The organism is Sphaerochaeta sp. PS (assembly GCF_032144095.1).
Lineage (GTDB): Bacteria > Spirochaetota > Spirochaetia > Sphaerochaetales > Sphaerochaetaceae > Sphaerochaeta.
The window spans coordinates 1-56,225 of record NZ_JAVSNJ010000008.1 but is presented as its reverse complement, the minus strand read 5'-3'; the positions used below and the strand labels follow the sequence as shown (position 1 = coordinate 56,225).

The window sequence follows — 56,225 nt, the reverse complement described above, 5'->3', positions numbered from 1 at the left end:
TTTTCCATGCTTAAGGCATACAAGCAGGATTGCCTCGATGCAAAAGAGGCGTTCTCGGGCACCCTTGAAATCCTACGTGGGTTCGAGTGTGACTATCTTCCAGAGTACCGCACCTATTTTGAAGAACTGAAAGGGGATTGTGACTATCTCTTTTTCGGGGTGCATGACCTCTCCCTGGACAGCGATGTCGAGTACTCCATGTTCTGGAATGCCCTCACCAAGGAAGACCTCTTCTCCTATACCGACCTATATCTGGATGCGATGCAAAGCGGGCTGTTCCTCTTTGGAGCACACCCAGATGTCTTTTGCCACTCCTATAAAGCCTGGGACGCGGAGACCATCGCCTGCTCAAAGGCGATCATCGAGTGTGCTGTCGCCAACGATGTTGCCCTTGAGATCAACGGCAACGGAATGCGCAAGAACCTTGTGCAGACACCTGAGGGCAAGCGATATGCCTATCCACACCATGAGTTCTGGAAGCTTGCAGCCCAGTACCCTGTGAAGGTAATCTGCAACAGCGATGCCCACAAGCCAGCGGATGTGAATGATGTCATGGGTGCCTGCCTTGCATTTGCAAAGCAGTGTGGGATCACCTACGCCTCCTACCAGGTGGAGAACAGTGGTACAAGCACTACCCTTTCCCTCCTGGCCAAGGAGTCTTGAACGAAAAGAAACCTCCTGCCAGGGGAGCTCTGTAGCTGGGGTTTTTCTTCTTCCTATACATGATGAAAAAACAGAAGGCTGTTCCACCCCGATCGGGAGAAACAGCCTTCTTCTTTAGTTGCCAGCAATTCTCTACCGTACTGGACACGGCATATGAGGCAGGCCTCTCTTATTCGCCACAACCATGTTCGTGCTCATGTTCATGAGCATGTTCATGACAGACAGAGCCTGTGCTCTCCAGTTCCCCTTTGAGGTAGGCTGTGACCATATCCCTTGCCTTGCCCTGGACACCGACGATGACCTCGATGTTGTGCTCATTGAAGATATCGACGGCTCCTCCACCCATACCACCGCTGATGATGACATTCACCCCAAGGTCGTTGAGGAAGTTAGGTAGGAATCCTGGCTTGTGGCCTGGATTGTCCACTGACTTCTCGGTGAGGATGGCCCCTTTGTCGGTCTCGAAGATCTCAAAGGTCTGACAATGGCCGAAGTGGCCCGATACGTTCTTGTTGTCGCTCGCTACTGCAATTTTCAACATTGGTTACTCCCAATTCTCTAGATTGTTGTTCTATTCCCACAAAAGGAACACTCTATGGTTCGATGGGGCTTCTTGTGAAACTCCCCTATATCCTAATTGTTAATCAAAAAAGGATGGCATTCACTGTTTCTTCGTAAACTCCAGCTCTGTCCCACCCGAGAGGTATGCGATCTTCTCCTTCATCAGAGTGTGCAAAGCAGCATAGTTTTCACTGCCTGTACAGTGGCAGGTATAGTACTGGGCTCCGGTGGCAAGCAGTGCTTGGGCGATCGCTTGTAGGGTCTGGGGGCTTTCCGGCTTTCCTGTGCTATGGTCATAGAGGTGGAAGCCTCCGATGACATGGGTGGGGTAGTGTCCAAAGAGGGTGTGGAAGTGCTCCACGATGTTGACGATTCCCCTATGGGAGCATCCGCTTACCAAGAGGCTAACCCCATCCTCCTCAATGGCGAGGTTCTGCTCATGGGCAAAGTCATCCTCTTCAAAACCTGTCTCGCTCTTCTTGAGCAGGCTCTTGTTCCCTGTAGGGTAGAATTTCTCTCCCTTGACATTGGAAAAGAGGGTAAGCCCTTTCCCTAGGGGTGTCTCCTTGCCGGTGAACATGACCCGGTTGTTCTTGATGAGGGTCTCATCTATCCCGATGAATCGGTTTTCGGCCCCTTCTCGTTGGGAGTAGTAGGGTTCAAGGGCAGACCGTCTCATATAGATGGGGGCCTTGCTGTTGAGTTCCAGGAAGGTTTCGATGCCTCCTCCATGGTCACGATGGCCATGGGAAAGGATGACCAGGTCGACCTTGCCCAGGTCTATGGCAAGTTCCTTTGCATTCTTGGCCAATAGCGGTGAGGCTCCTGTATCGAAGAGTATGGTCTTCTCTTTGGTCTCAATATAGAGGGAGAGGCCATGTTCGAACCCGATCTCTGGCTTGCATGAGGTGTTTTCCACAAGGGCTGTTATCTTCATCTTCGTATCGTCTCCTTGAGCATCTGCAAAGTCTTGTCATATACCTGCCTGACGGCAGTTCCACTATCACAGCTGTATTCTATGACACTCTTGCCCTCATTGACAGCTCGAACCGCCATCGGGTCAAAGGGAATTCTCCCTGCAAAGAAGATTCCTTCCTTCCAGCAGAACGTCTCGATCCGGGAAGAGAGCTCATCATTGGTATCGCTCTTGTTTACACAGACAGCGATGGTTACCCCAAGCTTTGCCGAGGTCTCTATGATCCTCTTCATGTCGCTGATGCCTGACACTGAGGGTTCTGCAACAATAAGGGCGAGGTCGACCCCGGTAAGGGAGGCAATGACCGGGCACCCGATGCCAGGGGAGCCATCGATGATGGCAAACTCTGTTGCATCGGAGACCTGTTTCAGCTGTTCCTTGACTTTGGTCACCAGCATCCCTGTAGTCCCGCTACCCATCAGGAGGGTTGCCGTGGAGAAATGCTCATCCCCGTTGCTGAACAGTTTCAGCTCCCCAGCCTTTGCCTTTTCCATCGTGATGGCCTGTTGTGGGCAGAGATAGGCACAAAGGGTACACCCCTCGCAGGCTATGGGGTCGACTGTGTGGCTGGTCTCATGTTTTTCTATGGCGTGGAAACGGCATGCATCAAGGCAGATCCCACAGTTGGTGCACGCCTCAGCATTGATGACGGCCTTGTCCAGGCCATGGTAGTCGCTGGCCTTCTCCTGGGGAAATGGATGCATGACAAGGTGGAGGTTTGGGGCATCGACATCACAGTCGGCATACGCCTTGGCCTGGGCAAGCTTGATGAAGGCGCTGGCGATGGTGGTCTTGCCAGTTCCGCCCTTACCGCTGAGGATCAGCAGCTGTTTCATCAGATACCTCCTTCAGGGCTTTCTCCAGGATGGCTGAGAACAGCTTGTGGTAGTGTGCATCCTCACGGGCTGCGATCCTTCCTTCAGAATTCATTTTTCCCAACCTCTTGTCAAAGGGGATGTTCCCCAGTATGGGGATGTTGTTCTTTTTGCAGTACTCCTCAGACGGGTTCACTCCCTCGAGGGTCTTGTTCAGGACAACTGCATGCTTCTTGCCCAACAGGGTCACCAGCTGGTGCACCATGGCCAGGTTGTGGGAACCGAAGATGGTAGGTTCGGCAACCAGGATGCAGAAATCAGCGAGGCGTATGCTCTCTGTCACGAGGCAACTGCTGCCAGGAGGTGCATCGATGATGGTAAGGTTCCCATCCTTGTGCTTGAGCAGGGCCTCGATGATGGGGACCCCGGAGCTTTCCCCAATGTTCATGGTCCCTGATATGCACCGCACTGAGCCGGAGTGGCCTATGCTCATCTCCCCGATCGGGCGCTCGCTTTCAGAGAGTGCCTTCTGGGGACAGACATAGATGCAACCCCCACAGCTGTGGCAGATCTCATCGAAGATCATCAGGCGTTTGCCGATGAGGGCGAGGGCGTTGAATGCACAGAAGTCTACACATTTGTGGCATCCGTCACACAAGGTCTCATCGACTACAGGCTTCTTTACCGTCACCAGTTTCTCAAACTCCCTGGAGGGTTTGAAGAAGAGGTTCCCGTTGGGCTCTTCCACATCACAATCGATGTAGGTGGCCATAGCGGCAACTGAGCTCAGGTTTACCGAGAGCAGGGTCTTGCCTGTCCCGCCTTTGCCACTGAGGATGGCAATGGTAGGGTCAGTGGCCATGATGGAAGCCTGCATGGACCTCCTGCAGAGGCTCAAGCTTGTTTTGCTGATGTGCACTGATGTTGTCGGCAACACTGAGGTTGAGGGCCTTGAAGAGCTTTACCCCTGCCGGTTCGAGGACCTTGGCGGCATTCTCGCCACAACGGAAGGTTATGAGGAGGTCGGCCTTGTTGTCCACCAACAGCTGTGCTGCCTTGATACCGGCCCCTCCTGGGCTCTCTGCCGCACTGTTCACAAGAAAAGAATTCTGCTGCTCTTCTGTATTGAAGAGGCAGTAGAAGGGAGCGCGTCCAAAGGATACGCATATGGCAGAATCGAGGCTCTCTTTGTCTGATGGGATTGCTAGTATCATGAAAATTCCTCCATGTGATATAGGGTGTTATTCTTGGCCGCGGCGGTGCCTGCACCCCCGCTCTATGGTACATCTGGGTCCATCCTGCCCGCACAGGTGGTACTCTCCGCCTTCGATCAGCAGCACCTTTCCGTTTACCAGGGATTCGGCGATTTTCTTTCTCGCCACCTCATAGATCCCCTGCACGGTTGTCCTTGCCACGTTCATCTGTTTGGCACAGAGCTCCTGGTTGAACCCTTCCAGGTCTATGAGGCGGATGGTCTCATATTCATCGACGGTCATGGTTATGGCCTCTCGCCTGCCTGCAGAGACCCCCAAGGGGCCAAATCTGTTGTTATCCGGCAGCGAGCAGACATTTCTCCACTTTCTTGGTCTTGGCATACATGCTCCTTTCTCAGAACAGAATCTCAGGAATGCTGTTTCAGACATATGTCAATTACTTCTCTATCGTAGAAGTATTATTGGCATATGTCAATAACTTTGGATAATTCCTTTCTTTTTTACTTTTCCGGGTTTGGTTTTTTGTGAAGAAAGAAGAGCGGCCTGCTTTTGGCAGACCGCTTGGCTTTACATGATGATGATCTGGTCGCGTTCGGGGCCGACCGAAATGTACTTGATGGGGGCACCCACAAGCTCGGAGAGCCGCTTGCAGTAGATCTGGGCATTCTTGGGAAGATTTTCCCACTTCCTTGCATTGGTGGTGTCGCTCATCCACCCGTCATACTCTTCGTAGATAGGCTGGGCGATCTCCTGCTGGGCTGTCTCGGGAAGGTGCTTGATGATCTCCCCATTGACCTTGTAGGCGACACATATCTTCAGCTTCTCGAAGCTGTCCAGGATGTCGAGCTTGGTAAGGGCGATGCTGGTAAAGCCGTTTATCCAACAGGAGTAGTCGGCGGCAACAGCATCGAACCAACCACAGCGGCGGGGACGGCCGGTGGTTGCACCGAACTCCTTGCCTACTGTCTGTAGCTTGGTGCCGATTTCGTCGAAAAGTTCGGTCATGAACGGGCCGCCACCGACACTGGTGGAGTAGACCTTTGCCACACCGATGACCTCACTGATCCTGCTCGGTGCGATACCCGCTCCGCAGGTAGCACCGCCGGAAGTAGGGGAGCTACTGGTAGTGTAGGGGTAGATTCCCCAGTCGAGGTCACGCATGATGCCAAGCTGGCCTTCAAGCAGGATCTTCTTGTTGTCTTCATACGCCTGGCGCAGAAGGGGAACTGTATCGATGATCTTGTCGCCGAACTGGTCCCTCCACTTGGCACAGAGTGCAAGCATCTCGTCGACGGTGACCTCAGGGAGACCGAAGTATGAGAGTTCGCGGTTCTTCTGGGGAAGGGCCATCTCAAGACGGTTCTTCAGGCGGTCAAAATCGAGCAGGTCAGCAGCGCGGATACCCGACCGGGTGGCCTTGTCGCTATAGCAGGGGCCGATGCCCCTCTTGGTGGTCCCTATCTGCATCTTCTGGCTTTTGGAACCTTCCTGTGCTCCGTCGAGCATGCAATGGTAGGGCATGATGAGGTGGGCACGTACGTCCACAAAGAGGTTGGTGACCTCTACGCCCTTTGCCGCGATGGAAGCAAGCTCGGTTGCCATGGTCTCAAAGTTAACCACGGTTCCAGCACCTACAATGTTGGTTGTCTCTGGGTTGAAGATCCCTGATGGGATGATGTGCAGGGCAAACTTGCCCTTGTCGTTGATGACGGTATGTCCAGCATTGTCCCCGCCTTGGTAGCGGATTACGATGTCAGAGTGTACAGCCAGATAGTCGACAATACGGCCCTTTCCCTCGTCTCCCCACTGTGCCCCTACAATTGAAGTGATGTTGCTCATCAGGTGCGCTCCTTGGTCTGCTCAAGCATGATTCGTTCGTTTTCCGTGTGCTCTTCAATGTCCTCAGCATCCCATGGGTACTTGATCCAGACATTGCCCAGCTCCAGGCCTGCGAAGTAGCGTTTGATTTCGATAGGGAACTCGACATCCTTGTCCTTCTGCTTGTTGTGCAGGACCAGGACTGCAATCTCCTCAGGCTTGAACTTCAACAGTTCCCCAACGCAGTATGCCAGCGTGGCGCGGGTGTCGTCAACCTCGTCGATGAGCAGGACCTTCTTCCCTTCCAGCTGGGACTGCACCTCGTCGATCCACTGGATCTTGGTAGGGTGGTCCTTGTGCTTGTTGTCAATTCCGTAGTAGGAGATTCCCACTGCATAGATAGGGCGATTGATGAAGGTCTTCATGATCCTGGCAGGGATGAACCCACCACTTCCGATTGCAACGATCACATCCGGGTCGAAGCCGGTGGAGATAAGCTGCTCGCTTAGGTTTTTCACCAACTTGTGAACCGAATTGTAACTTACATAGAACTTTTTCTTGTCCATCTCTCGCTCCTTGGCGTTTAGGCTTGTGGAAACATTTCTGCTATATAGGGAAGGGTCCGATACTTTTCGTTATAGTCAAGTCCGTACCCGACAACCCAGACATCGGGGATTGTGAAACCAAGATAGTCGATGGTGATGGGCACACAGTGCCTATCGGGCTTGTCCAACAGGACGGCTGTCTTCACTGAGGCAGGATTGCGGGTCCTGAAGTTACGGATAAGGTAGTCGAGGGTGTTGCCGCTGTCGAGGATGTCCTCAATGATGAGCACATGTCGGTTTTCCATATTCTCACGGGTGTCCATCAAAAGACGGACGTTGCCGCTCTGGTCCCCTTTGTAGGAGGAGAGGGCGATGAAGTCAACCACATGGTTGACCGAGAGCTTGCGTGCAAGGTCGGCAATAAAGATGAATGAGCCCTTCAAGACACCAACAAGCAGGAGGGTGCCATCGGTATCGGCATAGTCTGCACTGATTTTTCTTGCAAGCTCGTTAACTCTTCGGTCGATCGTGTCTGCATCGATGAGAACACGCGAAAGATCCTCTGTCAAAGCAGGGATCGAGAGGGAATGATTCATTGGGCCTCCTCAACGAAACAGGTTGCCCTGTTTGTACCATGTCTGTATAGGGTAGGAATACTCGAAAAACAGGGGAGTGTCAATGTCGGATATGGGGTTGCCGCCACTGGAAAAAGAGTGCAGCGAAGGATCATGCCAGGAAGGCAATGGCTGGCTTGCTGCTACGACCGGGTGTAGGTAAGAGACAATTGAGCGATTCCGAAAAAGCAATCCGCAGTCGTGCCAGTATCTCCTCTCCATAAAAAATGCCTACTTGACCGCAGTATTGCCAGAAGTTACACTGATGGTGACGTTAGGAGGCCCTCGATGTATGTTGAAGTAGCAGCTGATGTATTGGAGATGAATCCCTTTACCGCAATAGGGAAGGATGGATTCCTCATCACCGCAGGCAGTCCTGAGCATTTCAATGTCATGACTGCATCCTGGGGTGCCATGGGGGTGCTGTGGGGAAGGAACATGGTGACCGTCTTTGTACGGGGAAGCAGGCACACCCACAAGTTCCTTGAGGAATCCGATGGCTTTACCTGTTCATTCCTTGGATCCGACATGAAGGATACCCTGCTCTGGTGCGGCCAGCATAGTGGCCGGGATGGGGACAAGATTGCAGCTACCGGCCTGCAACCCGACTACATCCCTACCGATTCAGGACCTGACCGTGTAACCTTCAGGCAGGCTTCGTTGGTTTTCTCCTGTACCAAGGCCTCTGTGATGCAGATAGAGAAATCCCAGTTTGTGCTCCCCGAGATCGAAGAGCACTATGGTGACGAAGATTACCACACTGTATATGTAGGTTTTATTGACAAAATACTGGCCAATCAATAGGCTGGGAGCACTACAATAGTATAGCTTCGGGCCTTATGGCTTGAAAGGGCGGGACTCCATATCCTGCCAAGGAGCAAAGATGCATTTTTCTAGGGAACAGGCGCACGAAGCGCTGTCAATCATGGTACGTTCGCGCCATTTCGAGGAAATGATCGATACCTTCTTCAAGCATAAGGAAATGCATGGGACCACCCACCTTTCCATCGGGCAGGAGGCCACACAGGCTGGACTCTCCCTTGCATTGAACCAGAGTGATTGGATAGTTCCCACCCATCGTTGCCATGGGCATACCATTGCCAGGGGAACGGACGAACAAAAGATGTTCAGTGAGATGTTTGGCTCATCCGACGGTATTTGCAAGGGCCTTGGCGGCTCCATGCACATGACAGATGTCGAACACTTCAATGCAGGATCCTCTGCCGTTGTCGGCAGTGGTGTGAACCTTGCAACAGGCATTGCCTTTGCTCTCAAGAATCAGAAGAGCCCTGCCATAAGCGTTGCCATCTTCGGCGATGGTGCAACCAGCCGGGGTGCGGTTCATGAAAGCATGAACCTCGCTTCTGTATGGGATCTTCCCGTGCTCTTTTTCTGTGAGAACAACGGTTATGGGATGAGTGCAGCTACCCGTAGGATGGTGGCAACTGACTCCATCGCAAGGCGTTCTGAGGGGTATGACATCGAGTATGCAGTCGTCGATGGCAATGATGTCGAGGCTGTCTACCTGGCAGCAAAGATAGCAGTGGAAAAGATCCGGAGCACCAGCCGTCCCTATTTCCTTGAGGTGAAGACCTATCGCAGTTGTGGCCATTCAAAAAGCGACAGTTGTGTCTACAGAAGTAGGGAGGAGGAGTCCCTTTGGCTCCAGAGGGATCCCATTACCCTGTTTTCCAAGGTCATGGTAGCCAGTACTCTCTTCACCGAAGAGGATGTGGCCTCCATCATACTTGCTGAAAGGCTCAAGGTTGAGGAGGCTGCAAAGGCAGCCATCGCCTTGCGCTACTCCCATGTGAGCCTTGAGCAGGCCATGGGCTATCTCTTTGCCCCTGAGGAAGAAGTGGCCCTACGCCTTTCAAACGGGATACCCACACGCAGGATAAGCTACCGTGAGGCGATCCGTGAGGCCATCGATGAGGAGATGGCGCGCGACAAGGCCGTCCATCTCATTGGGGAGGACATCGGCCAGTATGGTGGATGTTTCAAGGTAACCGGCTCCCTCTTTGAGAAGCACCCCTCCCAACTGCATGAGACCCCGGTCAGTGAAGAGGCCTTTACAGGCCTTGCAGTAGGGGCTTCCATGCTAGGACTGCGCCCGGTGGTGGAGATCATGTATGGTGATTTCTCCACCCTTGCAAGCGACCCCATCATCAACCATGCGGCCAAGGCCAGCTTCATGAGTGCCGGCCAGCTCTCCTGCCCGATGGTGCTCCGTGCCCCGATCGGCAGCGGTACTGGCCACGGGGCCCAGCATACCCAGAGCCTGGAGGCGATGTTTGCCAACGTGCCGGGACTCATTATCGTAGCGCCTTCCTGCCCAGGCGATGCCAAGGCCCTGCTCAAAAGTTCCATACGCAGCAACAACCCAGTCCTCTATTTTGAGAACAAGCACCTGTACAACAATCTTGGCCCGGTTGGTGATGGCGACTACCTGATGCCTTTGGGCAAGGCTGTTGTCAAGAAACGGGGTGAGCATGTAACCATCGTCTCCTACAGCCACGCCGTCATGACATGCCTGGAAGCGGCAACCATCCTGAGCTCCCAGGACGAGATAGAGGTGGAGGTCATCGACCTTGCAACCATCAAGCCGATGGACAAGGAGACCATCCTCCGTTCGGTGCTGAAGACCCAGAGGCTATTGGTCGTGCATGACAGCCCTGAAGCAGGTGGGTATGGTGCAGAGGTGGTCTCCCTGGTTGTTTCGGATGAACAGTGCTTTGCCTCCCTGGTCTCTCCACCTGTGCGTCTCTGTGGCAAGGAGAGCCCGATTCCCTTCTCCCTCGAGTTGGAAAAACAGGTCATTCCCACAAAAGAAGAGGTTGTTGCCTCTGTTCGCCGACTTTTCCGTCCGACAGAGCCTTTCCTTTTTTCCCTGTAGAGGCTAGAATGAGACCACTTGCGCCGCATCTTTTGCGGCGCTGATTTACAGGAGTACTAACAGCATGGATATTGATGTAAAGAACTTACATCCCCTTGAAGTCCGCCTTCTCAGGCATGTCGCCCTCGGTGAAAGTATTACAGGGGAGCGTATCGTTGAGGAGCTCGGCTACAAAGTAGGGCAGTGCAACCAGGCTTTCAGCTGGTTGAGCGCCAAGGGATACCTGATCGAAACAAGCCGCACCAAAGGTGTGTTCTATGAACTTACTGACTTCGGCCGTGAGCAGCAGGAGAAAGGCACCCCTGCCCAGCGCATCTTTGCCCTCCTTGCGAAGGATGGCGAGCATACCCTTCCTGAGATAGCCGAAAAGCTCAGTCTGGACAAGAGCGAGATCGGTTCTGCATTCGGCCAACTATCCAAGGCTGGTGTTGCCTTCATGAACCAGGACAACAAGGCCGCCCTGAAAAGCAACACGCTTCCTCTTGAAGTGGAGGTTGCTGCCTCCTTGCTCACCAAGGGCCTTTCCGGTGAAATTGCAGAGAGCTCGCTTTCCGATGACGAGAGGGGTGCGATGGCCAAGATCGCGAAGAAGCGTGGTGCTACCAACTCCCCCTTCAAGATGGCCGAACGTGAGGACCTTGTCTTCGCTTTGACCGAGAACGGCGAGTTGGCCCGAAAAGCAATTTTCGAGCAGAACATCACCGGTGAAGAGCTCGGTTCTGTCACCGCTGAGATGCTCTCAAGCGGGAGCTGGAAGAGTGGTTCCTTCAGGCCCTACGGCCTCAATGCCCCGACCTCGCGCCTCATCCCCGGCAGGCACAACGCCTATGGCAACTATCTGCAATGGGTGAAGGACAAGCTTTGTGCCCTCGGCTTTGAGGAGTTCGACGGCTCCCTTGTCGAAAACGAGTTCTGGAATGGTGATGCCCTTTTCATGCCACAGTTCCACAGTGCCCGCGACATCCATGACGTCTACTATGTGAAGGATCCTGTCCATTGCAAGAAGATTGAGGAACCTTGGCTTAGCCAGGTTTCCCAGACCCATGAGGATGGCTGGAATACCGGTAGCCGTGGCTGGGGCTACAAATTCGACCATGAGTTTACCCGACGCCAGGTACTGAGAAGCCAGGGGACTGTCCTCTCTGCCCGCCAGCTTCCCACTGCAAAGGTTCCTGGCAAGTACTTCGGTGTTGCCCGATGTTTCCGCTACGACCAGGTCGATGCCACCCATGGCGCTGACTTCTACCAGACCGAAGGTATCGTGCTTGGCAATGATGTAAACCTGAAGACCCTGCTGGGGCTGTTGAAGATGTTTGCCGAAGAGATCGCCGGAGCTGAAGAGGTCAAGTATGTACCTGGCTACTTCCCGTTCACCGAGCCTTCCATTGAAGTGCACATCAAGCATCCTGTCCTGGGATGGTTCGAACTGGGTGGAAGTGGAATATTCCGCCCTGAGGTAACGAAGGCCCTGGGGATTGATGTCCCTGTCCTGGCCTGGGGGCTTGGTATCGACCGCATGGCCCTGATGCACCTCGGTCTGAATGACCTTCGTGAACTCTTTACCCCGAACATTGAGTCGGTACGCACGAGGAGGGGAAACTAATGCCAAAGATTGAAACTACAGGTGAGCTGTTCTATGGCTTGCTGGGAAAAACCCTCACCGATAGCCAGCTGGAAGATATTCTTCCTGTTGCAAAGGCCGAACTCGACGGGCATGAAGGGGATATCCTCAAGATTGAACTCAATGACACCAACCGGCCCGACCTCTGGTCAGCTGCCGGTGTTGCACGCCTTCTGAAATCCTATTGGGGTGTCGAGGCTCCTGTCTATGACTTCTGTTCCACCAATGAAGAGTCCTTTGACCACGAGGGGCGTGAGGTGCATGTCCACAGCTCTGTCCTCTCTGTCCGTCCCTACTGTGTTGCCTTTGCTGCAAAGGGACACAAGGTAAATGAGCATGACCTTGAGGCCCTTATCCAGAGCCAGGAGAAGCTTTGCTCTAACTTTGGGCGCAAGCGCAAGACCATAGCCATGGGCATCTACCGATCGGCCCTCATCAAGTACCCAGTGCACTACCAGGGTGTCGATCCGGATACCACCAGCTTTGTCCCGCTTGGGATGAGTGAGAAGCTTACCCTCAGGGAGATCTGCTCGGTGCATCCCAAGGGCAAGGAGTTCGGCCATATTGTCTCTGGCAGTCCGCTCTTTCCCTACATCACCGACGATAATGGCGATACCCTCTCCTTTCCTCCTGTCATCAACAGTGCCCGGATTGGGGCTGTCGAGATAGGGGATGACGAGCTCTTCCTCGAGCTCTCCGGCTCTGACCTGCGTGATATGCTTCTCGCTGCCTCCATCATGGCATGCGATATGAGTGACTTGGGTTTTGAGATCCTCCCTGTCAAGGTCATCTATCCTGAAGAGACCGAGTTTGGCAAGGAGATCACCGTCCCATACTACTTCCAGGAGCCGGCTTCTTGCCCGCTCTCCCTGGTCCACAAGACCTTGGGGGAGAAGATGAGTGGCGAGGAGGCAGTTGCTTCCCTGAAGAAGATGGGCATCTATGCCTTCTACAGCGACGACACGATCTACGCTACAGTCCCTGAGTTCCGCAACGACTTCCTCCACTCGGCTGACCTGGTTGAGGACATCATGATCGGATATGGTTTGGGCAACTTCGAGCCTGAGATGCCTCAGGACTTCACCGTCGGCAGGCTTACCGCTGCCGAGGAGCTGGGACGCAAGGTTAAGGACATCATGGTAGGCCTCGGCTTCCAGGAGATGGTCTACAACTACCTTGGTTCAAGAAAAGAGTATGTGGACAACATGCAGGTTGATGGAAAGTCCTACATCTCCATCTCCAATCCGATGAGCGAGAACTACGAGATGGTGCGGCCCTCGATCATTCCCTCCCTGATGGAGAGTGAGAGTGTCTCAGGCCATGCTCCCTTCCCGCACAAGATCTTCGAGGTGGGCAAGGTTGCCTTCCTTGATGATACGGATAACAGTGGGACTACAACCAGAAACTATCTGGGCTTCCTCAGCTCTGACAGTGTCATGGGCTTCAATGAGGCCTCCTCCTTGGTAAACACCCTGATGTATTTCCTTGGCAAGGAGTACTCTCTTGCCTCCCTTGAGAGTGATACCCGCTTCATCCCCGGAAGAAGTGCCGCTGTCATGATCGGGGACATCAAGGTCGGCGTCTTTGGCGAGATACACCCCCAGGTATTGGAAAACTGGGGTTGTGGCATGCCGACTGTTGCCTGTGAGATTGACCTGGACCTGGTGATGGCCAACTAGAAGGGTAGGCCAGAGCACGGATAGCCAAAGGGTTATGTACTGGATGGGGAGCTGCATGCAGCTCCCTTTTCTTTGTCTGAGGATCCTGGCATGCAATCGTACTATTCGAAAGATACCTGAATTGTTCCCTTCCTACCCTCATAGGCATACTGCTACTTCATCTCGAAGTAGAAGCTCCAGAAAAGGATCCTTAACTTCCCACACGACAGACCAGTAGTATCGCCGACACATGGTTGGTGAATGTGTTTGTTTTGCAAAACAGGACTATGATTTTGCAGTGATACCACAGTTTTGCTCTTTGTAATTTAGAATTGACTTATGCAATGGCAGGGCATACCATGGTCTTGAGGTGCAGGCTGTAAGGTATACAACAAGGGATGTGCAAATAGAAGACAGTGAGCTCCTCATATTCCTAAAGGAGGAATTAGGTATGAAGAAACTCGTTCTGGTTCTCTTGGTTCTTATGGTCGTAGGGACATCCCTCTTTGCGCAAGCCTCTGGTGAAGCAAAGAACCCAGTCCTTCGCATCATCACCTGGTCAGGCTATGCCCCACAAGAATTGTTGGACAAGTTTACCGCTGAGACAGGCTACAAGGTAGAGGTCACCCTCAGCAACAACGAAGAGATGATAAGCAAACTCAGGGCAACCCGTGGTGGTGGTTTTGACCTTGCCCAGCCATCTCAGGACCGCATATCCTCTGTCGTGGAGCAGTATGCGATCTATCAGCCCATCGACTACACCCGTCTTGATACTAACCAGATAGACCCCTCCTTGCTTGAGGCAGTCAAGAAGAACACCCTCGTTGGAGGCAAGTCCTATGCTGTCCCCCATATCTATGGTACAGAGGGGTTGGTGGTCAACACGGCAAAGGCCCCCAATATCAAGGATTTCAAGGATCTGCTCGATCCCAAGTATGCCGGAAGGGTCTCCTACCGCTTGAAGAGACCAACGCTCATTGGCATGGGATTCTCCCTTGGCTATGATCCTTTCTCCCTCTACAACGACCCTGCAGGATACCAGAAGTTCCTCAACGAGATGGAGAAGGTCCTCATCGCCGGCAAGCCTTCGGTAAAGACCTATTGGGACAATGGGGACCAGTTGCTCCAATCCCTGCGTTCTGAAGAGGTCTGGGCTGCTTCTGCATGGGAACAGGCAGGATGGAAACTCCACTCCGAGAACCCAAACATCGATTACTTTGCCCCCAGCAGCGGTGCCTTGGCCTGGGTTGACACCTTCGCCATTCCGGCAAAGAGCGAGAACCTCGATGCAGCCTATGCATACATCAACTTTATGTTGAGGGCAGAGAATGCCGCATTCTTTACCAACCGTGAGACCTACGGAACAGCATCCAAGGATGCCGTGAACTTCCTCGATCCCGAGATCAGGGCAAACTTCACCCGTGGCCTTCCTCCAGAAGTATTGGCCAACATCAACTGGTATCCCACCGTCCCAGCAGGCATTGAGGAGATGGAAGGAAAGACCCTGGACAAGGTAAAAGCTGCCCGTTAGCAGAAAACCCATCACACACTGTGCCAATAGCTGGCAAGACCGGCTATTGGCACCCCTCAAGGTAGACAACACAATGGATAGTGCACTCTCAGTACAGAAGCTCACCAAGCGCTTTGGTGATTTTACCGCAGTCGACCAGGTCTCGTTTGAAGTTGAGGATGGAAAGTTCTTTTCTATCCTCGGTCCTTCGGGTTGCGGCAAGACAACCCTGCTCAGAATGATAGCAGGCTTCTACAGACCCGATGGAGGAACGCTCCTCTTCAATGGGAAGAACATGGATGGGATCGCACCCAACAAGCGACCCGTCAACCTGGTATTCCAGAACCTCGCCCTGTTTCCCATGATGAATGTCCATGAGAACATAGCCTTTGGCCTTCGCCGAAGAGGGGAGAGGGGCCCTGATGTCGACAAGAAGGTACGAAAGCTTCTCGAAAGAGTGGGACTTCCTGAGTCAGGGAAAAAACAGATCAGCCAACTCTCGGGTGGGCAGAAGCAACGCATTGCCATCGCCCGCTGCCTCATCATGGAACCCACGGTCCTCCTGCTTGATGAACCGTTGGGGGCCCTCGATGCCAAGCTTCGCGAACACATGAAGGTCGAGCTGAAGACCTTGCAGTCCCAGGTGGGGACTACCTTTGTCTACATCACCCACGACCAGAGCGAAGCCATGGTGATGAGCGACACCGTTGCCGTCATGAACAACGGACGGTTTGAACAGATAGGATCCCCACAGGACCTCTACCACAACCCCAGCTCTTCCTTTGTCGCCCAGTTTGTGGGGAACAACAACAAGCTGCGGGTCTCCCTTCGATCCGATGCACACGGGACATTCATAGCCAGATATGCATCTTCCTTTGACATTACGCTCTCAGGACAGTATGAGATTCCAGGCGAGAAGGATGAGTACGACCTCTTTATCCGTCCTGAGGCAGTCATCATCAATCCTGGGACTGGACGCACCAACTTCAACACCCTGCCGGTGGATGTAAAGTCCATCCTCTTTGATGGAGGGAACAGCAGGTTGCTGGTCAAGCCCCTGGGCACAGAGGATGAACTGGTGGTCGCCCTTCCCCAGACCAGAGAGTTTGATAGTATCAGGGCAGGGGACCGCATCCAGATAGGTTGGGACATGAACAAGAGCATCTGCTACAAACGCAGTGACTGGAAGTTATATGATGAAGAATAGACAACACATACAGTGGGGCTTCCTCTTCTTTTTCCTTCCTGTTGCCCTATGGCTCCTCCTTCTTATCGTCCTGCCCCATCTGGAACTGCTGAAGCTCTCCTTTACCAAGGCCAATACCGGCAAGTTCACCCTGGACAACTACCTTGCCTTTTTCAAGGAGCCCATCTATTGGCTCACCTTTGTCCGTACTGCAGGGTACTCCATCCTCGTGACCTTCCTGGTGATGGTCATCTCCCTTCCTGTCTCCTTCTACATCTCCAAGATCGTGAAGCCCAAGATCAGTGGGGTCCTGATGATCCTCATCCTGGTTCCCTTCTGGGTAAGTGAACTCATCCGGGTCTATGGCTGGATGATCTTGCTGAGGGAGAGTGGTGTGCTGAATCATTTCCTTGTCTCCATAGGGATTTTCAAGCAACCTGTGGAGATGCTCTACAGGGATGCCACGATGATCATGGGCCTTGTCTACACCAGCATGCTGTTCATGGTGGTGCCGGTCATCGGGGTAATGGATGACCTGGACAACTCCCTTATCGAGGCAGCCTACGATCTTGGTGCATCGAAGATAGCCATCTGGCGGACCATCATCATACCGCACTGTGCGTCGGGCCTGGTCAGTGGGGGCATCATCGTCTTCATGCTGGTATTGGGAAGCTACCTTACCCCAAACCTGATGGGGGGCAAGAACTCCCTCTGGTTTACCGAGCAGATCTACAACCAGATCATCCTCTACTTCAACTGGAACCAGGGTGCAGCATTTGGCTTCCTCTTGCTGCTGCTCTCGTCGCTGATAATCTGGGTCATCCTCAAGCTTACCAGACAGAACCTCAAGGAGGTGGTCAAATGATCAGGTCCCTACCATCCTCAAAGAGATACCGCCATGGTTTTACCCTCTTTATCGTCCTCTACTTCATTTTTCTCTTTGCCCCTTTGGTGGTGACGATGGTGCTCGCCTTCAACGACTCCATGTACCCATCCCTTCCTTGGCAAGGGTTCACGTTGGACTGGTTCTTTGGGAAAGGCCCCCAGAAGTATGGCATCTTCCATGACCAGACCAATTTGAGAAGCCTCTTTACCTCCTTCAGGGTTGCCATCTCTGTTGCCATTGTCTCAACCTTCCTGGGCACCTGCGCAGCCTTCCTGTTCGAGCAGGAGAATTTCCGGTTCAAGGGAGCCCTCTACTTTCTCATGATAGCGCCCCTGGTTATCCCAGGTGTCATCCTGGGCATCTCCATATTGATGTTTTCCAATGCCATAGGGCTGTTCATCGAGGACCATCTCAACATCTACATCAAGTTCTTGGGCCCGGGCTTCCCTCTTGTGGTGCTTGGACAGTCATCGTTCATCTCTACCATTGTGGCCTTGGTTGTCTCTGCAAGGCTGAAGAAGTTTGACCATAGCCTGGAGGAGGCGGCCTACAACCTGGGAGCCAACAGGGCTCAGGTGCTCTGGTTCATTACCCTCAAGTACCTGAGGCCCTCCATCATAGGGGGAGCTGCCATGGCATTTCTCATGTCCTTCGAAAACTTCAACACCACGATCTTCCTGGTGGGCTCCCAGGCGACATTGCCGATAAACATGTATATGCAGGTACGAGACGGCTCGACCCCTGTCATCAATGCCATCTCCTTCCTGCTTATCCTGGGTACCTCAATATTTGCCGTGGCGAACCTTTCGAAGGGGAACAAGAACATTAGCTAGGTGGATAGGCTACAGATGACCTGCCTTCCTATGATTCTTGTTCCAATGCATAGAAATTGAATAAGTATGCAGTTTGTACCGATAGGACTTGACTTGTCCCTCTCTCTGATTGTATGGTGTTTCCATGAATATGAACCATTACAGCATCCATCATCATGGCATGATTATCCGACCTTAGACAGGTGGGCGCTGTTACCTATATACAGACCTCCGCATGTCGCGGAGGTTTTTTTGTCGTTTGACCAGGAGGAATTCGATGGGACAGGTAGTACGCATAGCGATTCAGAAGAGCGGCCGGCTGAGTGAGAAATCCTTGGAGATTATCAAGAACTGTGGGATAAAGTTCGGTTCGGACTCCCGGGTTCTGAAGGAGGAGGCCTCCAATTTTCCCTTGGAGTTCCTCTATGTCCGTGATGACGATATCCCTTCCTATGTACGTGACGGGGTTGCTGATATCGGCATTGTAGGGCGTAACGAGTTTGATGAGCAGGCCATCGACCTGGAGGTCATCCGGGACTTGGGTTTTGCAAAATGCCGGCTCAGCATCGCCGTTCCCAACGACTTCAGCTACCAGGGACTCGCTTCCCTGGAAGGCAAGCGTATCGCCACCAGTTACCCTCACATCCTGGAGGGGATTCTCTCTGAAAAAGGAATCAAGGCAACTTTTGTCCAGGTATCCGGTTCGGTCGAGGTAACCCCTGCCATTGGGTTGGCCGATGTCATCTGCGACCTGGTGAGCACCGGTGCCACCCTTGCCATGAACGGGCTCCGTGAGGTCGAGAAGATCTACACCTCGACTGCTGTCATGATAGGCCGAAAGAAGATGGGCAACGATGAGAAGGCAGCCATCCTCTCCCGCCTGCTGCTGCGTATCGATGCCGTCATGAGGGCTGCTTCCTACAAGTATGTCATCTTCAACCTCCCTGAGGAGCATCTTGACCAGGTGGCTGGTATCGTGGGAGGCATGAAGAGCCCAACGGTAACCCGGCTCATGGAGAAGGGTTGGCTCTCGGTTCAGACCGTAGTTGCTGAGGACCTGTTCTGGGATGTGTTTGAACAGCTCAAGGCTCTCGGGGCCCAGGGAATTCTGGTAACCCCCATTGAGAAGATGACGGAGTAGGAGAGAACCATGGCATATCTTAGCAGAAATTATGCACCACAAGGGGAGGAGCTTGCCCGCCTGCTAAGGCGGACCAGCTCTGATGCCCACAAGGTGGAACAGCAGGTGGCCGAGATCCTCTTTCGGGTCGAGAGGGAAGGCGATACTGCCCTGTTCTCCTTGGAACAGCAGTTCACCAAAGCTGAACTCACATCCCTTGCAGTGTCAGAAGAGGAATTTCAGGAAGCGGAACTACTGGTTTCACAAGATCTGAAGAATGCCTTGGCCATTGCTGCTGGAAATATCCGATCCTTCCATGCCCTGCAGCTTCCCAAAGGGGAGCAGCTTGAGGTAAAGCCGGGCATAACCCTTTCGCGCAAGATCGTACCGATCCAAAGGGTAGGGCTCTATGTCCCAGGGGGGACAGCTCCCCTCATCTCTACCACCCTGATGCTGGGCATCCCTGCCCAGGTGGCCGGTTGCAAGGATGTGGTGCTCTGCACCCCTGCCAACAAGGATGGGAAGGTCCATCCTGCCATCCTCTATGCTGCCTCAATGTGCTCGATCAGGAAGGTCTTCAAGCTTGGGGGCGCCCAAGCCATAGCCGCAATGGCATATGGCAGTGAGAGCGTCCCCAAGGTGGACAAGATTTTCGGCCCGGGGAACCAGTACGTGACCGAGGCGAAGAAGCAGGTCAGCACTACCTCCTGTGCCATCGACATGCCGGCAGGCCCCAGTGAGGTCATGGTTGTAGCTACCCCTGATGCCAATGCAGCCTTTGTTGCCAGCGACCTGCTTAGCCAGGCCGAACATGGGTTTGACAGCCAGTCGATGCTCGTGGTCCTGGCTGAAAAGGAAGCCGGCTTCGCATTTCTTGACAAGGTTGAAGAGGAGCTGTCCCTCCAGCTTGCGAATTTGGACCGTCTGCCCTACCTGCTCTCTTCCCTTTCCCACTCCAGGGCCTTTGTCTGCCCGACACTCCAGATGACAGCCCAGGTGGTAAACGACTATGCCCCGGAGCACCTGATCATCAACACGAGTGCCCCTGAGGAACTTGAGGCCCTGGTGGTCAATGCAGGTTCCATCTTCCTGGGCCCCTACTCGTGTGAGAGTGCTGGTGACTATGCCAGCGGAACAAACCACACCCTCCCTACCAATGGATGGGCCCATAGCCATAGCGGGGTGAGTACCGACTCCTTCCTCAAGAAGATCACCGTGCAGAAGTTGAGTAGAGAAGGTCTTGCCGACCTTGCCGATACGCTTGTTTCCATGTCTGAAGCGGAGGCCCTGCTGGCCCACCGCAATGCCGTCCTTGTACGATTGGGAGAGAAGAAATGAAAGAACTGCTTCGAGCGAACATAGCCAACCTGATCCCCTACAGCTGTGCGCGCAATGATTTTGTCGGGGAGGCTGAGGTATACCTCGATGCCAATGAGAACTGGAGAGACTTTGTGGGGGACCAGGGGCGTAACCGCTACCCCGACCCTCTCAGCACTCACATCAGGAGAGCCCTTGCTGAGGTGCTGGACCTCCCGTTTGCCAATACTGTCATCGGCAACGGCAGTGATGAACTCATCGACAACCTCTTCCGCTGTTTCTGCAACCCTGGCAAGGACAGGACGATCATTATGAGCCCCACCTATGGAGCCTACCGAGTCTTTGCCGACATCAACGATGTGGGCATCGACCAGGTCCCCCTTACCTCCGGTTTTGCCATCGATTTCGAAGCCCTGCAGGCATTTCTCGAAAAGGAGAAACTAGAGAGGAAAGAGGGCAGGTGCAAACTGCTCTTCATCTGTTCTCCCAACAACCCCAGCGGCAATGCCTATCCTCTTGAGCAGATCGAGAGGGTCTGCACCCTCTTCGATGGCATTACTGTGGTGGATGAAGCATATTTTGATTTCTCATCCTACGAAAGTGCGGTCACCTTGCTTTCGAGGTTCCCCAACCTTGTCGTGCTCCGTACCCTCTCCAAATGCTGGGCACTGGCCAACGCACGGGTGGGGATCGCAGTGGCGAGCAAGGATGTCTGTGCTGTCCTTACCAGCATGAAGTACCCCTATAATGTTGGGGGACCATCTCAGGAGCTTGCCCTGAAGGCTTTGGCTCAAGGGGCCCAGGTGGAAGCGACAAAGAAGGAAACCCTTGCCGAACGGGCGAGGATGGCCGCTGCCCTTTCTGGCCTTGCCTGTGTCGTGAAGGTCTTTCCCAGTGATTCCAACTTTTTGCTGGTGCGGGTCACCGATGCCAACAAGCTCTACCAGTATCTTGCCCAAAGAGGTATTATCGTACGAAACAGGAGCCGAGAACTGCACTGTGAGAACTGCCTGCGAATTACCGTTGGAAGCAGGGGCGAGAATGATACATTGCTTTCAGCTTTGAAGCTGTATAAGGAATAGTAATGAACCAGAAGATGCATAAGGCCGTATTGTTTCTTGATCGAGATGGGATCATCGTAGTGGAAGACCAGATTGACTCCTACGAGAAGATCGAATATATCCCAGGGGTCTTTGGGGCCTTGGGGAGGATCCGACGGGAAGGGGCTTTCTACTTTGCGATGGTAAGCAACCAGGATGGGGTAGGTACTCCCTCCTTTCCCCAGGAGAGTTTTGACAAGCCGCAGGAGAGGATCTTGCAGACCCTACAAGGTGAGGGGATCGTCTTCGACGATATCCATGTCGATTTCTCCCTCCCTGAGGACAACTGCCCGGGCCGTAAGCCGAAGATCGGGATGTTGGGAAAATACCTTGACGGTGAGTACGACATTGCCAACTCTGTGGTGATAGGGGACCGCATCACCGATGTGAGGCTGGCCTATAACCTGGGATGCAAGGCTATCTGGTTTGCCAATCCAGAGCGGGAGAATGAACTGGACGAGGAGCTTCGTGCCACCTGCATCTTCATCAGCGACAACTGGCAGAGTGTGGCCTCCTTCCTCCTGGAAGATCCCAAGCATGCTCCCCGTATGGCAACGGTAAGCAGGAATACCAAGGAGACCGAGATTTCCCTCACGGTCAATCTCGATGGTTCGGGCCTTGGCACGATAGAAACCCATATCCCATTTTTCAACCATATGCTCGACCAGGTGCTCAGGCACAGTGGTCTGGACATCACCCTCCATGCCCATGGGGACCTGGTGATCGACGAGCACCACAGTGTGGAGGATGTAGGCCTCGCCCTTGGACAGGCTGTCAGGCAGGCCTTGGGGGATAAGCGGGGCATAAGCCGATATGGCTTTGAGCTGCTTACCATGGATGATGTGCTAGCCGAGGTCGCCCTGGACTTTTCGGGCCGCCCTTCCTTCCTCTGGGATGTCCAGTTCCGGAGGGAGTATGTGGGAACCTTCCCTACTGAGATGGTTGAGCACTTCTTCAAGTCCTTCAGCGATGCCTCCCAGTGCAATCTGGCGATGAAGGTGTCGCAGGGCAATGTCCACCACCAGGTGGAGGCCCTGTTCAAGGCCTTCTCCCGAGCCCTCAGGCATGCTGTGCACAAGTACCCTTTCTCCGATGCCCTTCCTTCCACCAAAGGACTTCTATGAAGATAGCGATAGTCAAATATAATGCAGGCAACACCCGCTCGGTATTGTGTGCCCTCAAGCGACTTGGCTATGAGGCGATGGTTACCGACGACCACGATGAACTCAAGGATGCCGACAGGGTAATCTTCCCCGGTGTAGGGGAAGCCTCCACTGCAATGGCCTACCTGCAAGAGAGGGGTTTGGATACCTTCCTGCCTACCTTGCGCCAGCCTTTTTTGGGCATCTGCCTCGGTATGCAGCTCATGTCCAGTTTCAGTGAGGAGCATGACACCAAATGTCTGGGGATCTTTGATGAAGTGGTGAAGAAGTTCGTGCCCCTCCAAGGGGAGAAGATCCCCCATATGGGCTGGAACACCCTTTCGTTTGAGCAGGTTCCACTTTTCAAGGGCCTTTCCGACCCTCTGTGGTGTTATTTCGTCCATAGCTACTACCTGCCCCTCTCGGCCAATACCATCGCCACGACTGAGTATGCATCGGTGAGGTTCAGCGCCTCTTTGCACAAGGATAACTTTTGGGGTTGCCAGTTCCATCCGGAGAAGAGTGGCCCGTCTGGAGCCCTGATGCTGAAGAATTTTATTGAGGAGGCCCTCTGATGGACCTTATTCCAGCTATTGATATTATCGACGGTGCCTGTGTACGTCTCAGCCAGGGTAATTACAGTGCAAAGAAGCAGTATGCTTCCGATCCCCTGGAGGTAGCAAAACGGTTTGAGGAGCATGGCATCAGGCGCCTCCACCTTGTAGACCTCGATGGCGCCAAGGGTGGGAGAATTGTCAACATCCGCACCCTTGAAAGGATTGCCGCAAACACGAGCCTGGTCATAGATTTCGGCGGTGGCATCAAGCGAAGCGAGGACCTGAAGGATGCCTTTGCTGCAGGGGCAAGCATGGTGACCTGCGGCTCGGTAGCAGCAAATGACCCAGCATTGGTCACCGGTTGGCTCTCCCTCTATGGCCCTGACAAGCTCATCCTGGGTTCTGATGCCAAGGGAGGGAGGATTGCAACCCATGGATGGCTTGAGACTACGACCCTCGAGGTGGGGCCTTTCATTGATTCCTACCTTGCCAAGGGGTTCTCTCGCGTCATCTGTACCGACATCGCCCTTGACGGGATGATGGGCGGCCCTTCGTTTGCCTTGTACGAAACGCTGCTTGCCAACAGGCCTTCCTTGCGCCTCATCGCATCTGGTGGCATCGCATCCATAGGGGATTTGCGCCAGTTGCGCTCATCCGGTCTTGATGGCGCCATTATCGGGAAGGCCCTCTACGAAGGGGCCATCACCCTCGATGAACTCACAGCCTTTAGGGAGGAGACAGATGCTAGCTAAACGGATTATCCCATGCCTTGACGTAAGGGACGGACGCACGGTAAAAGGGGTGAACTTCATCAATTTGCGTGATGCAGGGGACGCAGTTGAGCTTGCACAGCTCTATAGCGCCAGTGGTGCTGATGAACTCACGTTCCTTGACATAACTGCTACAGTGGAGAACCGTTCCACCTTCAGTGCTCTGGTTCGTCGTATTGCTGACCATATTGGCATCCCTTTTACCGTTGGAGGAGGCATTCGCACCATAGGTGATGTCGGGGTGTTGTTGGACAGTGGTGCCGATAAGATCTCCATCAATAGCCAGGCGGTGGCTGACCCCTCGGTGATCGACACACTCGCCCTCCAGTACGGCTCGCAGTGCATCGTCTGTGCCATCGATGCACGGCGCAATCCTCGCTTCGACAGTGCAACCGAAGAGGGTTGGGAGGTCTATGTCCATGGTGGGCGCAAACCTACCGGCCTTGAGGTGGTTGCCTGGGCAAAGGAAGCCTATGGCCGTGGTTGTGGGGAGATCTTGCTGACTTCCATGGAGAACGATGGGGTCAAGCAAGGGTTTGCCTTGGATATTACCCGCCGGGTAGGAGAGGCTGTCGGCATCCCGGTCATAGCAAGTGGTGGGGCTGGGACGATGGAACACTTCGTGGATGTGTTCACCAAGGCCAAGGCCGATGCAGCCCTTGCTGCTTCTATTTTTCATTTTCATGAAATTGACATACCTGAGCTGAAGATTTTTCTTTCGCAACGTGGTATAACTATGCGTACCCGGCAGTAAGGAGTTTCGAAATGGCACTTGATTTTACGAAAATGAATGGACTCATTCCAGCAATTGTCCAAGATGCAGTCACCCGAAGGGTGCTGATGCTTGGCTATATGAACGAAGAGTCGCTGAAACTTACCCGTGATAGAGGTCTGGTTACCTTCTGGTCAAGGAGCCGTCAGAAGCTCTGGACCAAGGGAGAGACCAGCGGAAACTATCTTAAGGTCCGTGAGATTGTTGAGGATTGTGATCACGATGCCCTGCTCATCAAAGCAATTCCTTCAGGACCTGTCTGCCATACAGGCAGTGATACCTGTTTCAGTGAGGTCAATGATCCTGCTGAAGTGACCTCCAGCGAGTTCCTCTTCTACCTTGAGGAGGTGATCAACGACCGGAGGGAGTATCCCCAGGAGGGTTCCTACACCAACCACCTCTTTAGCCGTGGTCTGAACAAGATCGCCCAGAAGGTCGGAGAAGAGGCCGTGGAACTCATCATTGAGAGCAAGGATGACAACAAAAGTCTTTTTCTAGGTGAAGCTGCTGATCTGATGTACCACTTCCTGGTGTTGCTTGCAGAGAAGAATGTCCCCCTCAGTGAAGTGATCGATGTCCTTAAGGGTCGCCATAGCAGATAAGACTGAGAAAAACTGGTGTATAACGATTGAGACCTCCTGGCTTCAGGAGGTCTCTTCATATTCCCTTCCTAGCTGAGTTTTATCAGGTGGTCAGTCCACTCTTGGGGGATATCATTGAAGTTCATGATGTTCAACTGGGCATTGGCAACCTTCTCTACAAGGATCTGGGAAACGTTCGGGTCAAGTTTCCACATTGCCCCGGTAAGGGGGTCGATGATGACCATACCAAGGACCCCGCCCATCAAGAGATTTCCCCAGTACCAGCCATCGATCGTGCTTGTAAGGGTGTATACGGAGTCTTCAAAGCCTGCTTTTTCGAACTTGATGGAGTAGGATCCCTTCTTGAAGAATCCATTGCTTGCATCAAGGGTTACTATGGCAGGGGTCTTGCCCTGGTAGACTACGCGGTTGTTGCTGTCGGTTATGGTAATCTTTGCCTCATTGGGATCGCTGGTGATGGTCACCGGATACTTGTCACTGCTGACAATGGATGCACAGCTTGTCAGAGAGACAAGCATTACGACGGAAAGAAGAACGAGAAGAGTTTTTTTCATGCATTTCTCCTAGAAATTTTTTTGATAGAATACATAATATGTGAACATGCGTCTATAGGATAATAGCTATAAGTACAAATATTGATATCCTAGCGGGGTGGAGGGTGGTGTCACTTCTATGTGGGGATTAGCCCCGTAATGAGGGCTCAACATCCAGGAGATTCACCAGCGACTGGAAGAACCCTCCTTTCCAGTCGAACTCTCCCTGTAATGTGCACCACATATATTCGTAGCCGGTGAACATGAAGGCAGCAGCCTCATAGAGGCTTCCTGCATTGTTGGCATTCCTGAACTGTCCGCTTTTCTGGCCTGTGGCAATAATATCGATGGCTATCTCTTCCAGGGCCTTTCTCAAGTGAAGGGCCCGTTCCTTCCGTTGGAGGTTCACGATGAGCAGTTGGCTGTTCAGGTCGGCCCCCAGGGTGGTGATGTGGTCGATGAGGTGGTTGAAGAGCAGCTTGATCTGGTCCCAACTCGAAGAGGTGTGGATCATCTGGAGGAGTATGGGGGTAAGGTTGTCGACGATGACATCATAGAGCTGCAGGAGGATGTCCTGCTTTGACTTGATGTGATAATAGAAGGTCGGTTTGGTGATGTTACAGGCTTGGCAGATATCTTGTACGGTGACTGCGTCATAGCCGTTTTGCCTGAACAGCTCACCACCTGTCTGCACAATCTGTGCTTTCATGTCCATGTTCGCCCCCTCAAGCCTAACTGTAGCAGATGCATCGTGCTTCAACAAGTATCGGTTTTCTTCGCTGTCTTTTTATCGATAAAAAAGAATTGACATAGGGATATTTCTTTGGTATTGTTTACCCAAGTAACAAAAAGTATTACCGCGGTAATACAGCTAGGATCACGATACACCAATTGACTGGAGGATGTAGCATGAAGATTTTGGAACAGACGCGTATAGCAAACATGAAGCTTCGCAACCGTATCTATATGGCACCGATGGGGACTCAGACCGATGCCGATGGATCGTTCTCTGATCGTTCGATCAGGTATTATGAGGAGCGCGCCAAGGGTGGGTTTGGTTTGATTATCACAGGGGCAAACCAGGTGACCATGCAGTACGAAGCAAAGGCTTGCAACGTGCTTGGAAGTGCAAAATCCTTTGAACAGCTCAATTTTCTGGCGCGTCGTATCCATAATCAGGGAGCAAAGCTTTGCGTCCAGCTTACCCCTGGCCTGGGAAGGATGCAGTTCACCACCGGCGACGTACGTCCTTACTCGGCAAGCGAAGTCGATTCATTCTGGTTCCCTGGCTTGAAGTGCAAGGCGTTCAGCCTCGATGACATCAAGTTCCTTGTGCAGAAAATGGCAGAAGGTGCAGCGACGGCGAAACGGGCAGGTGCCGATGCTGTCGAGCTTCATGGCTATGGTGGGTATCTGATGGACCAGTTCCAGACCAGCATGTGGAACAAGCGAACCGATGAATATGGTGGAAGCCTTGAGAACCGGATGCGTTTCTCTGTTGAGTGTGTACAGGCCATTCGCGATGCAGTCGGCCCGGGTTTCCCCATCCTCTTTAAGTTCACCCCCTACCACGGAGTGGAAGGTGGACGCGAAATGGAAGAGGGTATTGCGATGGCCAAGATTCTGGAACAAGCCGGTGTCGATGCCCTGCATGTGGATGTCGGCTGCTATGAGGCATGGTACAAGGCGATCAACACAGTCTACCAGCCACCCATGGTCCAGCTTCCCGTCGCCTATGAGATCAAGAAACAGGTATCAGTGCCGGTAATGAGTCAGGGCAAGATGCAGAATCCCAGTGACGCTGAGGCAGCTCTCCAGGAAGGGAAGGCCGATATGATCGGTCTTGGGCATATGGCCATCGCCGATCCCTACTGGGTGCAGAAGGTGAAGAAGAACCAGAGCTATGACATTACCCCTTGTATCGGTTGTAACGAGTGCCTCTATGCAGGCTTCTCGGGAAAGATCATGCAGTGTGCAGTCAATCCTCTTGCCTTTGCCGAGGACTACTATCCGGTACCAGCAGGAGATCCATCCAAGCGTGTGCTGGTTATTGGTGGTGGCCCTGGTGGCATGATGGCAGCCCTCACGGCAGAAGGGCGTGGGATGCAGGTCGAACTGTGGGAGAAGCGAAATGAACTGGGTGGTCTCTTGCTCGCCGCAGGTGGTCCCCGCTTCAAAAAGGATGTCAAGGATTATGTGGACTACCTGGTCGGGAAATTGTACAGAAGTTCCGTTAAGGTCTCCCTCATGAAGGATGGTTCAGCTGAAGAGATTCTGAGAGGCAACTATGACAAGGTCATCTTTGCCACCGGAGCAACAGCTGTAATGCCTCCGATCAAGGGTATTGACCAGAGCTTCGTAACTGGTGCAAACGATCTGTTGACAGGAAGGAAGGCGTACGGGAAGAACGTGGTGGTAGTGGGAGCTGGCCTTGTAGGGTGTGAGACCGCCTGCCACTGTGCCGAGAAGGCCGATTCTGTCACTCTCATCGAGATGCTTCCCGAGATCCTGATGACAACCAGCCACTGCAAGAACAATGACCAGGCCCTTCGCCAGTTGATCGAGGATTGCAAGATCAAGATCGTGACCGGTGCCAAGGTGTTGCGGTTCGAGAATAACAAGGTATTCTATGAACACGAGGGTAAGGAGAAGAGTATTGAGGCCGATACTGTTGCCATTGCAGCAGGGTACAGGTCCAATACCCAGCTGTACGATGCCCTGTGCGATAAGGTGGATTGTGCTCTCGTAGGGGATGCCGAAACTCCGGACAACATCCTCACTGCCGTGCACCATGGGTTCAACTCGGTTCGTTGCATCTAGGGTATTTGTTGAGTAACGATGGGGAGGGGTGTTGCCAAGGCGACACCCCTCAAGTGTTTCTGCTTAGCACAAAGAAATTCCTCCTTCTCATTCACTTCTTTGCTGATTTCCTCTTACAATGGAATATTCTGCGCTATACTTGTAGTGTATTGAACTTCTTCAAAGGAGGAGAGAGTATGCAGGAACAGAAAGGACAGGTGCTCTATTTTTCCCATGGGGGAGGTCCTTTACCTCTCCTGGGGGACCCAGGCCATCGGGCAATGGTCTCTTTTATGCAGGACCTTCCATCACAACTTCACAGGCCGGATGCCATTGTGGTGATCAGTGCGCACTGGGAGGAGCGGTTTCCCACTGTTTTGGGTGCAATGAATCCTCCCATGGTATATGACTACTATGGGTTTCCAGAAGAGGCCTATGAGTTTACCTATCCAGCACAAGGCAATCCTGAATTGGCAAAAAGAATTGTAGCTTTGCTTGAAAAAGATTGTATGCCTGCCCGAATCGATGAACAGCGGGGTTTCGACCATGGCCTTTTTGTTCCCTTGCTGTTGATGTATCCCGAGGCCGATATCCCTGTTATCCAGCTTTCCTTGGTAAAGGGGTTGGATGCGGCAACCCACCTACGGGTAGGGAAGGCCCTGAAAAACCTCCTTTCAGAAAACGTCCTCATCATCGGTTCAGGTTTTTCCTTTCATAACATGCAGGCATTTAGCTGGAAAGAATCACGGAAGGTCGATATAGAAAATGATGCATTCCAGGATTGGCTTATCGATGTCTCTACCGGCATGCACTTCAACGAGGATAGGGAGAGGTTGCTTGCCTCCTGGGAGAAGGCTCCCTTTGCCCGCTATTGCCACCCCAGGGAAGAGCATCTGCTTCCCTTGCATGTGTGTGCAGCCCTTGCCAACTGCAAGGCTTCCCTTATTTTCGATGACTACATCCTAGGCAAGCGGGCTATCGCTCTCAAGTGGCTGTAGGGCGGAATGTTTGATAAAGGGCAAATGCGACTCGTCCAGGGTGTTTTTGGATAAACTCTTTAAGCAGCCAGGTCATACCTATGATATGATGCCTTATAGGTTTACTGAGCAGTAGATTCAGGAATTGTTACACCCAGTACTAGTAGTATCAGTACACTTTTGGGGCATCTATCTTTTCACCCGTAGTCCTAGCAGTTCTTCCATCGGGTCATAGTCCCGGTCGTTGTGCAGGAGCTCAAGGTCGTGTGCAATGCAAAAGGTAGCAATGAGTACATCTATGGTCTTTCGGATCGTAATACCTTGTTTTCGTAGCTTCCGAAAGTTTTCTGAAGCTTTGGTGGCCATTTCCTTTCCGACAAAATCATGATATTCAAGCGAATCCATGAGGTGCTTTGCTGCCTGATACTGCTTGTTGTCACGAAACCCTTGCAGAAACTCTACGATGATCAAATCCCCGGCAACAACCCTGTCCTGTTCCAGTTCCCTGTCGAGGATGTCTGTCTGGGGGGTAAAAATCCCATTGACATAGTCGATCCAAACAGAGGTATCTGCAACGATCATGGCTTAGTCCTCATTGCATCAAGATCTCCTTCCCAGGATAGTTTGCCCCTGAGATTACGTATTTTTGCTTGTTTCTTCATTGCAATAAGAAGTTTCAATCCTTCCTCCACTGCCTCTCTTTTTGTTTTGTACCCTGAGACCAGCAACGCTTCATCCATCAAATGGTCATCGATGACAATATTTGTTCGCATTTCTACCTCCTGGAAACTATGTGTATTGCCAATACTAATCATACACATATATTCCAGAAAAGTATACTTGATAGTCTGAGGCTGAAAGAACAACAGTTCCATGGAAATCTTTTGATAGAAAGAAGAAGCAACCTACTTTCCTTGTTTTTCCTGGTAGGGTGTATCAAAACACATTCCCCTCCAGCATGGAGAAGTACCCCTCTTCACTGAACACCAGATGGTCCAGCACCTTGATGCCTATGATGTCCCCAGCTTGTCTGAGACGACGGGTCACATCCTTGTCCTCCACACTGGGCTCCAGGTTGCCACTGGGGTGGTTGTGGGCTACCAGGATGGCAGTGGCTCGTTGTCTTACTGCCTCCACAAAGACCTCTCGGGGATGTACCAGGGTCCTGTTGACCAACCCGATGGAGCAGACGTTGACCGATAGGACTTCGTGTGCACCGTTGAGGGCTATGCTGAGGAAGTGCTCCTGCATCCTTCCTGCGTAGTGGCTGATGAGGGGAAAGATATCACCAGGGGTTGATATCTGCCGCTTCTTTGCAGGAAGCCGCCTCCTACCCAGTTCAAGGGCTGCACAGATGAGGGTAGCCTTAGCCATGCCCAACCCTGGGATGGTGAGAAGGTCCTCATGGCTGATCGTGGGTTTCTTGTCCAGGATCTCTAGCAGTTGCTTGGCGATGACCGTAACAGGGCGCTCCTTGCTGCCACTGCCTATGAGGATGGAGAGCAACTCCAGATCGGAGAGGGACTCTGCCCCTCCCGTAGCCATGCGTTCTCGTGGGCGGTCATGGACGGCCATGTCCTTGATGCGTTGGTCATTTGGTGTATTGATAAGGTATTTCATACTCTCCTAAGGGAGGTATGTGGGTAGTTCGCTTGAAATGGTTTTTTGCCTTTACACAAGGTCTCATCTGTACAAACAAAACAATTATGGGCAGTTGGGCGCACTTTGGCTTGAGCATCGTGGCCTAGGTATGGTACACACTTTGTATGCAGACTTATCGAATTGGCGAGTTGGCCAAGAAATGCAAGGTTACGGTACGGACCATTCGCTACTATGAGGGTTTGGGCTTGCTCAAGACCCAGAGCCGCACTGATGGCGGCCAACGTCTCTATACTGACGAGGATGTCGTCTACCTGAACCGCATTGCTGAACTGAAAGAATTGGACTTCTCCCTTCATGAGATCGAGACCATCATCCGCATGGGCGATGAAGATACGACCGGGCAGAAGCGACGCAACGAGCTGCTGCGCCAGTACCGCAGCAAACTCAGCGAGACCCTCTCCCGTATTTCCCAGATGGAGAAGCGAGTGGAGGATCTTTCCTGGCATGTGCAGCAGTTGGAAGCCCACGATGATTTCCAGCAGTGTCCTGGTTCTGGTTGCATCACATGCACTTTCAAGGAGCGTTGCCGATTCAAGCAGCTATAGGGCGAGCAGATACTCCCCAACCAGCTTAGCCTGCCTGATGGCAAACACCTTCAATTCCGAGGGAAGGTGCTGGTTGAAGAACATGCACTCGTAGGTGAGGTCCCCACTGTACCCTATGTTCCTAAGGGCCTGTACTGCCCTTTTCCAATCGATGGTCCCATAGAAGGGCAAGAGGTGTTCATCCCTCTCTCCATGGTTGTCGGCCACATGGGTGGCCACCAGACGCTCTTTCATAGCCAGAATATCGCTCTGAATATCGTGGCCACGCATATGGGCATGCCCAAAATCATAGCAGATGCCGACACTGTCGCTTGCAAAGGCATCTGTCAGGGCTATCAGGTCCCCGATTTCAGTTATCTCATCCAGATCATTGAGGTTTTCAAAAGCCAACTTCACCCTTGCCTTTTCAGCTTGGGCGACAAACGGCCTGTAATAGGCAAGATTATCCTCAACTGACCCCTTGATGGGATGTACCACAAGGATCGGGATGGAAAGCTTCATATTGCATTCAAGGCTGCGGGCTAACAATTTGTCAAACTCTTTTGCCTCAGACTCAGGGAGCGAAAGCCTGTCCCCTACATAGGGGGCATGGCTTTGATTGAAAGTCAGGGAGTGCTGCCTCTTCAGGTGGTCGAGACGTTGGATATAGCTAGGGTACTCACCACTTCTCAGGATACTCGAGGGGTTGAGCATCTCGCAGAAGTTCAGGTCAAGGAGCTGCATCCCCTCCTTGGCATAGAAGGGAAGCAGGTTGACCATCTCGGTCTTGGTATTGTCCCTGTTGTAGCTGATGAGGTTGGTGCTTGTTGCTATTTTCACTACTGGTTCATCCTCAGGTAGTCCTGCAGATAGCTGTTGATCTCCTTTTCCAGGGCCTTGCTGGTCTCCTCTGGACTCTTGTCCTCCACCAGCATCTTCAGGATTCCTGTCTGGAATGCGTAGTAGACCTGGTAGGCACTGGGTATCCAGACACCCTGCAGTTCAGGATTGCTTTCCTCCAGTTGCTTGATGGCCACCCCATAGAGGGGGTTGTTCTGCAGATGGGTCTTGAAGGCATCCATCGAATAGGTCCCTTCGCTTACCGGGAAATAGCCAGTTGCAATGTGCCAGGCGAGCTGTTGCTCGGCCGAGGTGGCAAACTTGACAAACTCCCAGGTCTGCTTGCTCTTGCCACTGCCATTGTCCAGGGCATAGAGAGCCCCTCCGCCGACATTCACCCCTCCGGTAGCCTGTTCGTCGACCATCGGGAAATTGGCCACACCCAACTCAAACCTGTCTCCCACCATCTGGATTATGGTAGTGAGGTTGCTGGTAGAACCCACCATCATGGCAACCTTTCCACTGGCAAAGGCTCCATTCACATCGCTGGTGAGGTTTTCCAGCGATCCTGTTGCATTGAGCTGTTTCCACTTGGTAAGGAAGTTCACCATCGTCCCATTCTCCTGGAAGAGTACCTTTGTAGGGATTCCTGTGTGGCCATTCTCCATGTCGGTAAGATAGCTCATGGCTTTCTGCTGTCCCAGCCAGACAATGAGTTCATAGGTAGTCGGCACGTTGGCAAAGCCATAGCGGACAACCTTTCCCTTGTCGTCAGTTTTCTTGAGCAGGGAAGAGGCCGTTGCAAGCTCGTCGAGATTCTTCGGTGGGTTCTTCAGGCCAACCTCATCGAATGCACTCTTGTTGTAGTAGAGCATGATCGTTGAGCTGTTGAAGGGCATGGCGATCATTTCCTTTTTGTAGGTAACTGAGAGCCTGGCACTGTCGAGGATGGCTTTCAGGTCAAAATTGTCCTGTTTTGCCAGCTTCTCCATGCTGATGAGGTACTCGCTGTCCCTGATGTCCAGAACACCCGACCCATCGAGCTGTACAAGGTCTGGGAGGCCGACGTTGGACCCGCTTTGGAAGATCGCCTTGGTCTTGGTCAGCACGTCGCTTGCGCTGCCCTGGAAGACAGCCTGCACGTGGATATTCTTCTCCTTGCCTACCGTGTTGTTGAAATCATTCACCATGGCTTCAGTTGCCTTGCCTGCAAGGCCACTGCCGTAATGCCACCAGGTTATGGTGGCTATCGGTTCGGCTGGTAGTTCACTTTTTGCCTGGGCAAAGAGTGGAAAGGAAAAAGTTGCTGCCAAGAGGCAGATCGCGATAAGGATTTTTTTCATGTTACCGTCCTGTGAAGCGTGTACTTACGCTCTCTTTGATTTTTTTGTTCAAGAGTATGAAGGCGATAAGAATCGGGGTCATCAGCAAGGTGATTGCTGCAAACTGCGGTCCATAGTCCAGGTTTTCCGAAAATCCGAGCATGGTGATGCCCACCTGCACGGTCCTCATTGACTCGCTGTTGGTGACCAACAGCGGCCAAAGATAATCATTGAAAATGTTGGTGAAGGATTGAAGGGCGAGGGTAATGACCACACTCTGGCTGATAGGGACCAGCAAGGTGGTCAGGAACCGGAAATCGGAACACCCTTCGATGATGGCAGCCTCACGGTACTCCTTGCTGACCATCTTGAAATACTGTCTGAGAATGAAGAGATGTGCTGGAGCGAGTAGGGATGTGCTTATGATGCCCACATAGGTGTCTGTCAGACCGAGTTTCCGTATGGTGATGAAGTTCTCGATCAACAGGGCATCATTGGGCAGCAGCATGGTAGCGATGAGCAGGACAAACAGGATGTCCTTCCCCTTGAAGGTGTAGAAGGCAAACACATAGGCTGACACGATGCTGATGGTCATCCTCACCGTCGTCCCCACCGTTGCTGAGGCAAGTGAATTTGCAAGGAATCGGGCAAGATGGGATTCCGAGAATGCCCTGACATAGTTCTGGAACGTGGGATTGGCAGGAAGAAGCCGTGCCGGGATGCTGGTGAAGTCGGAGAATGAGAAGAAAGATGCGCTGATGGAGTAGAGTATGGGAAACACCACCACCAGGGAAAGCAGAGTCGCTGCAACAGGAACGAGTTTTTTCATTGGTAGTAGACCCTCCTCTTTTCGAATCGCAACAGGAGGAGCATCACGATGAAGGTGAGGCCAAAGACCACGGTCGCTATCGCTGATCCCAGTGCATAGTTCCCGCTTTTGAATCCTTCCAGATACATCTGGTAGACCAAGGTCTGGGTCGACCTGAATGGCCCGCCCTGGGTCAGCAGGAGGACTGGGGCGCTGATGAGCATCGCATCCTTGATGCTCGTCACCAGGACAAACAGCAGGGTAGGGGCGATGAGGGGGAGCTGCAGGGTAGTGAAGAGCTGCCAGGGGTTGGCTCCTTCCAGTTCAGCTACCTCCAGCAAGCTGGCAGGGACGTTGCGGAGAGCCGATACCAACAGCAGGAAATCGAAGCCGATGTCCAGCCAGACCCCGGCAATGACCAAAAGCAGCATTGCAGCCTTGGGGTCGTTGAACCACTGGATATCTACCAGCAGAATCGAGTTCATGATACCGATGGACGGGTTGAACATCATCTTGAAAAGCATCATGGCACTGCTCATGGCAACTGCCATGGGGAGGAACATGCATATCTGGTTAAGGGAGGCCAGCTTCCCTTTCCTGTTTGCCAACAGGGCTGCTACCAGGCAGATGATGAGGTTGGTAGGGACAAAGTAGAGGGTGAATCGAAGGGTATTGGAGAGGCTGTCCTGGAAAGAGCCACTTGAGAAGAGCCTCTTGTAGTTGTCCAACCCCACGAACGAGAGACGTTTGCCGATGATGGAGAGATTGAAGAGGGAGTTGACGATGGTACGAAGAAACGGCCTGTAGGCAAACAGGAATGCAAGGATGAGCGCTGGTAATAGCAGTATGTAGGGTTTTGCCTTGTTGAGCATCTTTGTATCCATTTCACTCCCAGTCCTTTGGCGATGATACTTCCTTTGTATCGGGAATTGCAAGGAAGTTTAGGCTTAAATTCAGATTTGATAAAGAAATACCTAACGTTGGAATAGGTTACGTTACCTTTTTCCCACACATAGCTGACGCTCCAAGGATTGCGTAAGGTTTTTCCTCCTTGTTTTTTCTGTTTGAATCAAGCACAATGATATAGTACACAATTTAGGAGGAATGACCAATGGAACCAACCCAAAAACTAGATAATCAACTCTGTTTTGCTCTCTATGTATGCTCGAAGGAGATCATACAGAAATATAAGGCCCTGCTTGAGCCGTTTGGGCTTACCTATACCTCCTACATTACCCTGCTCGCACTTTGGGAGGAGGACAACCAGACGGTAAAGGAGTTGGGAGAGAAGCTCTTTCTTGATTCAGGAACCCTTTCCCCGGTACTCAAGAAGCTGGAGGGTGCAGGCTTTGTCATAAGGGAACGTAACCCATCGGATGAACGGAGTGTAACCATTCGCCTGACAGACAAAGGAAAGAGGACACAGGTCAGTGCCCTCTCCATTCCCAAGGCGATGCACTGTAGCCTTACTGAGGATAGGCGTATGGATGGGGGGCGCATCGAGGCCCTGGTGGATGAGCTGCACACGGTAGCCTCCATTCTGCTGGAAGGCTGACAGAGCCTCAGAAGGTGAAGACCATCCTTGTTACCAGCTGGAGGTCACTCCTCTCGCCGCTCGTTGTCTTGGTTGCCTTTGCATAGGTTCTCCTTCCTATCCAGGTGAGTTCGGCAAAGAAGCGCATCGGCGTCTTTTTGAGCCACCAGGAGCCTTCCAGGGCTATGATGAGCTGTTCCTTGATCGCATCCCCAGAAAGGGGTGGCCCTGCGATATTGGAGTTGCCAGAATTGTCATAAATCTGACTTGTTGTATCATAGTAATGTGGTCCAAAGATATCGACCCTGCCCTGGCGATGCAGGAGGGCACTGGCCTTGTACCGGGCTTTGCCGGGGATGAGGTAGGTCATCTCGGCAGAACATACGATGCTGTCGGACCCCCACCGGTAGCCAAGGTAGTCGAAGGCCAGGGGTGTGCCGTTGTTCTTCAGCCCACGGACGACCAGGAAGTCCACCCTATCCCTTCGGTATAAGGAAGGGTCGGTTCCCACAAACTCAACAGAGGTGGTGAGTATGCCTTCCCTCACGGGAGCAGAGTGAGTCATGCCTACCAGGAAGCCCAAGGCATTTGCCTCATATCCCCCCTCATTGGCGAATTGAAATTGGTCGAGGACAAACTGAGAATGGAGTGATAGCCCTCGAGCTAAGGCAACCTGTGCTTCCAGGCTTGCGATGGCATTGAGCATATCCCCGTTGTAGAGGTTATGGTAGATGAAGGTGGGATCGAGGTAGTTCCTGGGGATGCTTGCACCCTTGAACATGACGTTCTCAGTAACGGCAAAGCGAAGCCAAGGGTAGGGTTGGTTCTCAAGGCGGCTACCCATGAAGGTTCTCTCTTCTTTTTCGTCATTGAGAGGGTTGGGCAAGAAAAGATAGAGGAACTGCAGCTTGAATTCGCTGCTGAAGAAGCTGATGTTCAGATTGTTGTGCGAATCGATATGGCTTCCTATGACCAGGTTTCCACTCTCCCCTACACCCCAGCCCAAGGGGCCCCTGCCGAAGGAGATGTTCCACCACTCACCCCCTAGGGTAAGCTGGGAGTCTTTTGGCCAGTTGGCCTGAAACTCCTTCTTTGTTGTCATGAGGTTGGTGTTGAAATGCTTCTGGAAGAGGGTTGCTTGCTTGAGGAATTCTGACTTACTGTCTCCTGGCACTATGATTGCCCCTATTCCATTAGGAAGCTCTGCAGGTTGTACAATGAGTACCCCATTGTCTTGTGGTGAAACAGGTGATGGCCCCATCTCCACGCTGGTAGCAAAGTAGAGCCTGTTGTTCCAATCCATCTCGAGACGGAAGTCGAAGAGAGGCAGTCGCCTGTCAGCATTGTAGGACCAGTCTTGGGGGAGGGTGAACCCATCGCTGTTGGAATGGGCATAGGTTTCCAAGGCCACTGTGGTGGAGAAGCGGTGGGAGAGTCCGTTGCTGTCCTGTTTGGGCAGCGTTGTTTCCAGTCGGGAGAGTGCTACCTGTTTGAGTTTGGCTGTGCTGCCTCCATCGGGGATGGCTGAGAGTATCAGAGCCGCCTCATTGGTGCTCCAGGGCCTTGCCCCTGAAGGGAGGGCCAGTCCATGGAGACGATAGAGCAGGTCAACCTCCTCGTAGAGGGGGGAGTGTATGTTGATGGTCCTTGGGGAGTAGGAAGAACTAAACAGGGGGAGAGCTATCATCAGGACAAGCAGGATGGATAGGAGGGTGGGGCGGTTCTTCATGGCTTGGTTGCAACCCTTGTATATGAGATCTTTACTGGCAAGTGTACCGTACCTTCGATGGCTAGGGAAGGGTGCACTTCAAGCATTTTTTCGGGGGGCCTGTGAGTGATTTCTTTATCAGCCCAATACAATGGTGTGCTTTTTTGCCAGAGGGGTACTCTCCCCGGTTATCTGGTTGAAGGTATATATCTGGCTTTTCCCTTGTTTGAGCACCTGCTCCTCTGTGTGGAACCGACGATGGCAGTTCGGGCAGAGACAGAGCATGTTCTGCTGCAAGTCTTCCCCACCTTTGGAGAGGGGTCGGATATGGTGTACATCGGCATTGAGATGTTTCCATTGCTCTTTCTTGGAGAGCGTGCTTACCCACTTTGGTCGATATATCCTGGTGTGGCATACCTGGCAGTAGAAATCATAGGTACACTTCAGCGTTTCCTTCAGGGATGGGCTGCTGATGAAGTACTTGTACTTCCCAAAGCGGAACTCCTGGCTGGAAGTGGGTATCTTGCTGAGCCTGCTCTCTATCTGCTGGGGATCCTCAACATCCTTGAGAAACTGGCTGACCCAGTACTTTGCATCAAGCTCGGCCACAGCATAGCCGTCCTCGTCCCCCATGGGCCCCTCTTCTGCTTTTTCGCGGAGGTAGGAGAAGAGTAGCATATACGATTCACTCTGTGCATAGGGCTTGAGGATTGCCAAGGCCTTGTCTAGGGAAAGCCCTTCAAAGAAGTGCTTGTGTTTGCCAACCAGCCCAAGGAAGTGCAGGATACCCATTGACTGGTACCCCTTTGATACCAGGGGGTCGAGTCCCAGTACCACCCTATCCAGGGCACGATGGCTCATACCACTGAAAAGGTAGTGGTAGACCACCTCGATGTGCTCTTCTGACGAGTACTGGTTGAACTCCCTGCCCCTATTGCTCGGCTGAAGGGCAGGAAAGTCTGGTAGTGTGTCCATAGGGTAACTCTACACGTTCCTGGCTGTGAAAACAACCGAAAAGGTTGCTGTAAGCCAGGAAAGCTATACTCCTTGCTGCCTCTACTCCTCTTCTGTGTAGAACAGTTTGCTGGCTTTTGCAAACGACCGCTTCTTTGCGATCAGGATGTAGGCGACAAAGGCCGCCACCATGTAGAAGGCGGAGATGGCTACAGCAAGCCAGAAGAGGGAAGGATTGTTCCTGGTGACACTGAATGCCGGCAAGTTTACGCTCATGATGAAGGGAATGGCAAGGATGAATACGATGCCCACCGAGTAGAGGTAGTCAGTTGCCACCGGTGTCTCAAACTCCTGGTCTACGACCCTCAGCAGGGCAAGGCCAGTAGGCAGGGTCCCTGTTGCCGTCCCGTAGATGACCAGCATCCTGTAGAACTGGTGGTCGTCATAGATGCGCGAACAGTACCAGGGGAGGACCACCAAGGTGAGGATGGATCCCGTAATGACCAGGGCGAGGATGGGAAGCCAGTAGCCTTGGACGGTCACGAGGGATATTGCGCCAAGGGAGGCAGCAACCGTAAGGTCGACAGACAAGCCGCTGATGCGGTTGCAGGTAGCGGTGTCTATGGTAGTCTCTACCTTGAAGAAACGCATCACCATCTTGACCCCTAGGGCACAGAACGAGCTGAAGATGAAATTGATGCCCCAGAGGCTCTCAGCTAGGTCCCTTCCCAGGGGGCCTATAAGTCCCAAGAGGGCTGAAATGCCAGTTAAAAATCCCCAGCTTATGAGGTAGGTCGCCATGACCAGGGCAATGTGGTAGGTAAAAGAATCCAAGGACTCCCCATCGGTGGTGAGAAAGGACCCTATCGGACGATCGGTTGTTACCCTGCTGAAGAATCCTGTGCGGATACTCTTCTGGTTGATCTTCTCCCTATACTCCTTGGCTATCCAACCCCGCTTGATGCCCTGGTTGATGAGCATTACACCACCAAAACTTCCAATGAGGAATCCGATCGCAGCCATGGTGAGGCCGACTGAAGAGGCTCCGGAAAAGCCCATCCTCTCCCAGGTAACCCCTATCGAATAGGCTTGGCCAGGTCCTAGCTCAAAGCCGAGGGGAAGCGAAAACCCAATGGCAGGGAAAAGGTTGGGGCTGACCGTTGCAATGAGCAGGGCAGTGACAAGCAGGCCGAAGAAACACTGCAGCCCATACTGGGCCATGACAGCGGCCACATTTGCTGCAATGGCTCGGTTTCCCTTTGTCCTGTTTCGGCTTTCAGGGATGACCCTGAGCATCATGGAGATAAAGGAGATGTTCAGCAGATGATAGACTATCTCCCCAAGGAAATCGCTCTTCAAGCCCAGCCTGTGGGCAAAGAAATTGTAGAATACCAACAGGAAGATACCGGCAACAATGGGGGCAGGTATCAGATACCGTTGGAAAAATCGGATACGTGCCCGTGCAAGGGCAGCCGCCAGAAGGGCAACCGAGATAATACCAATGTGAATGATGTAATTCCAGGTCATACGTCTTCCTTTGTTTGTTTCAGTATACGCTCATTGAGGTGAAAGAGCTCAACATATTTGAGACTGGAGCCATGTTTGTCGATACGGATCCTGTATAGGGTCTCCTCACAGTAGAGTTCAATGGTGTGCTTTGCGTTGATGATCATGGACTGGATGTTTGCCAGGGGAAATAGTGCAAGGAGGGGAGGGTTGTTGCTCCTTACCTGCAGCCCTTCGCCGGTCATGGTAAGGGTAAAATCCTTGCTCAACGTCAGGAGCCTGTTGTCTACGCCCTTCTGGTAGAGCACACCCTTGTCAGGAGGAAAAATTGGACTTCCTTCTGTGGTGGCTTCCATCCGTGAGAGGAGTTGGCTTCTCTCCCACTCATGCCATGCAGGGACATCCCTGAAAGGGTTGTTGCCTTGGATGGGGATGAATCTGTCATGTGCATCCAGCCGTGATTTCAGATTACAATGGTTGCACATGATGAGGTCCTTCTTTGTTGTCAGGCTGCTGAAAGAGTGGCAATCAGGGCACAGGTAGAGAGCCCTCTGCAGGCCCTCTGCCTGTGCCTTCCCCCTGAACGGGGTGCGTGTCCTCTCCTGCCACTCTCGGTATGAGAAATTCAGGGTCTCTGCAAGATAGGCATAGAGTTCCTGCTTGGTCATGGCATTGATGGTTTCGGCAGATATTGGTGGCAGGACCCTGAGGGTAGCTTTTCCCACCCTCTTCTTGTCGGCCCACCTGGGCTTGAGGGCGTAGATACCCTCAAAGGCGATGATGACGACAGGGACACGGAATAGTTTGACAAGCTTTGCTATCGACTCGGAAAAGCCGACAGGCTCTCCATCCCAAGTCCTTGTGCCTTCAGGAAAGAGCCCTACGATATCTCCGCCCTTGAGTGCTGCCGAAATTGCCCTGATGGTCTCCAGGTCGCTTCGCCCCTGCTGCTTGGAAATTCCTCCAACCCATCTGCCCAGAAGGGTCTTTAGCCCATAGAGCTTGAATAGGTATGCCCCAGCCACCCACCGGATGTGTACCTTGGCTGCAGCGGAGGCAAAGAGCGAGTCATAGGCATGGGAATGGTTGCCCAAAACGAGAAAGGGGCCCTGCATATCGGTAAGGATATCCATGCCTTCTGTCTTGATGTGGTTGCCGAGTAGAAGATACCTGCCATAGGTCGGTCGGGCAATGTGTATGAACAAGGGGGTTTTCGACACTATTGGCCTCCGTGTTAAAAATATACCATGCCAATATGGGATATGTCTATGAGACTAGGTCCACTTCTTGACGGGTGATGTCCGGGATGTTAGAGTAAACCTAGCAAATTAGTAAGATATACACTTGTGAATGGGTTTTCTCCATTTTACCCTCCTTGCAAGGTATGGAAATTGACACCATCCCAACCTTGGGCAATACTGAGGCTGGGATGGTTCCTTCCTTAGTGGGATGGAGGTTATACATGAAGAAGTCTGTTGTTCTCCTGGGACTCTTGCTTACCCTATCGGTTCTTTCTGCCTCCGGGGCAGGGGAGCTCTTCAATTCTGGCAACGCTGAACAGGTTGCAGCCTCGCTGACCTATGGGGGAACCGCACAAAAGGAATTCTCCCCCCTCTTTCTGGCAGCAAGCCATAACCCCGACCCTGAGGTCATTACCGCCTTTGCCACACTTGGATATGACATGCTTGAACGAAACAAGGATGGAATGACAGCCCTCATGGCTGCAGCAAAGGAGAATCCCAACCCACAGGTTGTCAGGGCCCTGCTCAACGCAGGCATCGGCATTGATGAAACGGACAAGTTCGGCTGGACTGCCCTCTACTTCTCCCTCAGGTACAATGAGAACCTGGAGGTTAGCCGGGCCCTGCTTGAAGCAGGTGCCAGCCTTTCCCTGCAGGATGACTTTCAGTATTCGCCCTTGCTCATAGCCCTGATGTATGGCGACGGTGGACACAAGGTGGCTCTTCTTCTCGAGTATGGAGCCGACCTGGAGGAGAGGGACAGCGATGATCGCACCCTGCTGATGAGTGCTGTCGACGACTTGGTGGATGAGGGGACTGTTGAGGACCTCCTTCGTTTGGGCGCCGATGTGCATGCCACAGACTATCTTGGCTGGACAGCCCTTGTGCATGCAGCCAGATACAATACCTCCCCTGAGGTGATCAGGAGCCTGCTCGCCTATGGCTCCGATCCTTTTGCCCGCACGGGTGCCAACTGGACAGCCTTGCTCTATGCCCTTAGTTATAACCCAAACTTTGAGGTGGTGAAACTGTTGCTGGAAAGTGGCGAAACCTCGTACGAAGACGGCAGTCCCCTCATATATGGGGCTTCAAACTCCCCCTTTGGCGATATGATTTCATCCTTGGTCGAGTATGGGTTCCCAGTGGATGAACAGGACTCCTTTGGGTGGACTGCCTTGCTCTATGCAGTGAGCAATAATTCAGTCACGGATTCTGTAAAGGCCCTCCTGGACCTTGGTGCTGTTCATGAGAGTAGCGAGTATGATGGCCTGACAGCTCTGATGTATGCAGCAGCAAACAACACAAATCCTGATATGGTCGCATTTCTTGTAGATGAAGGTGAGGATATCGCTTTCTATGATGATGACAATTGGAATGCCCTCCTCCATGCAGTAAATTCCAACAGCAACCCCGAGGTTGCCGCCAGGCTGCTCTCCCTGGGAGCCAAGCACGACCCATCGGTCCAGGATGGTATGACCCTGTTGCATTTTGCCTCATCGAACACCAGCTATCCAGAGATGATCGAGTGGCTGCTGAGCATCGGGGAGGATCCCAATGCCAAGGATGACTTTGACTGGACCCCTCTGATGTATGCTGCGGCCGACAATCCCAAGTATGAGATTTTCAGGACCCTCGTGCAAAATGGTGCAGCCTATGAAAACAATGACGGCATGACAGCCCTTATGCTTGCTGCCCAGATGAACAGGGCAACAGAGGTAACCCTTGGGATGCTCCGTGATGGTGCATCTGTTGATGTAGTCGATAAAGATGGAATGGGCGCCTTGGAGTATGCGGTAGTCTATCTCAATGATGAGGTTGCAGACATCCTACTCGATTGGGGAGCTGACATAAACCACAGAAGCAATGATGGCTTTACCCCGCTCATGCAACTGTTGCTCTACTCCTACAATCCAGAAGAGCTGACCTTCTCCCTGGACCGGGGCGCTGACGTGCTGGCAAGGACCAATGAAGGGAAGACCCTTCTGATGCTGGCCGCTGATAACTCCCTGGGCATGGGGTTCATCTATACCCTGGTTGAAGCCGGTGTGGACCTCAGGGCTCGTGATATCGAAGGCAAGACTGCCCTGATGCACGCCTTGGAGAGTGACAATGCCTATGAGGTGATCGAATACCTCATCCTGGAAGGTTCTTCCCTTACAGCCCAGGATGGAGAGGGGCGAACTCCTCTCATCTATGCCTCTCGCTATGTAACGGATCCTGACATCATAGACCTGCTGCTTGACCAGGATGCCGATGCCTGGACCAGTGATTACGAGGGGCTTACAGCGTTTGAGTATGCGAAGGAGAACTCTTCCATCGCCTATACAAAGCAGTATTGGAGACTCAACGACGAACAGTTCACCGATTGGGACTGGTAGGGGCGTAAGCCAGTCAGGAACATAAACAGGAAGGCTCCACCGAAAGGTATGGTTCATGACATGAAGCCGTAGGAGCCAGTGGATTCCATCAAACCCCAAGGAGAGCCTTGGGGTTTGTTTGTAGTTGTCTGGTATCTCCTATCCAGCCCAGGACAATGCGATGCTGGAAAGCAAATCTTTTCCCATTTGATGAATCTGACGATGTTGTGTATACTCAGGAGGCTTTCAGCCCGGATGGAGCTCTCCCCCTTTTGCCTGACCATGGCATTGGTATCGAACTATAAGAGGAATCAGAATGGCAACACATGCAATCATTATCATTGGAACCGGAGCAATAGCGCGGGTGCATATCGAAGCGTATAAAGAGATGGGAAACTGCCACATCGCCTGTCTTTGCGACCTGTTCGTGGACAAGGCAGAGAAGATGATCGAAGAGATGGGTCTTGCTGGGGCCGTGGCGTTCAAGGATTACAAGCAGGCCCTCAAGATGGTCGATGCCGATATTGTCTCGGTCTGCCTCCCTCCAGGGATGCATGCCCAGGTTGCCATCGACGCTCTTGAGGCTGGCAAGCATGTGCTTGTCGAGAAGCCCATGGCGACCAGCCTGGAGGAGTGTGACCAGATGATCGAGGCGGGCAAACAGAGTGGCAAGCTTCTCTCCATCGTCTGCCAGAACAGGTTCAAGACCCCAATGATGAAGATGAAGAGCCTCCTTGACAGCGGGGTGATAGGGCCAGTGAGGTATGCGAATGTGAACTCCTACTGGTGGAGAGGCCAGAGCTACTACGACCTGTGGTGGCGAGGGACTTGGGAGAAGGAGAGTGGCGGTTGCACCACCGCCCATGCGACCCACCACCTCGATCTGATGCAGTGGCTGCTTGGCATGCCCACTGAGGTGACTGCAGTCATCACCAACATGGTCCATACCAATAGTGAGTGCGAGGACCTCTCCATGGCTATCTTCCGCTATCCTGACAAGATGGCACAGCTTACCGCAACCTTGTTGATGCATGGCGAAGAGCAGTCGATGGTTTTCTCTGGTGACAAGGCGAGGGTTTCGATCCCCTGGTCCGTACAGGCCAACAAGGAGTTGGACAATGGGTTTCCTGTTGAGGATGGGGAGACCAAGCAGGTTGTAGAGAACTTCTATGAGGCTTTGGCCGAAGTTGACCTTGAAGGCCATCCTGGACAGATCAGGAACTTCATCCGTGCCATTGAGGGGACGGAGCCGCTTCTGGTAACAGGGGAGGAGGGAAGGAAGACCATCGAGCTGATCATGGCCATCTACAAGTCCTCGGTAACGAAGGCTCCGGTAGAGCTACCCCTAGCGAAGGATGATGTATTCTATACCAAGGCTGGTTTTGTCTCCCAGATGCCCAGGTTCTTTGAGAAGAAGCGGAGTGTCGAAAACTTTGCTACAGAAACGATCTCCCTGGGAAGGGATGTCGGAAAGTAGGGAATTCTGTAGGAAGTCTCTCTTTACACACCAGGAACCCTTCCAATTGGATGGGTTCCTGGTTTTAAGGGCAGTATTTGTTTCTATTTGTTCCTAGTTTTTGCTCATGATCCAAGCTTTGCACACCGAGGGGTAGTTGGTGAAGATGCCGTCACAGCCCCACTCATGGCACTTCTCCAGCTGTCCCATGGTGTTTATTGTCCAGACATTGGTCTTGATCCCATGGGCCTTGCACTCTGCAACTGACTCTGCCGAGACATTGCCAAAATAGGGGTGGAAACTTTCAAAGCCGAATTTGTCGCAGAAGTATCCTGCATTGACCAGACCCGAATCGGGAACCAGTACCCCACAGGGGATGGAAGCGTCCAGGGCCTTTGCGTTGGCGATGGAGAGCAGGTTGAAGGAGGAGAAGAATACCTTCTCCTGCAGCTGATGTTTCTTGAGGATGGCAAGGGTCTTCTCTTCGATCTCCTGGTAGTAGATGACACTTGTCTTCAACTCGATGTTGGTGACCAGGTCTGTCGACTTTACCCAAGTGCAGTACTCATCGAAGGTGGGGATCGGCTCAAACTTGGTGAGGTCCTGCCACAGTTGCGCAGCGTTGAGCTTCTGGAGTTCACACAGGGTAAAGCTTGAGACCAAGCCCTTGCCATTGGTTGTGCGGTCCACCAACTCATCATGGATGATGACCACCTCCCCGTCCTTGGTAAGCTGGACATCGAGCTCTATCCCATCGCTTCCTGCTTCCAGTGCCTTTCTGAATGCCAACATGGTATTCTCAGGGTAGGCTCCACTGTACCCTCGATGTGCATATACTTTCATATGATGTGACTCCTTGCTAGGTATTGTTACGCGACCCCATAGAGCAGGTTAGGCAGGATGAGGGAGATTGCCGGAATGTAGGTTATCAAGAGAAGGGCTACCAGCAGGGCTATGATGAAGGGGATCGACTCCCGTACAAAGTCCTGCAGCTTGCAGTTGGTGATGCTGCAACAGGTGAACATCATCGACCCAAATGGTGGGGTTATCCCCCCTATCATGATGTTGACGATACAGATGAGCCCGAAATGGATGGGGTCGACCCCGAGTCTGGTTACTACCGGGACCAGCAGGGGAGCCAGGATGATGAGAGCCGCCCCGCCTTCGAGGAACATTCCCATCACCAGGAAGAGGATGTTGATGATCAACAACATCACATATTTGCTCTGGGTAATGTTCAAGAGAAGGGCTGTCAGATGCTGTGGTATCTGCTCCCAGTTTAGGTAGTAGCCAAAGACCGAGGCAGAAACGATGATGAGCACTACTGTGCTTGTACCCAGAATGGTCTCTTTCAATACTGGGATGATATGCTCCTTGCCCAATTCCTTATAGATGAACTTGCCGATAATGATACAGTAGAATACGGCAACCGCTCCAGCCTCCGAGGGGGTAAAGATGCCAATTCTCAGTCCCATGATGATGCCAAAGGGAAAGAGCAGTGCCCAAATGGAGTCAAAACCTTGTCGGAGCATCTCTTTTGTACCTGCCTTCTTCTCCCTGCTGGGCTTGTAGCCACGCTTCTTGGAGATGATGGCCACGGCAACCATGAGACAGGCTGTCATCAGGAAACCGGGAAGATACCCTGCTGCAAACATCCTTCCTACCGACGCACTGGCGATCAGTGCATAGATGATGAGGTTGATGCCTGGGGGGATGACAGGGGTGACTGCTGATGAGGCTGCAGTGATGGCAGTGGAGAAGGCCTTGTCGTATCCTCGTTTCTCCATTTCTGGGACGAGCATCTTGCTCTGCATGGCCGCATCAGCGTTGGCAGAGCCAGAGACTCCACCCATGAGCATGCTCAACAGTACGTTGACCTGGGCAAGGCCTCCGGACATATGGCCGGTAAGGACGTCTGCAAACTGCATGAGCTTCTTGCTGATGCCGGCGTAGTTCATGATGGATCCGGCCATGATGAAGAAAGGGATGGCCAGGAGGGGGAAGGACTGGGTGCTGGTAACGAACTTCTGCAGCAGGAGGTCCACCGGAGAGCTGTTGTCGATGATGGCAAAATAGAAGAGCGAGGCACCAAACAGGGCATAGGCTATCGGGATGCTCGAGAAATAGAGGATGAAAACCAAGATTGATGGCAAATATGACAACATAGCTTATACCTCTCCTTGAATGGGTCTGGGAGTCTTGCAATCCCGGATGAGAAAGACGACTGAATAGAGGGTCATAAGGCCAAAGCTTACCAGCAAGGAAGAGCTGATGAAGGCTGTGGAGATATTGAGCACCGGTGTTGGCTTCTTGTAGGAGTGGCTCAGATAGATGACAGCTATATAGGTGATGTATCCGTTGATGAGCAAGAGGATGAGGTCAACGACGATACCAATGATTTTCTTTGCAGTTGGTGGACACATGTTGACGATCATGTCGACGCCCACATGGATCCTGAATTTGTATCCGGCAGCAGCGCCGAGAAATACGCTCCAGACGAAACAGCCAGTTGCCACTTCCTCGGACCAGAAAATGCCCAGGTTGAAAAAATAGCGTAAAACGACATTGAGCATTACCAAGACGGTAGTCACGATGAGAAACATGCTTGCAAAGATGATTTCAAAATTGGAAACGAATTTCTTGAGATTTTGGTTCATTGGCTTTCACCTCCTTTGGATATGATATAGGCCGACCTTCCTGCACGCAACCATCTTCTGGGAGGATTGCGGCAAGTGGCCGGCCTACGATGGACGGAGCTTCTTACTTGTTCATTTTTGCAAGTTCAGCCTGCAAGGTATCGTAGATGCCAGGGGTGACACCCTTCATGTTGGCATATACAGGACCTGCGACTGCTGCAAAGGCAGCGTTGTCAACTTCATTGAACTTGTTGCCCTTGGCTTCCAGCATTGCCTTGGTCGCTTCATAGTTGTTGGCGATCTCGGTATTCATCTGGGCAGCACCTGCTGTAAACTCTTCCTGGATGATCGTGCGATATTTTTCTGGAATGCTGTTGAACAGGTCGTTGTTGATATAGACACCACAGGTTCCGAGGAAATGCTTGGTGAAGGCCATGTTCTTGGCAACTTCAGCACTACCGTTGGATCCATACGCATCCATGGTCCCTTCCAGGCCGTCGACAACACCCTGCTGTACTGCAGAGATGGTTTCGCTGAACGGAAGTGGGGTTGCGGTTGCACCCATTGCATTGATGGTGTCAATGAACAGCTGGCTTCCAGGGGTGCGGATCTTCATGCCTTTGAGGTCTTCTGGCTTGGTGATGATCTTGTTGGTCTTCAGGTTGCGGAAGCCAAAGATGTAGTCAAGGGCAAGCACCTTTATGTTATGCTTCTCTTCCAATTCCTTGATCATGTTCTTTACCAGAGGGGTCTTGATCATGTACTCATAGGCATCGAAGGAGGTGTACAGCATCGGGCCGACCAAGGCGTTGAAGTCTGGGACATAGTCTCCAAGATAGGAGGGGTCCTCGACGGAGATGAACTTTGCACCACGTGCAACCTGTTCGACACCGTCCTTATAGACAGCAAGCTGTCCCTGAGGATAGTGCTGGATCTCAATGGCGCCATTGGTGCGGGTCTTGATGTTTTCTACGACAATGTTCAGGGATTTGGTTAGCTGTTCATTGGGTGCGAACACGTGGCTCATCTTGAGAACAAGCTTGTAATCCTTGTCAGCAGGAGCTTCTTTTGCACCCTGTGCCATCAGCGGTGAAAGGGCCAGAACAAGAACCATGAGAGCAAAAAGTACCTTTTTCATTCTTTCCTCCAGAGTTTCGTTAGGGAATATATTTTTCAACAGTTTTCAACAGTTTTTTCCATATATTCACTAACGATTTTTTTTCAGTGTACGGGAAGAATCTCTACTTGTCAAATTTAATTTCTCTTTGTTTTCTAGCAGGAAAAAAAGTTACCTATTCTTATATGGGATAAGTTCTGATTTTTGTTCTTGCATTTGTTGTTGAAAAGTGTTTAACTTTAATGGAAGTCAGGCAAGGAGTATCCAGCATGAGTAAAAAGAAGGTCACCCTGAAGGATATTGGCGATGCAGCAGGTATCTCATCAGCAAGCGTATCGATGATTTTGGCAAAAAAGAGCCTCTCACGGTTCTCTTCCGATACTGTCGATACCGTATACGCCTTGGCGCGGGAACTTGGATATGAGAAAAAGAGCGGCAAGTATGACAAGAAGGTATTGGCCATCGTCTGCCCCTCGGTCATGAACCCCTATTTTGCGACCATTATCCAAGGTATGGAGCAGGAGGCCTCTCTTCGTGGTCTTGATACCATGCTGTTCACTACCTATTGGGATACCGAGAAGGAAAAACGGATCTGTGAGTTTGCCAAGGATCCCATGGTGGGCGGGGTGGTCTTTGCCATGATCCCCCAACAACCTGACCTTGTCCGGGAACTCAACAAGAGTGTTCCTGTAGTTGCCGTTGGGGACAAGCAGAATGAACTGGGCCTCGATACGGTCGATGTGAACAACTTTACCGCAGGCTCCTTCGTCGGAAAGCACCTTTTGCAACTTGGGCATAGGAAGGTTGCCTATGTGTCGACGAGCCTCAACTCAGAGCACAGTGCACGTGTACGGAGGTATGAAGGGCTCAAGGCTGAGTTCAGGCTTGCTGGCAGCGGAGCCAAGCTCTCCCTTTTTACTTCTGAAGTTGCTTCTTCCACCGAGCTCAATACCGTCGACATCGAGCACCAGACAGGCTATGAACTTGCCAAGCGTTGCATTCGGGAGACTCCTCAGGTGACAGCGATCGTGGCTATCAACGACATGGTTGCCTATGGGGTGATCGATGCCATCCATGATGCTGGGTTCTCCATTCCCCGCGATTACAGTGTCTGTGGCTTTGACAACATCTATCCATCTTCCTTCCGTGGGGTAAGCCTTACGACGGTGGAGCACTATATCATCCAGGTCGGGCGTAGTGCCATCCGGCTCATATCCGACAAGATGGCCAAGAAACCGCCGGTTGAGGTGGATTCCGGTGCCGTCACCCGGGTGGAATACCGCAGCCGCCTCATCATACGCAACTCGACAGGGGAGCCAGGACCGAGAGGATAGTGTTTGCATTTTGTTGATTTGGGAGTAGAATGCTCTCCAATATTGATAGAGGGTAGAGCGGATGGGCCACAAAGAGAAGGTACCTCAGATCTTTGAGAAGAACATGCAGTACTTCAAGTTCTGTACCTACGGGTTTCTGAAGAACCTGCAGTTTTTTGAACCGTTCCTGTTGTTGATTTTCTTGAGTAAGGGGCTTTCCTATGTCCAGATCGGGGCGCTCTATGCGGTAAGGGAGATCAGCATAAACATCCTGGAGATCCCTTCAGGGGTGATGGCCGATACCATGGGCCGGCGCATGACCATGGCCCTCTCCTTTCTCTCCTATATCCTCTCGTTTTTCCTGTTCTATGCGGTCTCTTCATACGGCCTGCTCTTTCTGGCCATGATAGCCTTCGCCTTTGGTGAGGCCTTCCGCACCGGAACCCATAAGGCCATGATCTTTGAGTATCTGGACAGGCAAGGGTGGAACTCCCAGCGCACCTACTACTATGGGCATACCCGTGCCTGGTCCCAATGGGGCTCGACGGTTTCTGCAATCCTGGCCGCAATCCTGATATTCTGGCGGGGTTCCTACAAGGCTGTGTTCTTGTTCTCCATCATTCCCTATGTGTTGAATCTGCTGTTGATCGTCTCCTACCCCAAATATCTGGATGGAAGGCATCAGGCCAACGGGGAAAAGATCTCTGAAACCTTCCTTGTGGTGTTGCGGTCCCTGTTTTCCAGCATGAAGAACCCCAAGACGATGAGGACCATTGCAAACCAGGCGCTCTATAGCGGGTACTACAAGGCGTTCAAGGATTATTTGCAACCACTACTGAAGACGTTGGCTCTGAGCATCCCGATCCTCCTGAATTTGGAGGACCAAAAAAGAACAGCCCTCTTGGTGGGGCTGGTATATGCCATCATGTACAGCTCCACGGCCTTTGTCTCCAGCAGGTCTGGAAAGTTTGCCCAACGGTTCGGACAGTTGGCGACACCACTGAACCTAACTATGCTGCTGGGGATAACGTTGGGGGTGTTGAGCGGGTTTTTCCTCCATCTAAGCTGGGTAACCGTTGCTGTCGTTCTCTATTTGGGAATCTACATATTGGAGAATCTGAGAAAGCCCATGGGCATCACCTATGTAAGCGAGCGGATGTACCAGGACTCCCTGGCCTCTGCCCTGTCGGTGGAGTCCCAGGCCGAATCCCTGTTTGCTGCAGCCATCGCCCTGGCCCTTGGCTTCTTTTCGACCCTGTTAGGGGTCGGGTTGGGCATACTGGTTGTCTCAGCCATCTGTTTTCTGCTTGCACTGCTCCTTTGGCTGCCCAAAGAAGCAGATGGTTCGCAGAGGTGAGCCTACTCTTCCTCTTTGGGCACTTCCAGGATATCGATGAGATCTTCTGGTTCGAGCCTGAAGGGGGAGCCTTTGCCTTCAAAGAATCCATAGTCGGCGATGAAGTGGATGTGTAGGTCGGTGTAGACGATAGTCCTTTCCTTCACCTTGTTCACTACGGTGGTGTTGACCTTTCCGTACATGTTTGGACCTCCGAAAGGGGAGGGAAGCAGTCCACGGACGGTCTCAACCTTTACCTCAAACCTCTCGTCGATGGTGATGAACTGACCCAGGCCTGTAAACCCAAGTTCCTTGAACCATTCCATACGGCTTGCAATGGCCTCATGGGTGGTCCTATGCTTGCTTACTGTCAGGGCGTCACTTGCAATGATGTCAACCAATTTCCTTTTGTCATCTCCCAAAAAACCATCGAGGGTGATGACGCCTTTCTTCATCTCTTGCTGTATCTTGTCGAATTCAGGTGTTTGTTTCATCATGAGCTCCTTGGGGTCAGAATTTGTCGTAGAAGACGTTCTCGGGAGGGACTTCCAGCTCGTGGAGGACCTTGATACATGCGTCGATCATGCCAGGGCTTCCGCAAAGGTAGGCTTCGCTGTTGGAGCCTTCTGAAACCATCCGCCTAACCACATCGGTGATGAGACCTACTTCCCCTTCCCATTTGTCCTCAGCCTGAGGTTCGCTCAAGGCGGGTACGAAGGTGAAGTTGGGTATCGTCTTTTCAAGGGCCTTCATCTCATCAAGGAGGAAGAGGTCCCGTTTCGATCGGGCACCAAAGAAGTATGTTGTCTTTCGTGTCGAGCCTTTCTTCTCCATATCGAGCAGCATGCTCTTGATGGGGGCCATCCCCGACCCTCCGGCGATGAAGATGATGTTCCGTTCGGTATCCCTGAGGTAGAACTCTCCATACGGGCCGTTGATGATGACCTCATCCCCTTCCTTGAGGTGCTTGTGCACATAGGTGGTGCAGATTCCATTGGGAACGAGACGGATCTCCAATTCCACATGCTTGCTGTCTCCAGGAGGGGATGCCATCGAGTACGCGCGATAGACACTCTCGTCGGAGTCCTCATACTCAGGTACCACGAACTGTATGTACTGGCCAGCCTTTGTCGATATCTCAGTGGGATCCTTCAGGCTGAGGGTGACCTGCTTGATGTCATGGGTGAGGTCCTTGATGCTTTCCACCACCGTAGTGAACTCCTTGACGAGGAAGAGTTCCTCAGGAATGACGATGGCCACATCGGTCTTTACCTTGACCTGGCAGGAGAGCCTGATGAGCTGTTTTCGCTCTTCGTCGGAGATGAATGGTAGTTCTGTAGGAAGATAGTCTCCTCCTCCCGATACAACCTTCACCTTGCACAGTCCGCAGGAGCCTCGTCCACCACAGGCGGAGGGGATGAACACCCCTTCCTGGTTGAGGGCGCGAAGCAGGGGTTGCCCACCATCGACCTCCAATACCTTCGACCCATCATTGATGGATATCTTGACTGTTCCATAGTTGCCTATCGTGGCATCAGCGATGACCATGAGGATGGCCAGGAAGACTGAGAGGAGGCTGATGATCCCAATGCTTATCAGTAGTGTAATTACCATCATATGCTCCTTACGATAGGGCAATCATGCCAGAGAAGCCCATGAATGCCATGGCCATGAATCCGGCAATCACCAACGTTATGCCAGGGCCTTCAAGCCCTGGGGGTACTTTGGCGTTTTTCAGTTTCTGCCGGATGCCGGCCATTGCAATGATGGCGATAAACCAGCCTATTCCGCTTCCTAGCCCGAAGAGGAAGGAGGTGAAAAGTGTGTACTCCCGGATGACCATGAACAGACTCGCACCAAGGATTGCACAGTTGACGGTAATGAGGGGCAAAAAGATTCCCAGGGATTGGTAGAGGGGTTCGCTGTATCGCTCGATGACCATCTCGGTAAGCTGTACAAAGGCTGCTATGACGATGATGAAGGCAATGAAGCGAAGGTAATCCAACCCAAAGGGAATGAGCAGATACCGGTAGACGAGCCAGTTCAGGGGTGTGGTGGTTGCCATGACGAAGATGACGGCAGCCCCTAGGCCCAGTGAGGTCTTCAGCTCTTTGGAAACAGAGAGGAAGGAACACATCCCCAAATAGTTGGTGAGCAGGATGTTTCCGGTGAAGATTGAGGCAAAGAATATGGCAAAGGGCATGATTGATTCATTCATTACTTGGCCTCCTTCATGATAGTTTCGCGAATGACCCAGATGAAGATCGCCAGCACGAAGAATCCTCCAGGGGGCATGATCATGATGGACCAGTTTGTCCACCAGGATCCCAGGATCCTGTAGCCCCAAAGGCTACCGGTTCCCAAGAGTTCACGGACAAAGGCGATGACCAGTAGCACGTAGGCATATCCCAACCCGGAGGCAAGGCCATCAACGAGAGATAGCATCGGCTTGTTCTGCAGGGCAAAGGCCTCGATACGACCCATGACGATACAGTTGGTTATGATGAGCCCGACGTAGGGACCGAGTTGCTTCCACATCTCAGGGTAGTAGGCCTTCAGCACGATGTCGACGATGATGACGTAGGTTGCAATGACCATGGTCTCCACCATCATGCGGATGCGTGAGGGGATATGGTTGCGAAGCAGCGATATCGTCCAGCTGGAGAGGGCTGTGGTAAACATGACACCCAAGGTCATCACCATGGTATTCTGCAGCTTGTTGGTTACTGCCAGGGTAGAGCAGATCCCGAGTATCTGGACAAAAACAGGGTTGTTTTTGCCCAAGGGTTCCATAAAGGTTTTTTTCATCAGTTTCTTGGCCATCTCACTCTCCTCTAATGATGCGCTGGGCATCGGCTGCAGAACGGTTCACTAGGTTTCTGAAATACTCTGAGGTACGGGTAGCTCCTGTAATGGCATCCACTTCATTGGCAAGGGCGCTGGTGCCTTCCTCCACCAAGGTGAACGGTGGTTGCTTGCCCTTGAACTGGGCAGTAAACCACGGCTCCTCGATACGGGCACCTAAGCCTGGGGTCTCATTCTGACTTACGATTGCAAGCCCTGCGAAGGTCTTGAGATCCTCCTCGAACCCTACCATGATGGCGATGGTTCCCCAGAGGCCGGGGCCCTGTACGGGGATGATGAAGCGCTTGCCTTCAGTGCCATTGGCAATATAGTAGCCTTTTTCGACCTCAATACTGTCAGTATAGGTCTTTTCGATTCCCGCAGTGGTGTTTTCATACTGCAACCCACCAGCATCGAGGATGGCCCTACGGGTGAAGGAGAGTTCGTTTGCCTCGGCCTTGTCCAGCGTAGTCAGATAGAGCCCTGATGTCACGAGAATACAGAATACCGTTGTAGATACCATGAATACCAAGGGGTAGAGGCGTTTGTGGTAGAATGTATCCTTCTTTTTCATGCTGCACCTCCCTGGGTGGCTTTCAGCTTTTTCTTTGCCTTGATACCCTTAAGGATGGTGTCGAGAAGGGGAGCGAACATGTTTGCCAGGAGGATCGCAAAGGTGACTCCCTCGACCCAGGTTGAGAAGGTGCGTATCAGGACGGTGAGGATGCCGAACATCGCCCCATAGATCCATCGGCCGGTATCGGTCGACTGGGAGGCAGAAACAGGGTCTGTTATCATGAAGAAGGCGGCAAAGAGGAAGCTTCCTCCCAAAAGTGCTGCCATGGGGGAGGCCACTGCCTGGAGGCCGTTCTCCGTAGAGATTTGCAGTCCCGTAGCCCAGAACACCGTCTGCAGCAGGAGAAAGGACCCTATCGAAGCGACGACGATTTTCCAGTTGGCCGTCTTCTTGTAGAGGATGAACAGGCCCCCTAGCAGGATGAGGACAGCACTTGTCTCTCCAAAACTACCGCTGGTAAAGCCTAGGAACATATCCAATAGGGGTACGTTCTTGGTCAACAGAGGGGTAGCTGCCGAGACGCTGTCGGCGTGGGTAATCCACGAACCAAATCCGGCAGGAAACCAGCCTAGGCTTGTTGCATTGCCAATGAACCTTGCAGTCATGGGGACCCCAAAGCTGATATAGACAAAGGCTCGTGCCGTGATGGCGGGGTTGAATATGTTCTTGCCAAAGCCACCGAAGATCATCTTGCCGAAGATGATGCCAAAGGCTATGCCCAACGCCGCTATCCAGAGGGGTATGGTCGGAGGTAGGGAGAGTGCGAAGAGGGTACAGGATACGAAGAGGGATTCAGTGATCTTGTATCCATATCGCCTGGCCATGAGCCATTCACACAAAAGTCCTGTGGCCCCTACTACTACCAATACGGCGATGAATCGCCAGCCGAAAAAATAGGTTGCTGCAAGGCATAGTGGTGCGAGGGCATATAGGACATTACGCATTGCTTGTTGTTTTTGGATTTTCACGGTTCCTCCTCTTACTATTTTTCAGTATAAGGCAAGATTTGCAGAATGTAAAAATTAT

General features: G+C 52.4%; 57 protein-coding genes (1 of these 57 running past the window's edge). 25 read left to right on the top strand and 32 right to left on the bottom strand.

The window, feature by feature from the left end; all coding sequences use genetic code 11:
- Positions 1–663: the 3' portion of a histidinol-phosphatase gene (locus ROJ03_RS08475; protein ID WP_313726593.1), read on the top strand. The gene continues 183 nt to the left of window position 1, outside the view; the window shows 663 of its 846 coding nt (coding positions 184–846); its start codon lies beyond the left edge, outside the window; the stop codon is at positions 661–663.
- A 169-nt stretch (positions 664–832) separates the two neighbouring features.
- Here ROJ03_RS08475 and ROJ03_RS08470 read toward each other — a convergent pair whose 3' ends face one another.
- The 9 genes from ROJ03_RS08470 to hpt all read right to left on the bottom strand — a co-directional run bounded on the left by ROJ03_RS08470 (position 833) and on the right by hpt (position 7,188).
- On the bottom strand, positions 833–1,204 hold the full coding sequence (locus ROJ03_RS08470) for a NifB/NifX family molybdenum-iron cluster-binding protein (RefSeq protein WP_313726592.1): 372 nt from the start codon (positions 1,202–1,204) through the stop codon (positions 833–835).
- A gap of 120 nt (positions 1,205–1,324) precedes the next feature.
- Positions 1,325–2,161 (bottom strand): MBL fold metallo-hydrolase, encoded by an 837-nt coding sequence (locus ROJ03_RS08465; protein ID WP_313726591.1) that lies wholly within the window; start codon positions 2,159–2,161, stop codon positions 1,325–1,327.
- Positions 2,158–3,036, bottom strand: coding sequence for an ATP-binding protein (locus tag ROJ03_RS08460; RefSeq protein WP_313726590.1), 879 nt, complete (start codon positions 3,034–3,036; stop codon positions 2,158–2,160). The genes ROJ03_RS08465 and ROJ03_RS08460 overlap by 4 nt, the downstream gene beginning before the upstream one ends.
- Positions 3,008–3,892, bottom strand: a complete 885-nt coding sequence (locus ROJ03_RS08455) for an ATP-binding protein (RefSeq protein WP_313726589.1) — start codon at positions 3,890–3,892, stop codon at positions 3,008–3,010. Before ROJ03_RS08455 ends, ROJ03_RS08460 begins: the two co-directional genes overlap by 29 nt.
- A complete protein-coding gene (locus tag ROJ03_RS08450; RefSeq protein ID WP_313726588.1) occupies positions 3,867–4,229 on the bottom strand; it encodes a NifB/NifX family molybdenum-iron cluster-binding protein in 363 nt (120 codons plus the stop codon). Before ROJ03_RS08450 ends, ROJ03_RS08455 begins: the two co-directional genes overlap by 26 nt.
- 27 nt (positions 4,230–4,256) lie before the next feature.
- A complete protein-coding gene (locus ROJ03_RS08445; RefSeq protein ID WP_313726587.1) occupies positions 4,257–4,610 on the bottom strand; it encodes a DUF134 domain-containing protein in 354 nt (117 codons plus the stop codon).
- Between the two features lie 186 nt (positions 4,611–4,796).
- Entirely contained in the window at positions 4,797–6,068 is a 1,272-nt protein-coding gene (locus tag ROJ03_RS08440; protein ID WP_313726585.1) for an adenylosuccinate synthase, read from the bottom strand.
- A complete protein-coding gene (locus ROJ03_RS08435) occupies positions 6,068–6,613 on the bottom strand; it encodes a phosphoribosyltransferase (protein ID WP_313726584.1) in 546 nt (181 codons plus the stop codon). Before ROJ03_RS08435 ends, ROJ03_RS08440 begins: the two co-directional genes overlap by 1 nt.
- Positions 6,614–6,630: 17 nt before the next feature.
- Complete coding sequence (gene hpt / locus ROJ03_RS08430) at positions 6,631–7,188, bottom strand: hypoxanthine phosphoribosyltransferase (RefSeq protein WP_313726583.1); 558 nt, start codon at positions 7,186–7,188, stop codon at positions 6,631–6,633.
- A gap of 306 nt (positions 7,189–7,494) precedes the next feature.
- Here hpt and ROJ03_RS08425 point away from each other — a divergent pair, with 306 nt between their 5' ends.
- From ROJ03_RS08425 to hisIE, 16 genes are all read left to right on the top strand, one after another.
- Positions 7,495–8,010, top strand: coding sequence for a flavin reductase family protein (locus ROJ03_RS08425; RefSeq protein WP_313726582.1), 516 nt, complete (start codon positions 7,495–7,497; stop codon positions 8,008–8,010).
- 79 nt (positions 8,011–8,089) lie between these two features.
- Positions 8,090–10,102, top strand: a complete 2,013-nt coding sequence (locus ROJ03_RS08420) for a dehydrogenase E1 component subunit alpha/beta (RefSeq protein ID WP_313726581.1) — start codon at positions 8,090–8,092, stop codon at positions 10,100–10,102.
- 64 nt (positions 10,103–10,166) lie between these two features.
- Entirely contained in the window at positions 10,167–11,705 is a 1,539-nt protein-coding gene (locus ROJ03_RS08415; RefSeq protein ID WP_313726580.1) for a phenylalanine--tRNA ligase subunit alpha, read from the top strand.
- Positions 11,705–13,402 (top strand): phenylalanine--tRNA ligase subunit beta, encoded by a 1,698-nt coding sequence (pheT, locus tag ROJ03_RS08410; RefSeq protein WP_313726579.1) that lies wholly within the window; start codon positions 11,705–11,707, stop codon positions 13,400–13,402. The genes ROJ03_RS08415 and pheT overlap by 1 nt, the downstream gene beginning before the upstream one ends.
- A gap of 430 nt (positions 13,403–13,832) precedes the next feature.
- On the top strand, positions 13,833–14,912 hold the full coding sequence (locus ROJ03_RS08405) for an extracellular solute-binding protein (protein ID WP_313726578.1): 1,080 nt from the start codon (positions 13,833–13,835) through the stop codon (positions 14,910–14,912).
- 73 nt (positions 14,913–14,985) lie between these two features.
- Entirely contained in the window at positions 14,986–16,098 is a 1,113-nt protein-coding gene (locus ROJ03_RS08400; protein WP_313726576.1) for an ABC transporter ATP-binding protein, read from the top strand.
- Positions 16,088–16,942 carry an ABC transporter permease gene (locus ROJ03_RS08395; protein ID WP_313726575.1) on the top strand — a complete coding sequence of 285 codons (855 nt, stop codon included), beginning with the start codon at positions 16,088–16,090 and terminating at the stop codon, positions 16,940–16,942. The genes ROJ03_RS08400 and ROJ03_RS08395 overlap by 11 nt, the downstream gene beginning before the upstream one ends.
- Complete coding sequence (locus ROJ03_RS08390; RefSeq protein ID WP_313726574.1) at positions 16,939–17,796, top strand: ABC transporter permease; 858 nt, start codon at positions 16,939–16,941, stop codon at positions 17,794–17,796. Before ROJ03_RS08395 ends, ROJ03_RS08390 begins: the two co-directional genes overlap by 4 nt.
- 256 nt (positions 17,797–18,052) lie before the next feature.
- Positions 18,053–18,916: an ATP phosphoribosyltransferase gene (gene hisG, locus ROJ03_RS08385; protein WP_313726573.1), complete on the top strand. Its 864-nt coding sequence runs from the start codon at positions 18,053–18,055 to the stop codon at positions 18,914–18,916.
- 9 nt (positions 18,917–18,925) lie between these two features.
- Positions 18,926–20,233 (top strand): histidinol dehydrogenase, encoded by a 1,308-nt coding sequence (gene hisD / locus ROJ03_RS08380; RefSeq protein ID WP_313726572.1) that lies wholly within the window; start codon positions 18,926–18,928, stop codon positions 20,231–20,233.
- The gene (gene hisC, locus ROJ03_RS08375) at positions 20,230–21,294 is read left to right on the top strand and encodes a histidinol-phosphate transaminase (protein WP_313726571.1); all 1,065 of its coding nucleotides are present in this window, start codon (positions 20,230–20,232) and stop codon (positions 21,292–21,294) included. The genes hisD and hisC overlap by 4 nt, the downstream gene beginning before the upstream one ends.
- 2 nt (positions 21,295–21,296) lie before the next feature.
- Positions 21,297–22,436, top strand: a complete 1,140-nt coding sequence (gene hisB, locus ROJ03_RS08370) for a bifunctional histidinol-phosphatase/imidazoleglycerol-phosphate dehydratase HisB (RefSeq protein ID WP_313726570.1) — start codon at positions 21,297–21,299, stop codon at positions 22,434–22,436.
- Positions 22,433–23,029, top strand: coding sequence for an imidazole glycerol phosphate synthase subunit HisH (gene hisH / locus ROJ03_RS08365; RefSeq protein ID WP_313726569.1), 597 nt, complete (start codon positions 22,433–22,435; stop codon positions 23,027–23,029). The genes hisB and hisH overlap by 4 nt, the downstream gene beginning before the upstream one ends.
- Positions 23,029–23,763, top strand: coding sequence for a 1-(5-phosphoribosyl)-5-[(5-phosphoribosylamino)methylideneamino] imidazole-4-carboxamide isomerase (locus tag ROJ03_RS08360; RefSeq protein WP_313726568.1), 735 nt, complete (start codon positions 23,029–23,031; stop codon positions 23,761–23,763). Before hisH ends, ROJ03_RS08360 begins: the two co-directional genes overlap by 1 nt.
- Positions 23,753–24,535 carry an imidazole glycerol phosphate synthase subunit HisF gene (gene hisF / locus ROJ03_RS08355; RefSeq protein WP_313726567.1) on the top strand — a complete coding sequence of 261 codons (783 nt, stop codon included), beginning with the start codon at positions 23,753–23,755 and terminating at the stop codon, positions 24,533–24,535. Before ROJ03_RS08360 ends, hisF begins: the two co-directional genes overlap by 11 nt.
- A gap of 11 nt (positions 24,536–24,546) precedes the next feature.
- Positions 24,547–25,155, top strand: a complete 609-nt coding sequence (gene hisIE / locus ROJ03_RS08350; protein ID WP_313726566.1) for a bifunctional phosphoribosyl-AMP cyclohydrolase/phosphoribosyl-ATP diphosphatase HisIE — start codon at positions 24,547–24,549, stop codon at positions 25,153–25,155.
- Positions 25,156–25,223: 68 nt separating this feature from the next.
- Here the strand turns inward: hisIE and ROJ03_RS08345 are convergent, their stop codons facing one another.
- Together ROJ03_RS08345 and ROJ03_RS08340 are read right to left on the bottom strand one after the other, a co-directional pair.
- Positions 25,224–25,709, bottom strand: a complete 486-nt coding sequence (locus ROJ03_RS08345) for a hypothetical protein (protein WP_313726565.1) — start codon at positions 25,707–25,709, stop codon at positions 25,224–25,226.
- Positions 25,710–25,836: 127 nt separating this feature from the next.
- Positions 25,837–26,403, bottom strand: a complete 567-nt coding sequence (locus ROJ03_RS08340) for a TetR/AcrR family transcriptional regulator (RefSeq protein WP_313726564.1) — start codon at positions 26,401–26,403, stop codon at positions 25,837–25,839.
- Positions 26,404–26,597: 194 nt separating this feature from the next.
- On the opposite strand from ROJ03_RS08340, the gene ROJ03_RS08335 reads away from it, so the two are divergent.
- On the top strand, positions 26,598–28,508 hold the full coding sequence (locus tag ROJ03_RS08335; RefSeq protein WP_313726563.1) for an FAD-dependent oxidoreductase: 1,911 nt from the start codon (positions 26,598–26,600) through the stop codon (positions 28,506–28,508).
- Positions 28,509–28,684: 176 nt separating this feature from the next.
- Positions 28,685–29,485 carry a class III extradiol ring-cleavage dioxygenase gene (locus ROJ03_RS08330; protein ID WP_313726561.1) on the top strand — a complete coding sequence of 267 codons (801 nt, stop codon included), beginning with the start codon at positions 28,685–28,687 and terminating at the stop codon, positions 29,483–29,485.
- Between the two features lie 168 nt (positions 29,486–29,653).
- On the opposite strand, the gene ROJ03_RS08325 is transcribed toward ROJ03_RS08330, so the two are convergent.
- From ROJ03_RS08325 to radC, 3 genes are all read right to left on the bottom strand, one after another.
- On the bottom strand, positions 29,654–30,046 hold the full coding sequence (locus ROJ03_RS08325) for a PIN domain nuclease (RefSeq protein ID WP_313726560.1): 393 nt from the start codon (positions 30,044–30,046) through the stop codon (positions 29,654–29,656).
- On the bottom strand, positions 30,043–30,237 hold the full coding sequence (locus ROJ03_RS08320; RefSeq protein ID WP_313726559.1) for a type II toxin-antitoxin system VapB family antitoxin: 195 nt from the start codon (positions 30,235–30,237) through the stop codon (positions 30,043–30,045). The genes ROJ03_RS08325 and ROJ03_RS08320 overlap by 4 nt, the downstream gene beginning before the upstream one ends.
- Positions 30,238–30,400: 163 nt before the next feature.
- Entirely contained in the window at positions 30,401–31,084 is a 684-nt protein-coding gene (gene radC / locus ROJ03_RS08315) for a RadC family protein (protein ID WP_313726558.1), read from the bottom strand.
- Positions 31,085–31,230: 146 nt separating this feature from the next.
- Between radC and ROJ03_RS08310 the strand changes: the two genes are divergently transcribed.
- Complete coding sequence (locus ROJ03_RS08310; protein ID WP_313726557.1) at positions 31,231–31,671, top strand: MerR family transcriptional regulator; 441 nt, start codon at positions 31,231–31,233, stop codon at positions 31,669–31,671.
- Here ROJ03_RS08310 and ROJ03_RS08305 read toward each other — a convergent pair.
- The 4 genes from ROJ03_RS08305 to ROJ03_RS08290 are packed head-to-tail and all read right to left on the bottom strand — an operon-like array spanning position 31,666 to position 35,504.
- Positions 31,666–32,490 carry a sugar phosphate isomerase/epimerase gene (locus ROJ03_RS08305; RefSeq protein ID WP_313726556.1) on the bottom strand — a complete coding sequence of 275 codons (825 nt, stop codon included), beginning with the start codon at positions 32,488–32,490 and terminating at the stop codon, positions 31,666–31,668. The two genes, ROJ03_RS08310 and ROJ03_RS08305, sit on opposite strands and share 6 nt — an antisense overlap.
- Positions 32,490–33,833 carry an ABC transporter substrate-binding protein gene (locus ROJ03_RS08300; protein ID WP_313726555.1) on the bottom strand — a complete coding sequence of 448 codons (1,344 nt, stop codon included), beginning with the start codon at positions 33,831–33,833 and terminating at the stop codon, positions 32,490–32,492. The genes ROJ03_RS08305 and ROJ03_RS08300 overlap by 1 nt, the downstream gene beginning before the upstream one ends.
- Position 33,834: 1 nt before the next feature.
- Positions 33,835–34,641, bottom strand: coding sequence for a carbohydrate ABC transporter permease (locus tag ROJ03_RS08295; protein ID WP_313726554.1), 807 nt, complete (start codon positions 34,639–34,641; stop codon positions 33,835–33,837).
- Positions 34,638–35,504, bottom strand: coding sequence for a sugar ABC transporter permease (locus ROJ03_RS08290; protein WP_313726553.1), 867 nt, complete (start codon positions 35,502–35,504; stop codon positions 34,638–34,640). Before ROJ03_RS08290 ends, ROJ03_RS08295 begins: the two co-directional genes overlap by 4 nt.
- Positions 35,505–35,731: 227 nt before the next feature.
- Here ROJ03_RS08290 and ROJ03_RS08285 point away from each other — a divergent pair, with 227 nt between their 5' ends.
- Positions 35,732–36,175, top strand: coding sequence for a MarR family transcriptional regulator (locus ROJ03_RS08285; protein WP_313726552.1), 444 nt, complete (start codon positions 35,732–35,734; stop codon positions 36,173–36,175).
- A gap of 7 nt (positions 36,176–36,182) precedes the next feature.
- On the opposite strand, the gene ROJ03_RS08280 is transcribed toward ROJ03_RS08285, so the two are convergent.
- The 4 genes from ROJ03_RS08280 to ROJ03_RS08265 all read right to left on the bottom strand — a co-directional run bounded on the left by ROJ03_RS08280 (position 36,183) and on the right by ROJ03_RS08265 (position 41,542).
- Positions 36,183–37,883: a capsule assembly Wzi family protein gene (locus tag ROJ03_RS08280; RefSeq protein ID WP_313726551.1), complete on the bottom strand. Its 1,701-nt coding sequence runs from the start codon at positions 37,881–37,883 to the stop codon at positions 36,183–36,185.
- Positions 37,884–38,000: 117 nt separating this feature from the next.
- Positions 38,001–38,837 carry an HNH endonuclease gene (locus tag ROJ03_RS08275; RefSeq protein WP_313726549.1) on the bottom strand — a complete coding sequence of 279 codons (837 nt, stop codon included), beginning with the start codon at positions 38,835–38,837 and terminating at the stop codon, positions 38,001–38,003.
- 81 nt (positions 38,838–38,918) lie between these two features.
- Positions 38,919–40,343: a sodium:glutamate symporter gene (locus ROJ03_RS08270; protein WP_313726548.1), complete on the bottom strand. Its 1,425-nt coding sequence runs from the start codon at positions 40,341–40,343 to the stop codon at positions 38,919–38,921.
- A complete protein-coding gene (locus ROJ03_RS08265) occupies positions 40,340–41,542 on the bottom strand; it encodes a lysophospholipid acyltransferase family protein (protein WP_313726547.1) in 1,203 nt (400 codons plus the stop codon). The genes ROJ03_RS08270 and ROJ03_RS08265 overlap by 4 nt, the downstream gene beginning before the upstream one ends.
- Before the next feature lie 242 nt (positions 41,543–41,784).
- Here ROJ03_RS08265 and ROJ03_RS08260 point away from each other — a divergent pair, with 242 nt between their 5' ends.
- Positions 41,785–43,941 carry an ankyrin repeat domain-containing protein gene (locus tag ROJ03_RS08260; RefSeq protein ID WP_313726546.1) on the top strand — a complete coding sequence of 719 codons (2,157 nt, stop codon included), beginning with the start codon at positions 41,785–41,787 and terminating at the stop codon, positions 43,939–43,941.
- 295 nt (positions 43,942–44,236) lie between these two features.
- Positions 44,237–45,397 (top strand): Gfo/Idh/MocA family oxidoreductase, encoded by a 1,161-nt coding sequence (locus ROJ03_RS08255; protein ID WP_313726545.1) that lies wholly within the window; start codon positions 44,237–44,239, stop codon positions 45,395–45,397.
- 93 nt (positions 45,398–45,490) lie between these two features.
- Here the strand turns inward: ROJ03_RS08255 and ROJ03_RS08250 are convergent, their stop codons facing one another.
- From ROJ03_RS08250 to ROJ03_RS08235, 4 genes are all read right to left on the bottom strand, one after another.
- Positions 45,491–46,219 carry a glycerophosphodiester phosphodiesterase gene (locus ROJ03_RS08250; RefSeq protein WP_313726544.1) on the bottom strand — a complete coding sequence of 243 codons (729 nt, stop codon included), beginning with the start codon at positions 46,217–46,219 and terminating at the stop codon, positions 45,491–45,493.
- A 26-nt stretch (positions 46,220–46,245) separates the two neighbouring features.
- Positions 46,246–47,541: a TRAP transporter large permease gene (locus tag ROJ03_RS08245; RefSeq protein WP_313726543.1), complete on the bottom strand. Its 1,296-nt coding sequence runs from the start codon at positions 47,539–47,541 to the stop codon at positions 46,246–46,248.
- 3 nt (positions 47,542–47,544) lie between these two features.
- Positions 47,545–48,033, bottom strand: a complete 489-nt coding sequence (locus ROJ03_RS08240) for a TRAP transporter small permease (RefSeq protein ID WP_313726542.1) — start codon at positions 48,031–48,033, stop codon at positions 47,545–47,547.
- 103 nt (positions 48,034–48,136) lie between these two features.
- Entirely contained in the window at positions 48,137–49,150 is a 1,014-nt protein-coding gene (locus tag ROJ03_RS08235; RefSeq protein ID WP_313726541.1) for a C4-dicarboxylate TRAP transporter substrate-binding protein, read from the bottom strand.
- A 248-nt stretch (positions 49,151–49,398) separates the two neighbouring features.
- Here ROJ03_RS08235 and ROJ03_RS08230 point away from each other — a divergent pair, with 248 nt between their 5' ends.
- On the top strand, positions 49,399–50,463 hold the full coding sequence (locus tag ROJ03_RS08230; protein ID WP_313726540.1) for a LacI family DNA-binding transcriptional regulator: 1,065 nt from the start codon (positions 49,399–49,401) through the stop codon (positions 50,461–50,463).
- A 61-nt stretch (positions 50,464–50,524) separates the two neighbouring features.
- Positions 50,525–51,799, top strand: coding sequence for an MFS transporter (locus ROJ03_RS08225; RefSeq protein WP_313726539.1), 1,275 nt, complete (start codon positions 50,525–50,527; stop codon positions 51,797–51,799).
- A 2-nt stretch (positions 51,800–51,801) separates the two neighbouring features.
- On the opposite strand, the gene ROJ03_RS08220 is transcribed toward ROJ03_RS08225, so the two are convergent.
- Genes ROJ03_RS08220 through ROJ03_RS08195 form a run of 6 tightly spaced genes read right to left on the bottom strand, consistent with a single transcriptional unit; the run spans position 51,802 to position 56,167 of the window.
- Positions 51,802–52,272: a hypothetical protein gene (locus ROJ03_RS08220; protein ID WP_313726538.1), complete on the bottom strand. Its 471-nt coding sequence runs from the start codon at positions 52,270–52,272 to the stop codon at positions 51,802–51,804.
- Between the two features lie 16 nt (positions 52,273–52,288).
- Positions 52,289–53,392: a 2Fe-2S iron-sulfur cluster binding domain-containing protein gene (locus ROJ03_RS08215; protein WP_313726537.1), complete on the bottom strand. Its 1,104-nt coding sequence runs from the start codon at positions 53,390–53,392 to the stop codon at positions 52,289–52,291.
- A 10-nt stretch (positions 53,393–53,402) separates the two neighbouring features.
- Positions 53,403–53,996, bottom strand: a complete 594-nt coding sequence (locus ROJ03_RS08210; RefSeq protein ID WP_313726536.1) for an NADH:ubiquinone reductase (Na(+)-transporting) subunit E — start codon at positions 53,994–53,996, stop codon at positions 53,403–53,405.
- Positions 53,996–54,601 carry an NADH:ubiquinone reductase (Na(+)-transporting) subunit D gene (locus tag ROJ03_RS08205; protein WP_313726535.1) on the bottom strand — a complete coding sequence of 202 codons (606 nt, stop codon included), beginning with the start codon at positions 54,599–54,601 and terminating at the stop codon, positions 53,996–53,998. Before ROJ03_RS08205 ends, ROJ03_RS08210 begins: the two co-directional genes overlap by 1 nt.
- A 1-nt stretch (position 54,602) precedes the next feature.
- Positions 54,603–55,196 (bottom strand): FMN-binding protein, encoded by a 594-nt coding sequence (locus ROJ03_RS08200; RefSeq protein ID WP_313726534.1) that lies wholly within the window; start codon positions 55,194–55,196, stop codon positions 54,603–54,605.
- Entirely contained in the window at positions 55,193–56,167 is a 975-nt protein-coding gene (locus ROJ03_RS08195) for an RnfABCDGE type electron transport complex subunit D (RefSeq protein ID WP_313726533.1), read from the bottom strand. The genes ROJ03_RS08200 and ROJ03_RS08195 overlap by 4 nt, the downstream gene beginning before the upstream one ends.
- Positions 56,168–56,225 lie beyond the last annotated feature (58 nt).

Coding starts and splice junctions, on each gene's coding strand:
- ROJ03_RS08470 (WP_313726592.1), bottom strand. CDS start 1,204: ATGTTGAAAATTGCAGTAGCGAGCGACAACAAGAACGTATCGGGCCAC.
- ROJ03_RS08465 (WP_313726591.1), bottom strand. CDS start 2,161: ATGAAGATAACAGCCCTTGTGGAAAACACCTCATGCAAGCCAGAGATC.
- ROJ03_RS08460 (WP_313726590.1), bottom strand. CDS start 3,036: ATGAAACAGCTGCTGATCCTCAGCGGTAAGGGCGGAACTGGCAAGACC.
- ROJ03_RS08455 (WP_313726589.1), bottom strand. CDS start 3,892: ATGCAGGCTTCCATCATGGCCACTGACCCTACCATTGCCATCCTCAGT.
- ROJ03_RS08450 (WP_313726588.1), bottom strand. CDS start 4,229: ATGATACTAGCAATCCCATCAGACAAAGAGAGCCTCGATTCTGCCATA.
- ROJ03_RS08445 (WP_313726587.1), bottom strand. CDS start 4,610: ATGCCAAGACCAAGAAAGTGGAGAAATGTCTGCTCGCTGCCGGATAAC.
- ROJ03_RS08440 (WP_313726585.1), bottom strand. CDS start 6,068: ATGAGCAACATCACTTCAATTGTAGGGGCACAGTGGGGAGACGAGGGA.
- ROJ03_RS08435 (WP_313726584.1), bottom strand. CDS start 6,613: ATGGACAAGAAAAAGTTCTATGTAAGTTACAATTCGGTTCACAAGTTG.
- hpt (WP_313726583.1), bottom strand. CDS start 7,188: ATGAATCATTCCCTCTCGATCCCTGCTTTGACAGAGGATCTTTCGCGT.
- ROJ03_RS08425 (WP_313726582.1), top strand. CDS start 7,495: ATGTATGTTGAAGTAGCAGCTGATGTATTGGAGATGAATCCCTTTACC.
- ROJ03_RS08420 (WP_313726581.1), top strand. CDS start 8,090: ATGCATTTTTCTAGGGAACAGGCGCACGAAGCGCTGTCAATCATGGTA.
- ROJ03_RS08415 (WP_313726580.1), top strand. CDS start 10,167: ATGGATATTGATGTAAAGAACTTACATCCCCTTGAAGTCCGCCTTCTC.
- pheT (WP_313726579.1), top strand. CDS start 11,705: ATGCCAAAGATTGAAACTACAGGTGAGCTGTTCTATGGCTTGCTGGGA.
- ROJ03_RS08405 (WP_313726578.1), top strand. CDS start 13,833: ATGAAGAAACTCGTTCTGGTTCTCTTGGTTCTTATGGTCGTAGGGACA.
- ROJ03_RS08400 (WP_313726576.1), top strand. CDS start 14,986: ATGGATAGTGCACTCTCAGTACAGAAGCTCACCAAGCGCTTTGGTGAT.
- ROJ03_RS08395 (WP_313726575.1), top strand. CDS start 16,088: ATGAAGAATAGACAACACATACAGTGGGGCTTCCTCTTCTTTTTCCTT.
- ROJ03_RS08390 (WP_313726574.1), top strand. CDS start 16,939: ATGATCAGGTCCCTACCATCCTCAAAGAGATACCGCCATGGTTTTACC.
- hisG (WP_313726573.1), top strand. CDS start 18,053: ATGGGACAGGTAGTACGCATAGCGATTCAGAAGAGCGGCCGGCTGAGT.
- hisD (WP_313726572.1), top strand. CDS start 18,926: ATGGCATATCTTAGCAGAAATTATGCACCACAAGGGGAGGAGCTTGCC.
- hisC (WP_313726571.1), top strand. CDS start 20,230: ATGAAAGAACTGCTTCGAGCGAACATAGCCAACCTGATCCCCTACAGC.
- hisB (WP_313726570.1), top strand. CDS start 21,297: ATGAACCAGAAGATGCATAAGGCCGTATTGTTTCTTGATCGAGATGGG.
- hisH (WP_313726569.1), top strand. CDS start 22,433: ATGAAGATAGCGATAGTCAAATATAATGCAGGCAACACCCGCTCGGTA.
- ROJ03_RS08360 (WP_313726568.1), top strand. CDS start 23,029: ATGGACCTTATTCCAGCTATTGATATTATCGACGGTGCCTGTGTACGT.
- hisF (WP_313726567.1), top strand. CDS start 23,753: ATGCTAGCTAAACGGATTATCCCATGCCTTGACGTAAGGGACGGACGC.
- hisIE (WP_313726566.1), top strand. CDS start 24,547: ATGGCACTTGATTTTACGAAAATGAATGGACTCATTCCAGCAATTGTC.
- ROJ03_RS08345 (WP_313726565.1), bottom strand. CDS start 25,709: ATGAAAAAAACTCTTCTCGTTCTTCTTTCCGTCGTAATGCTTGTCTCT.
- ROJ03_RS08340 (WP_313726564.1), bottom strand. CDS start 26,403: ATGGACATGAAAGCACAGATTGTGCAGACAGGTGGTGAGCTGTTCAGG.
- ROJ03_RS08335 (WP_313726563.1), top strand. CDS start 26,598: ATGAAGATTTTGGAACAGACGCGTATAGCAAACATGAAGCTTCGCAAC.
- ROJ03_RS08330 (WP_313726561.1), top strand. CDS start 28,685: ATGCAGGAACAGAAAGGACAGGTGCTCTATTTTTCCCATGGGGGAGGT.
- ROJ03_RS08325 (WP_313726560.1), bottom strand. CDS start 30,046: ATGATCGTTGCAGATACCTCTGTTTGGATCGACTATGTCAATGGGATT.
- ROJ03_RS08320 (WP_313726559.1), bottom strand. CDS start 30,237: ATGCGAACAAATATTGTCATCGATGACCATTTGATGGATGAAGCGTTG.
- radC (WP_313726558.1), bottom strand. CDS start 31,084: ATGAAATACCTTATCAATACACCAAATGACCAACGCATCAAGGACATG.
- ROJ03_RS08310 (WP_313726557.1), top strand. CDS start 31,231: ATGCAGACTTATCGAATTGGCGAGTTGGCCAAGAAATGCAAGGTTACG.
- ROJ03_RS08300 (WP_313726555.1), bottom strand. CDS start 33,833: ATGAAAAAAATCCTTATCGCGATCTGCCTCTTGGCAGCAACTTTTTCC.
- ROJ03_RS08295 (WP_313726554.1), bottom strand. CDS start 34,641: ATGAAAAAACTCGTTCCTGTTGCAGCGACTCTGCTTTCCCTGGTGGTG.
- ROJ03_RS08290 (WP_313726553.1), bottom strand. CDS start 35,504: ATGGATACAAAGATGCTCAACAAGGCAAAACCCTACATACTGCTATTA.
- ROJ03_RS08285 (WP_313726552.1), top strand. CDS start 35,732: ATGGAACCAACCCAAAAACTAGATAATCAACTCTGTTTTGCTCTCTAT.
- ROJ03_RS08280 (WP_313726551.1), bottom strand. CDS start 37,883: ATGAAGAACCGCCCCACCCTCCTATCCATCCTGCTTGTCCTGATGATA.
- ROJ03_RS08275 (WP_313726549.1), bottom strand. CDS start 38,837: ATGGACACACTACCAGACTTTCCTGCCCTTCAGCCGAGCAATAGGGGC.
- ROJ03_RS08270 (WP_313726548.1), bottom strand. CDS start 40,343: ATGACCTGGAATTACATCATTCACATTGGTATTATCTCGGTTGCCCTT.
- ROJ03_RS08260 (WP_313726546.1), top strand. CDS start 41,785: ATGAAGAAGTCTGTTGTTCTCCTGGGACTCTTGCTTACCCTATCGGTT.
- ROJ03_RS08255 (WP_313726545.1), top strand. CDS start 44,237: ATGGCAACACATGCAATCATTATCATTGGAACCGGAGCAATAGCGCGG.
- ROJ03_RS08250 (WP_313726544.1), bottom strand. CDS start 46,219: ATGAAAGTATATGCACATCGAGGGTACAGTGGAGCCTACCCTGAGAAT.
- ROJ03_RS08245 (WP_313726543.1), bottom strand. CDS start 47,541: ATGTTGTCATATTTGCCATCAATCTTGGTTTTCATCCTCTATTTCTCG.
- ROJ03_RS08240 (WP_313726542.1), bottom strand. CDS start 48,033: ATGAACCAAAATCTCAAGAAATTCGTTTCCAATTTTGAAATCATCTTT.
- ROJ03_RS08235 (WP_313726541.1), bottom strand. CDS start 49,150: ATGAAAAAGGTACTTTTTGCTCTCATGGTTCTTGTTCTGGCCCTTTCA.
- ROJ03_RS08230 (WP_313726540.1), top strand. CDS start 49,399: ATGAGTAAAAAGAAGGTCACCCTGAAGGATATTGGCGATGCAGCAGGT.
- ROJ03_RS08225 (WP_313726539.1), top strand. CDS start 50,525: ATGGGCCACAAAGAGAAGGTACCTCAGATCTTTGAGAAGAACATGCAG.
- ROJ03_RS08220 (WP_313726538.1), bottom strand. CDS start 52,272: ATGAAACAAACACCTGAATTCGACAAGATACAGCAAGAGATGAAGAAA.
- ROJ03_RS08215 (WP_313726537.1), bottom strand. CDS start 53,392: ATGGTAATTACACTACTGATAAGCATTGGGATCATCAGCCTCCTCTCA.
- ROJ03_RS08210 (WP_313726536.1), bottom strand. CDS start 53,996: ATGAATGAATCAATCATGCCCTTTGCCATATTCTTTGCCTCAATCTTC.
- ROJ03_RS08205 (WP_313726535.1), bottom strand. CDS start 54,601: ATGGCCAAGAAACTGATGAAAAAAACCTTTATGGAACCCTTGGGCAAA.
- ROJ03_RS08200 (WP_313726534.1), bottom strand. CDS start 55,196: ATGAAAAAGAAGGATACATTCTACCACAAACGCCTCTACCCCTTGGTA.